Here is a 56,664-nt window from a genome sequence, read left to right on the forward strand (position 1 = left end):
GCTCCGCGTTGACCGTTTCTTTCGAATGCCCATCGCAACCTCCTCATCGAGTGTTGCGACGACCAATTGAATCCGCCCCCGGCATTCCCCGCGCGATGGTTTGACGGCTGCTTCGCGTTCTCCCCGGTGCTCCGGGCTTTCTGGCCACCGTTGCCCGCGCGGCGCGTGAGCGCCGGCACGGGCGTGACACCAGCGTCGGGGTGTCAGGACCACGCGACTTGACCGTGCGCATCGCTGCCGTTCGTCCGCGCGAGGTTCACTCGCGCGCAGCACCGACACGCCCACCGCATCCCGCACCCGACGTTCGTGACGACCGCGAAGCGCCCCTCGTGTGAGGCGGGACGGGAGAACGTATACACGAATTCTGAAAAAAAGAAAGAAGATTCTTTCGACGGGTGAGTGTCGGCGGAAGCGGGCGGGTATCACCCTCTTCGTGTCGCCGGTCGGACCTTCCGACAGCCGCGCGTAGAGCGGATTGCGGACTGAATTGCTCCGGTCACGCCGCGCAACGTGATCCTCGCCTCAGCCGACCACACACGGCACACTCGCAAACCCGCGAAACCGCACCCGGCCGCCGCGCACTGGCTCGCCCTCGAGCTGATAGTTCGGAAACCGCGCCAAGAGCCGCCCAATTGCCACGGCGCCCTCCAGCCTTGCGAGCGCCATCCCTGCGCATTGATGGGCGCCGGTGCCGAAGGCGAGGTGGCGGTTGGCGAGGCGGGTGATGTCGAAGCGTTCGGGATCGTCGAACTGGGCGGGATCGCGGTTGGCAGCGCCGATGCACAGCGTGACCGATGTTCCGGGCGCCAACGCGATGCCGCCAAGCTCGACGGCTTCCGTCGTCATCCGATTGCCGAGCTGGTTGGAGCTCTCGTAACGCAGGATCTCTTCGACCGCGGTGCGGATCAGGTTGGGGGCCTCGATCAGCCTCTCGCGCTCGGCCGGATGCTGGCCCAGCAGGACGAGGCCGTTGCCGATCAGATTGGTGGTGGTCTCGTGGCCGGCATTGAGCAGGAAGATGCAGTTGTGCAAGAGTTCCGTCTCGCTCAGCCGCTCGCCGTCGGCCTCGCCCCGGATCAGCCGGGTCAGCACGTCGCGCTCGGGATTGCCGGGGGCCGCGCGCCGCCGCGCGACCAGGTCTTTGAGATAGGTCAGCATGTCGCCGACCGCCTGGTTGCCACGGGCGAATTGCTCGGCCGACAGCACCGGCTCGAGCGCGCCGAGGATGGCGAGCGACCAGTCGCGCAAGGGGGCGCGCTCCTCGTGCGGCACGCCGAGCAGGTTGCCGATCACCTCGATCGGGATCGCCGCGGCGAAATCCTCGATCAGCTCGAAGCGGTCCTTGGCGGCGATCCGGTCCAGCAGTCCGTCGACCAGCGCGATCAGCGCCGGCTCCATCTCGGCGATCGCGCGCGGCGACAGCGCGCCCATGATCAGGCGGCGCACCCGGGTGTGCGCCGGAGGATCGTTGAAGACGAGGCTCGTCGTGTGATGCTCGTACAGCAGCGAGTTGCCGTATTTGGGCGCGAACTCGCGCTTCTTGTCCGACGAAAACGTCCTGGTTGCCTTGTAGGCGGTGACCAGATCGTCGTAGCGGGTGAGGAAATAGGAGCCGTTGCGCATGCGCTTGACCGGGGCGTGCCGGCGCAGCGCGCGATAGGTCGGGTAGGGATCGGCGTAGAACTCCGGCGTCAGGCTCTCGAGATCGAACTGGCTGGCGAGCGCTGCGTCGTCGGTCATGTCTGGTCCTCCCGGCCGATTCTTGTTTTTGTCCCGGCGACCGTCGCACGGCGAGCGGCGGAAGAAAATGTGCCCGCCGCGGTGGTCCCCGCGCGGCCTTGCGTCCACCGACGGAGTGGTGCCCCAGATCCGCCGCTTTGAGAGGTATAAAATTGCCTTTGGCGCCGGTGAAATCCCGCCTGCAATTTCAGGGACTTGGCCGCCGACCCTGCTGCGCCGCGGCATCTTTCTTGACACAGATCAAGTGAGTATTTACTCACGGCCGATGTCCACTTTGCGCATGACAAGCGATCTCCGCAGGCAGCTGATCCTCGGTGCAGCCAAGCGCTGCTTCGCGCGTCATGGCTATGCCGGCACCACGACCAAGAGCGTGGCCGCCGCGGCGGCGATCTCGGAAGCGCTGCTGTTCAAACATTTCCCCTCCAAGGCGGCGCTCTATGCGGAGATCCTCACCGAGGAGTGCGAGACCGATCCGGATTTCGAGGTGCTGCTCAGCCAGGAACCTTCGACCGCGACGCTGGTCATGCTGATGGCCGGGATGGTCCGGCATTTCCTCGGCATTGCCGACGGCCCCAATGAGGAAGAAGAGCAGCGGCTGCGGCTGATGGCGTCGAGCCATCTCGACGATGGCGAGTTCGCAAGGCTGCTGTATACGAAGATCGATGATCTGATCGGCGCCAAGTTCGTTAGCTCTCTGGACAGCGCCGTTGCTTCCGGTGACGCCGTGCGATTGGCGGCCGCGCCGCGCGATCTGTTCTGGTTCGCGCATCACACGGTCTTGATGGCGGCATTGACGCGGCTTCCATCCATTCCCTGTGTGCCGTATGGAACTGCGGCGAGCCTGGAGCGCCAGCTCAGCGAATTCATCCTGCGCGGCATCGGACTGACCGACGCCGCCATTGCGTGCTACCTCGATCACGAATTGTCGCAACCTCCGGCCCGGCCGGCGACGGCAGAAAGTGCATGACATGAACATTGCGACGGAACCCAAGCTCTCAGGAAAGCCGGTCGACGGCAAGCCGCGCAAGCGCACCCGCCCGGTGCTGTGGTTCATCGTGGTTGGCGGCCTGCTCGTGGCGCTGGTCGGCGGTCTCGTATGGTTCAACATGTTCCGCGACAAGATGATCGCGCAGTTCTTCGCCAACATGAAGCCGCCGCCGCTCAACGTCAGCGTCGCGACGGCGAGTTCGGAGACGGTGCCGAACTTGTTGACCGCAGTCGGCGATCTCGCCGCCGTGCATCAGGTCAACGTGACCTCGGACGTCAGCGGCCGCATCACCGACATCATGTTCACGCCGGGCTCCACGGTGAAGCAGGGCGCGCCGCTGGTGCAGCTCTATGACGCGCCCGATCAGGGCGATCTCGCCAACTACAAGGCCCAGGTGACTGTGGCGCAATTGTCGCTTGATCGCGCCAAGCAGCTGGCGTCGCGCCAGTTCGGGCCGCAGGCGACCGTCGACCAGGCCCAGGCCGCCTACGACCAGGCCCAGGCCGGCATCGCCAAGACCGAGGCGCTGATCGCGCAGAAGCTGGTGCGCGCGCCGTTCGACGGCGATCTCGGCGTCCGCAAGGTCGAGGTTGGCCAGTATCTCAGCGCCGGCACGCAGATCGTGTCGCTGACCGATCTGTCGGAGCTGTGGGTGAACTTCACCGTGACGGAGAAGGACAGCGGCCAGCTCAAGGTCGGCCAGACCGTCCGCATCGGCGTCGATGCCTATCCGGGCCGGACCTTCGAAGGCAAGATCACCACGATTGAGCCGCAGATCGCGACCGACACGCGCAACATCCGCGTGCAGGCGACGATCGCCAATCCGGAGCGCATCCTGAAGCCGGGCATGTTCGCCACCGCCACCGTGGTGCTGCCGGAGAAGCCGCCGGTGCTGACGGTGCCGGAGACCGCGGTCGACTACACGCTCTATGGCGACTCGGTGTTCGTCATCAACGAGAAGAAGACCGACGACGGCAAGACCGCGCTGACGGCCGACCGCATCTATGTGCAGACCGGCGACCGCATCAACGGCCGCGCGGTGATCCTCAAGGGCCTCAAGGAAGGCGATCGCGTCGTCGCCGTCGGCCAGCTCAAGATCCAGTCCGGCGCCGCGGTCGCGATCTCCACCGATCCGCTGCCGCCGGTCCCGGCGAAGCCGCCGCGCTACTGAGCGACCTCTGATCCAATGCTGGGCCGCCCTGAGGCGGCCCGCCCGGACCTCATCTGACTTCTGCTGACGGGATTGCCGCGATGCGTTTCACCGATATCTTCATCAAGCGCCCGGTGCTGTCGGTCGTGGTCAGCCTGCTCATTCTGCTGCTCGGCCTGCGCGCCGCCTTCGTGCTGCCGATCCGGCAATATCCGAAGCTGTCCAACACCGTCGTCAACGTGACGACGGTCTATCCCGGCGCCTCCGCCGATCTGATGCAGGGCTTCATCACCACGCCGCTGGAGCAGGCGGTCGCATCCGCCGAGGGCGTCGACTACATCACCTCGTCCTCGGTGCAGGGCACCAGCACGATCCAGGTGTTCATCAAGCTCAATTTCGATCCGAACCAGGCGCTCACCGAGGTGCTCGCCAAGGTGAACTCGGTCCGCTACCTCATTCCGAAGGAATCCAACGATCCCATCGTCACCAAGACGACGGGACAGACGACCTCGGTGATGTATCTCGGCTTCTCCAGCGAGGAGCTGTCGGGCTCGGCGATATCAGACTATCTGACGCGCGTGGTGCAGCCGGTGCTGTCGACCGTCGATGGTGTCGCCGCGGCGAACATCCTGGGCGGCCAGACCTTTGCGATGCGGATCTGGCTCAATCCGGAGAAGATGGCCGGCCGCAACGTGTCGCCGACCGATGTGGCGGCGGCCATCGCCGCCAACAACTTCCAGTCCGCGGCCGGCCAGGCCAAGGGCTATTTCATCGTCTCCAACGTCACGACCAACACCGGCCTGACCGACGTCAACCAGTTCAAGCGGATGATCGTCAAGGCCAAGGACGGCGGCTTCGTCCGCATGGAGGACATCGCCACCGTCGAGCTCGCCGCGCAGAGCACCGACGCCAGCGTCGCCTTCAACGGCGAGCGCGCGATCTTCATCGGCGTCGACGCGACGCCGCAGGGCAACCCGCTCAACATCGTCAAGGGCGTGCGCGCGCTGTTCCCGGACCTCGAGCGCAATTTGCCGCCGTCGATGAAGATGAAGGTGGCCTACGATTCCACCAAGTTCATCCAGTCGTCGATCGACGAGGTCGAGCACACGCTCGGCGAGGCCGTGCTGATCGTCATCGTCGTGATCTTCCTGTTCCTGGCGTCGCTGCGCTCGGTCATCATTCCCGTCGTAACCATCCCGCTGTCCTTGATCGGCGTCTGCACGATGATGCTGGCGTTCGGCTTTTCCATCAACCTGCTGACCCTGCTCGCCATGGTGCTGGCGATCGGCCTCGTCGTCGACGACGCCATCGTGGTGGTGGAGAACATCCATCGCCATCTGGAGGAGGGCAAAGCGCCCGTGCAGGCCGCATTGCAGGGCGCCCGCGAGATCGTCGGTCCCGTCGTCTCGATGACGATCACGCTGGCTGCGGTGTATGCCCCGATCGGCTTCCTCGGCGGTCTCACCGGCTCGCTGTTCCGCGAATTCGCGTTCACGCTCGCCGGCTCGGTCATCGTCTCCGGCGTCATCGCGCTGACCCTGTCGCCGATGATGTGCTCGGTGCTGCTGCGCAGCGCGGAGGAGGGCCGCTTCGCGCGGCTCGTCAACCGGGTGTTCGGCGCGATGACGCGCTGGTACGGCCGCCAGCTCGACCGCTCGCTCGACTACCGGCCGGTGACGGCGCTGTTCGCGCTGACGATCCTCGGCCTCGTCGGCTTCCTCTACATGCACACCTCGAAGGAGCTGGCGCCGGAGGAGGATCAGGGCATCGTGTTCTCGATCACCAAGGCACCGAAATACGCCAACATCGACTACATCAACTTCTACACCGACAAGGTCGACAAGGCGTTCCAGAAGTTCCCCGAGACCGACCTTCGCTTCGTTCTGAACGGCATCCTCGGCCCGCAGGGCGGCTTTGCCGGCATGCTGCTCAAGCCCTGGGACGAGCGCACGCGCTCCTCGATCAAGCTGAAGCCGCTGGTGCAGGCGGAGCTGTCCAAGATCGAGGGCATCAACGCCTTCGCCTTCAACCTGCCGGCGCTGCCGGGCGGCCCCGGCGGCCTGCCGGTGCAGATGGTGATCAGCTCGACCAGCGGCTTCCAGGCGGTCTATGAGCAGATGGCCAAGCTGAAGGACGCCGCCCGCAAGAGCGGCATGTTCATCGTCTCCGACAGCGACCTCGAGTTCAATCAGCCGGTGGTCAAGGTCTGGATCAATCGCAGCAAGGCGAGCGATCTCGGCATCACCATGCAGTCGATCGGCAACACGCTGGCCGTACTGCTCGGCGGCAACTACATCAACCGCTTCAACCTCGAGGGCCGCTCCTATCAGGTGATTCCGCAGGTGCCGCGCGACAAGCGGATCTCGCCGGAATCGCTGTCCGGCTACTATGTCGCGACCTCGGCCGGCCAGCAGGTGCCGCTGTCGACCGTCGTCAACATCGAGACCGCGACCGACCCGAACTCGCTGACGCATTTCAACCAGCTCAACTCGGCGACCTTCTCCGCCGTGCCGATGCCGGGCGTCACTGTCGGGCAGGCGGTCGACTTCCTGGAGAAGCAGGCCAAGAACCTGCCGTCCGGCTTCAGCCACGACTATCTCGCCGACGCCCGTCAATACGTCCAGGAGGGCAATCAGCTCGCCATCACCTTCGGCTTCGCGTTGGTCATCATCTTCCTGGTGCTGGCGGCGCAGTTCGAGAGCCTGCGCGATCCGCTGGTGATCATGATCAGCGTGCCCATGGCGATCGTCGGCGCGCTGATCCCGCTGTTCTTCGGGCTGGCGACCATGAACATCTACACCCAGGTCGGCCTGCTGACGCTGGTCGGCCTGATCACCAAGCACGGCATCCTGATGGTGGAGTTCGCCAACGAGCTGCAGCTCAACGAGGGGATGGACCGCCGCACCGCCATCGAGACGTCCGCGCGCATCCGCCTGCGGCCGATCCTGATGACCACGGCGGCGATGGTCACCGGCCTGATCCCGCTCTTGACCGCGACCGGCGCCGGCGCCGCCAGCCGCTTCTCGATCGGTCTCGTCGTCGTCGCCGGCATGTCGATCGGCACCTTGTTCACACTGTTCGTGCTGCCGGCCGTCTACACCGTCATCGCCACCAACCACCAGGCCGCCGCCAAGTCGCTGCGCGCCCGGCAGATCGCCCAGTTCGACGCCGAGACCGACCACGCGCTGAAGGCGACGTGAGCGGGCAGTTTCTTTGGGTTGCTGAAGATCAACGGCGGCTGCTCCTGGCAGTCGCCGTTTTTGTCGGGCCGTCTCTTACTCCCTTTACTGGCGTCACGGCCGGCGGCGCCCGCCGCGGCGCTCAGCACAGCGGCCTCCTAAAGAACAGATGGTCGAGCAGGATCAGCAGAGCGGCGATGCCGATGATGATGAGAAACGCGAAGGCGTAGTGCAATGACCGATGGAAGTGCGCGCGATAGGCGCGGGAATATTCGTCGGTTGTCACACGGCGGAGCGTGAACCAGCCGCGCCATTCCGGTGCATGGCTCGCCATCAAGACCCGCTCGCGAAACGCCAGCGCCCAGATCACGACGCCAGCCCCCATGTCGACGATCGTCAACAATCGCAGGAGATCCTCAGCCATTCGAGCTAGCATGGAGAGACCTCGCTCACTCTTCCTGCTGCGGATCGAGCGCGTCGCGCAGGCCGTCGCCGAGGAGGTTGAGCGACAGCACGACGAGGAAGATCGCAAGGCCGGGCCAGATCGCCATCCACGGCGCGTTGGTGAGGAAGCGCTGGGCGGCGTTGAGCATGCTGCCCCAGGACGGGGCGGGCGGCTGCTGGCCCAGGCCTAGGAATGACAGCGCGGCCTCGGCGATGATGGCGGCGGCGACCGACAACGTCGCCTGCACCAACAGCGCCGGCATGATGTTCGGCAGGATGTGCCTGACCGCGATCTGCAGGTCGGTATCGCCGACGCTGCGGGCGGCCTCGACATATTCCTCGACCTTGACGCTCATCACCTCGCCGCGGGTCAGCCGGACGAAGATCGGCGTCGCCGAGATGCCGATCGCGATCATGGCATTGCCGAGGCTCGGCCCCAGGAACGCCGCCAGCGCGATCGCCAGGATCAGGAACGGGCAGGCCAGCATCGCGTCGGTGATGCGGCTGATCAGAGCATCGAGGAAGCCGCCGCGGTAGCCTGCGATCATGCCGATCGGGACGCCGATCGCCAGCGCGATGGCGACCGAGATCGCTCCGGCCAGCAGCGAGGCCCGCGCGCCGTAGATCACGCGGGCCAGCACGTCGCGGCCGAGATCATCGGTGCCGAGCCAATGCGCCGCCGACGGCGCCTTGCGCACCAGCGCCCAGCTCGTCTTGATGGGATCGTAGGGCGCCACCACCGGCGCTGATACGGCGAGCAGGATGAAGGCCGTGATCAGGCAGAACCCGACCATGGCGCCTTTGCGCTTCACCAGTCGGCGCAAGGTGCGCTGCATCGGCCGCTCGAGCGGAGCGAGGGCGCGGGCTCCGTGCGGAGCTGACAGCATCGTCTCGGCCATCTCAGCTCCTCAGCCGCGGATTGACGAGGACATAGGCGAGATCGGCGATCAGGTTCAGCATGATGTAGACGGTGGCGGTGACCAGCACGACGCCCTGCACGACGGCGTAGTCGCGATTGAACACGGCATCGACGATCAGCTTGCCGAAGCCGGGGATCGAGAAGATCTGCTCGGTCAGCACGGCGCCGGACAACAGCGTCCCGAGCTCGAGCGCGCCCAGCGTGATCACCGGCGTCAGGGCATTGCGCAGCGCGTGGCGCAGGATGACCTGGCGTTCGGAGATGCCCTTGGCGCGCGCGGTGCGGATGTAGTCGCTGCCCAGCACCTGCAGCATCGCGCTGCGGGTGTGGCGCATCAGGATCGCGGCGATGGCGTTGCCGAGCACGAAGGCCGGCATGATGGTGGCGGCGAGGCTGGCCCGCCAGTCCTCGGCGGGCGAGACGTAACCGGAGGCGGGGAGCCAGCCGAGCTGGATCGAGAACAGGAAGATCAGCATGATGCCGAGCCAGAAGTTCGGCGTCGAGATGCCCCACAGCGCAAACAGGTTGGCGGCATAGTCCCAGGCCGTCCCGCGCTTCACGGCGGAAACGATGCCGGCGGGAATGCCGATCAGGAACGCGATCACGATCGCCATCGAGGCGAGCTGCAGGGTTACGGGCAGCTTCTGCAGGATGAGGTCGCGCACCGGCATCTTGATGCGCAGCGACTCGCCGAAATCGCCCGAGAGCACGCCCTTGATCCAGTAGCCGTACTGAACCGGAAGCGGCTGGTCGAGCCGATACTGTTTGCGGATCTGCTCGATCACCGCCGGATCGCGCTCCTCGCCGGCCATCACCAGCGCGGGATCGCCGGGCAGGAGCTGTTGCAGCGAGAAGATGAGGATGGAGACAAAGATCAGCGTCGGGATGATCTGGGCGATGCGGCGGGCGAGGAACGTCAGCATGATCTGCGTCCCTCGCGGCAGTCACCCGGCGCGTCATCGGAAACCGGTCGTGCTCCCAGCGTTCCCTCCCCCACAAGGGGCGAGGGAGCGCAGCGCGCGCGAGGCGTCGCGGTCGCGTCCCAACGAAGGGGGGCCAAGTGACTGCTCACTTCAGCTTCAGGCCGATCACGCGCACCAGGCCGTCCGGCATCTGCTTGTAGCCCTCGAGCTTCTTGGTGTGCGCGATCAGGATGCGTCGGTGGTAGAGGTAGAGAATCGGCTCGTCCTCGATCTCGAGCTTGGTCAGCTTCTCGTAAAGCGCCTTGCGCTGGGCCATGTCGGTCACCAGCCGTGCGTCGCTGAGCGCCTTGTCGGCCTCGGCGTTGGCCCAGACGCTGTAGTTCTGCGGCGCGTTGCTGTGCAGGAACACGTAGCTGTTGCCGTCGGGATCGATCCGGCCGCTCCATGACAACATGAACGCCTGATAGTCGCCGGCCTCGGCCTGCTTCAACGAGGTCGCAAACTCCGTCACTCGGATCTTCATGTCGAAGCCGGCCTCGGCGGCCATCGACTGTACGACCTGGGCGGCCGCCTCGGTCTCGGCGCCCTTCGGTACCATGAAGTCGACCGCGACAGGCGTCGTCACGCCGGCCTCCTTCAGCAGCGCCTTTGCCTTCTCGACATCGCGGGCACGCACCGGGAAGGCCTTCTGATAATAGGGATGCGAGGGATTGACCCACTGGTTGCCCGGCATGAATTCGCCGTTGAAGACCACCTGGTTGAGCGCCTCGCGGTCGATCGCGAGATCGAGCGCCTGGCGCACCTTCGCGGACTGGCTGAGTGGGCCCTTGGCCTTGTCCTTGCCGATGTTGAGCGTGATGCCCTGATAGCCGAGCTCGATCGCGGTCGACAGCGCAAGCTTGGAATCGGCGCGCACGTCCTTGATGTCGGTGGCGAGCACGCGCTCGATCAGGTCGAGGGCTCCGGACTTCAGGTTCGCCAGCCGCACCGTGGCGTCGACGATCGGCTGGTAGACGATCCTGTCGATGAAGACGTTGTCCTTGTTCCAGTAGTCGGCGAACTTCTCGAACACGATGCGGTCCTGCTGGACGCGCTCGACGAACTTGTAGGGACCGGCGCAGACCGGATGCAGGCCGAACTTGTCGCCGGCCTCCTTGGCCGCCTTCGGCGACACCATCATGCCGGCGCGGTCGGTGAGCTGGGCGATCAGCGGCGAGAACGGCGCTTTCAACACCAGCTTGATCGTCAAGGGATCGACGACGTCGACATGATCGAGCGAGGCCAGCTCCGGCTTGCGGAACGAGCCGGGGAGGGTGAGATGGCGGTCGAGCGAGAACTTGGCGGCCTCAGCGTCGAACGGCTCGCCGTCATGAAACTTGACGCCGGGCCGGAGCTTGATGGTGACCTCCTTGCCGTCGGCCGAGGTCTGCTGCGACAGCGCGAGCTGCGGCACGATGTTGAGCTTGTCGTCGATGTCGAACAGCTTGTCGCAGGTCGCGGCGAAGACGATGCGGCCGACATAGGTGCGGGCCATGGTCGGATCGAGAACGTCGGGGTCCTCGGCAAGGCCGATGCGCAAGGTGGTCTGCGCCTGCGCGACCGGCCCCCAAGAGGCGACGACAACGGCCGCGACCGCGGCCAAGCACCAGTTCCTCATCATCCGATGTCCCTCACGCGAATGCAGCCTGCGTTGTTGCACTATCAATACCAACCCCGATCACGCGCCGTGCTTCCGGCTCGGTCATGTCTGGTTCGCGAGCGCGGCGGCGATGCCGGCATCAATCGTGGCGCGATCCGTGATCCCTGCCGGATTGTCGCGCGTCGGCATGAACTGCCGGAACACGGCCCAATGCTTGCGGCTAACGCCCTCCAGTCGTTCGAGCTCTGCCAGCGGATCGGGGTGATCATCGACACGCAGATCGAGCTCGGACCATTCCTCCTTGCCGTGGACCAGAAGAGCGGCCGACTGTTTGCCGCGCTTGTCACCGCCGGCGGCCTCGCCGGCCTTCATGGCCGCGATCAGGCGCAGGGCGAGGGGCAGGGCGCTGTTGGCGAGAAAGGCGTTCGCGGTTTCGTTCAGCACCTGCGGGCCGGCCAGCATGTTGCCGGCAATCGAAAAGCCACGGCCTTCGAGATGGCCGCACCAGTCGATGCAGTCGCGGCCGGTGTGGGCGGCAATCTGGCCGTTGTGATCGAGGATGTGGAGCTGGCGGCTCTCGCGGCCGGGATCGGCAGATGTCAGCAGTTGCACGATCTCGCGCGGATGCCGGCCGTCGTGCAGCAGCGTGACGCCGTCGATGCCGTAATAGGGATTGACCAGCGCCTGTGTGGCGATGCCGCCGTGGCCGGCGACGATGAAGGGCACGCGCGCGCCGACGGCGAAGAAGCGGGTGGCGACGGCGATGCCGATCCGGCCGGTGAGATCGTCCTTGGCAATGATCGACCAGGTCATCGTCGCGTTGCTCTCTTATCGTCCGGCGGCGTAACCCTGCATGCCCCGTGGATTGGCCGCGGCGCGGCGGCGGCGGCCGACGCGTGAGGCCGCGGTGAGCCGGCCTTCCGACCAGTCCGGCCCGACCTCGACGACATGGCCGCGGCGGCGCAGCTCCTCGACGGTCGCCTTGGGCACGCGGCCCTCGACCACGAGCACGCCGGGGCGCGCGGTGCGCGGCCAGAACGAGATCGGGAAATGCTCGGAGTGCCACGCCGGGGCGTCGATCGACTCTTGCAGGTTCATGCCGGCATGGACGTGGCGCAGGAAGAACTGCGTGTTCCACTGGTCCTGCTGATCGCCCCCCGGCGACCCCCAGGCGACGTAAGGCTCGCCGTCGCGCAGCGCCATGCTCGGGGACAGCGTGGTGCGCGGCCGCTTGCCCGGCACCAGCGCGGCCGGATGATCCTCCTCGAGCCAGAACATCTGCGCGCGCGTGCCGAGGCAGAAGCCGAGCTCGGGGATGACCGGCGATGATTGCAGCCAGCCGCCGGAGGGCGTCGCCGAGATCATGTTGCCTCGGGAATCGATGATGTCGAAATGCACGGTGTCGCCGCGCACCTCGCCGAAGCGGCCGACGGTCGGCTCGCCCGAGCCCATTGCGCCGACGGCCTCGCGGCGGCCTTGGGCCTCGCGCAGCTTCACCTTGGCGCCGTAGCCGTCGAGCGTGCCGGGACGCAGCTCGAGCGAGGCCTTTTCGGTAATCAGCTTGCGGCGCTCGTCGTTGTAGGCATCCGACAGCAGCGTCTCGATCGGGATGTCGGCGAAAGCAGGATCGCCGTAGAAGGCCTCGCGATCGGCGAAGGCGAGCTTCGCGGCTTCGATCTGCCAATGAATGAAATCGGGGCCGGTCGGATCGAGGCCGTCGAGCACAAAGCCCTTGAGCAGCGCGAGTTGCTGCAGCAGCACCGGGCCTTGGCTCCAGACGCCGGCCTTGCACACGGTGTAGCGGCCGTACTGATAGGTCAGCGGTGCCTCGATGGTCGGCTGCCAGCGCGCCATGTCGTCGGCTGTCAGCACGCCCTTGTGGCGCGAACCCGAGACGTCCATCACTTCCTGCGTCCGGCAGAAGCGGTCGATGGCCTCGGCGACGAAGCCCTGCGACCAGGCCTTGCGCGCGCGCTCGATCTGCGCGTCGCGATCAGCACCCGCGCTTTCGCCTTCACTGAGGATGCGTGCGTAGGTTTCCGCGAGCTGTGGATTGGTGAACAGCGTGCCCGGCCTCGGCACCTCGCCATTGGGCAGATAGAGCGCGGCCGAGGTCGGCCAATGCGTCTTGAACAGCTGCTCCACGGTCTGGATCGTCGCCGAGATGCGCTCGACAAGCGGATAGCCGTCGCGCGCGTAGGAAATCGCCGGCTCCAGCACGTCGCGCAGCCGCATCGTGCCGTAGTCGCGCAGCAGCAGCATCCAGGACTCGAACGTGCCGGGCACGCAGGCCGCGAGCAGGCCGGTGCCGGGCACCATGTCGAGGCCTTCGTTCCTGTAGTGCGCGATGGTGGCGCCTGATGGCGCCGGGCCCTGGCCGCAGATCACCTCGGTGCGCCCGCGCCTGACGTCGTGCAGGATGATCGGCACGTCGCCGCCAGGACCGTTCAAATGCGGCTCCACCACCTGCAGGGTGAAGGCCGCCGCGACGCCGGCGTCGAAGGCGTTGCCGCCGCGCTCCAGCATCGCCATGCCCACCGCGGTGGCGAGCCAGTGCGTGGAGGTGACGACGCCGAAGGTGCCGTCGATCTCGGGGCGGGTCGTGAAGGGATCGGGGTTGATGAAGCTCATGTGACTTTCATTCTGATGATCGGTCCGTCCGCACCACGACTCGTTGCCTCATGCAGGAACGGCCGCGCTCGCCGGCTGGTTCACCGCATGGCAGGCCACGCCGCCGATGAGTTCGGGCGACTGCTGCCGACAGAGATCGAATGCAAGGGGACAGCGTGGGTTGAAGGTGCAGCCCGAGGGCGGATTGATCGGGTTCGGGATCTCGCCTTTGACCGGAATGCGCTGGCGGCCGGACATCGACAGGTCCGGCACTGCGCCGAGCAGCATCTTGGTGTAGGGCATGCGCGGGTCGCTGAACAGCGTGCGGCCATCGGCGATCTCGACGATGCGGCCGAGATACATCACGCCGATGCGGCTCGCCATGTGGCGGACGACTGCGAGATTGTGGCTGATGAACAGATAGGTCAGGCCGAACTTGTCCTGCAAATCGCGCATCAGATTGAGGATCTGCGCCTGCACGGAGACGTCGAGCGCCGAGGTCGGCTCGTCGCAGACGATGAACTCGGCCTCGGAGGCGAGCGCGCGCGCGATGGCGATGCGCTGACGCTGCCCGCCAGAGAATTCGTGCGGGAATTTCTGGCCGTCGTCGGGATGCAGGCCGACCAGCGTCAGCAACTCGCCGACGCGGTCCTTGATCTGGCGCTCACCCTCGATGATGTCAAAGGCGCGGAGCGGCTCGGCGATGATGCTATCGACGCGGAAGCGCGGATTAAGGCTCGCGTAAGGATCCTGGAACACCATCTGGATGCGGCGGCGCAGCTTGCGCCGCACCTGGGCCTGGCGCGCTTCGCTCATCGACACGCCGTCGATGATGACCTCGCCCGACGTCGGCGCCAGCAGCCCGACCACCATGCGCGCGACCGTGGTCTTGCCAGAACCGGATTCGCCGACCAGCGCGAAGGTCTCGCCCTTCCTGATGCCGAAGCTGACGCCGTCGACCGCCTTCAGGAACTCCTGCGGCTGACGCTCGATCACGCGGTTGAGCCAGGGTTTCGAGACGTCGAAGACCCGGCGCAGGTTCTTGACCTCGACGAAATCGGTCATGCCGCGGTCTCCGTCGCGCGATCGTACAGATGACAGGCGACGGCCTGCGTGCCCTGGCGCAGCGGCTCCGGCCGGTCGACGCGGCAGCGGTCGAAGGCGAAGCTGCAGCGCGGATTGAACGAGCAGCCGGGCGGGATCGCGGACAGCCGCGGCATCGAGCCTGGGATCTGCACCAGCCGCTTCTCCTCGCCCGCGAGCGTCGGGATCGCGCCCATCAGCCCCTTGGCGTAGGGGTGCAGCGGGTTGTTGATCACCTCCTGCACCGGGCCGATCTCGGCGACGCGGCCGGCATACATCACGGCGACGCGGTCGCAGGTCTCGGCGATCACGCCCATGTCGTGGGTCACCAGCATCACGGCGGTGCCGTGGTCGCGGCCGAGCCGCTTGATCAGCGAGATGATTTGCGCCTGCACGGAGACGTCCAGCGCGGTGGTCGGCTCGTCTGCGATGATCAGCTCCGGCTCGGCGCACAGCGCCAGCGCGATCACGACACGCTGGCGCATGCCGCCGGAGAATTCGTGCGGATAGCCGTCGATGCGCTTCTCGGGCGCCGATATGCCGACCTCGGCGAGCAGGTCGATGGCTCGCTTGCGCGCCTGCTGCTCGGTGAGGTTGGTGTGGGTCCTGATGGTCTCGATGATCTGGTCGCCGACGCGATACAGCGGATTGAGCGAGGTCAGCGGATCCTGGAAGATCATGCCGATGCGCCTGCCGCGCACCTTGCGCATCTCCTCCGGCGGCAGGTTGTCGATCCGCAGGCCGGAGAGCTGGATCTCGCCGCCGGAGATGCGGCCCGGAGGATCGATCAGGCCGATCACGGCGAGGCCGGTGACGGATTTGCCGGCACCGGATTCGCCGACGACGCCGAGCACCTCGCCCTTGGCGATGTCGTAGGAGACGCCGTCGATCGCGCGCAGGGTGCCGCGCCGGGTCGCGAACTCGACCTGCAGGTTGCGCACGGACAGAACGGGGGCGGTCATGAGCTCAAGCCTCGGAAGGACGCATTCACGCGGGTCATCGCAGTTTCGGGTTGAGGGCGTCGCGCAGCCAGTCGCCGAGCAGGTTGATGGCGAGGATCAGTCCGGCCAAAGCGATGCCGGGGAAGGCAACGATCCACCATTCGCCGGCGAACAGATAGTTGTTGCCGATCCGGATCAGGGTCCCGAGCGACGGCATCGTTTCGGGCATGCCGGAGCCGAGGAACGACAAGGTCGCCTCGGTGATGATCGCCAGCGCGAGGTTGATGGTGGCGATCACCAGCACGGGACCGGTGGTGTTGGGCAGCACGTGGCGCAGCATGATGACGGGCGCGGGCAGGCCGATCAGTTGTGCCGCGGCGACGTAGTCCTTGTTCTTCTCGACCAGCACTGAGCTCCGCACCGTGCGCGCATATTGTACCCAGAAGGAGAGGCCGATCGCCAGCACGAGCACGACCAGCATGCTGAGCCAGTCCAGCCGGTTGCCGGACACCGACTTGGCGATGCCGTTGACCAGCAGCGCAATCAGGATCGGCGGAAAGGTGAGCTGGACGTCCGCGATGCGCATGATCACTGTGTCGACCCGGCCGCCGAAATAGCCGGCGATCAGGCCGAGGCCGATGCCGAGCGCGCCGGAAAAGGCGACGCCGAGAATGCCGACCAGGAGTGAGATGCGCAGGCCGTAGAGGATGGCCGAGAGCACGTCGCGGCCCTGCTCGTCGGTGCCGAGCAAGAACGGGCTCTGTCCGTCGGCGGTCCACAGCGGCGAAATCCGCGAGTTCAACAGCTGCAATTGGGCCGGGTCGAACGGGTTCTGCGGCGACAGCAGCGGCGCGAAGATCGCCAGCAGGAAGAACAGCAGCGTGATCACGGCCGCGGCGACCGTCAGCTTGGAGCGGCGGAACGAGTAGAACAGGTCGCTCGCAAGCGCACGCTTCAGCCATCCGTCGGCGGCGCGCGGCGTCTCGACGGGCGTGGGGTGGGGAAGGGCTGCGTCGCTCATGATCAGGCCGGACGGCTGATGGTCGCGCGCAGGCGCGGATCGACCACGGTGTAGAGGATATCAACCACGAGATTGATGGTGACGAAGATCAGCGACACCATCATCAGGTAGGCCGCCATGATCGGGATGTCGACATTCTGCACCGCCTGCACGAACAACAGGCCCATGCCCGGCCATTGGAACACCTGCTCGGTGATGATCGAGAACGCGATCACCGAGCCGAACTGCAGGCCGACCACGGTGATCACCGGCACCAGCGTGTTGCGCAGGGCATGGCCGAAATGAATCGCGCGCGTGGTCAGCCCACGGGCACGAGCGAAGCGGATGTAGTCGGTGCGCAGCACCTCGAGCATCTCGGCGCGAACCAGCCGCATGATCAAGGTCATCTGGAACAGGCCGAGCGTGATGGAGGGCATGATCAGCGCCTTCCAGCCGGAGACGGTGAACAGGCCCGATGTCCACCAGCCGAACCTGACGGTGTCGCCGCGGCCGAACGACGGCAGCCAGCCCAGCGTGACCGAGAACAGGTAGATCAGGAGGATGCCGATCAGGAAGGTCGGCAGGGAGATGCCGATCAGCGACAGCATCTGGAACAGCTTGGCGAGCAGGGAGTCGCGGTGCAGCGCCGAGAACACGCCCATCAGGATACCGCAGAACAGCGCCAGGATCGTCGCGCAGACCGCGAGCTCCAGGGTGGCGGGCATGCGCTCCTTGAGCAGATCGGAGACCGGCTGCCGGAACTGATAGGAGACGCCGAACTTGAACTGCGCCGCGTCGAACAGATAGCGACCGAACTGCACGATGAAGGGATCGTCGAGCCCGAGCGACTGGCGGATGCTGGCCCGTTCCGCGGCCGACGCGTCGATCGGCACGATCTGGCTCACCGGGTCTCCGGCGAAGCGGAACATGGCGAACGCGATGATTCCGACGGCGATCATGACGCCGATGGCCTGAATTGCTCGGCGAAGCGCGAAGGCGAGCATCTGATCCTTTCAGGTCCTTCGAGATGCGGCGGCGCGTAGCATCTGCCGCAGGAAATGAAAAGTCCCGAAAAGCAGTTCTGCTTTCCGGGACTTGTCGTTGCGTCTGGACTACTCGGTCTTGGTGGCGAGGAACAGCAGCACGGCGTTGTCGGCGCGCAGCGGAATCTTCACCTTCTTCGAGACGCCCCAGGCCACCGCCTGCTGATGCAGCGGGATGTAGCCGTAATCGTTGATGCCGATCTCGAAGGCCTGCTTGATCAGTTGATTGCGCTTGGCGGTATCGGTCTCGACCAGGACCTTGTCGGTCAGGGCGTCGAACTCCTTGTTGCAGTAATTGCCGAGATTGGCCTCGCCCCGGGTCGGGTCCTTGGCATCGTCACGGCAGCCCATGATGTCGTGCATCACGTTGTGCGCGTCCATCGAGGAGGGCGTCCAGCCGAGCAGGAAGAACGAGGTGTTGTAGCCGCCGGGCTTCAGCACCTTGGCGAAATACTGCGCCTTGGGCTGGGCGTTCAGGTTCACCTTGACCCCGATGCGGGCGAGCATGCCGACCACGGCCTGGCAGATCGCGGCGTCGTTGACGTAGCGGTCGTTCGGGCAATCCATGCCGACCTCGAAGCCGTCGGGATAGCCGGCCTCGGTCAGCAGCTTCTTGGCGGCGTCCGGATCATATTTCGGCCGGGTGAAGTCCTTCGACAGCGCATAGAGCTGCGGAGCGATCATCAGCGCCGACGGGGTCGACAGGCCGCGCATGACGCGGGTCTTGATCAGCTCGACGTCGATCGCCTTGTAGAAGGCCTCGCGGACGCGGATATCCTTGAACGGGTTCTTGCCCTTGACGTTGGAGTACAAGAGCTCGTCGCGCGTCTCGTCCATGCCAAGGAAGATCGTGCGCAGCTCCGGTCCCTTCAGGACCTGGGCATTCGGGCTGGAATCGACGCGGCCGATATCCTGCACCGGGACCGGCTCGATGACGTCGACCTCGCCGGACAGCAGCGCGGCGACGCGCGTGGCGTCGGAGGCGATGGTGGTGAACACGATCTCCTTGAGATTGTGCTCGGGCTTGCCCCACCAGTTCGGATTGACCTTGAACACGGTCTTCACACCGGGCTGATGGCTCTCGATGATGAAGGGGCCGGTGCCGTTCTCATGCAGCGCGGCGTAGCTCGGCGTGGTTGCCGACACCGGCGTCGGCGCGACCGAGTTGTTGTCCTCGCACCACTTCTTGCTCATGATGTACCACGTATCCCATTGCGAGATCAGGATGGGATTGGGGGCATCGAGCTTCACGTCGACTGTGTAGTCGTCGACCTTGATGAATTTTGCGTCCGGCGGAACGTTGGAGAGGAAGTTGGAACCGGTGGCGCGGACGCGATCGGCGGAGAAGATCACGTCGTCGGCCGTGAAGGGTTCGCCATTGTGGAACTTGACGCCCTTGCGCAGATGGAAGCGCCAGCGGGTCGGCTCGGGCGTTTCCCAGCTCTCGGCCAGCGCGGGGATGATCTTGAGATCCTTGTCGCGCGCGGTCAGTCCCTCATAGACGTGAGCATGGTGCGCAATCGTGGTCGATTCCTTGAAGGTGTAGGGATCGAGCGATTTCAGGGTGCCCTGGTTGGCATAGCGCAGGGTCTGGGCCGAAGCCGGCATGACGGCGAGGCCGAATGCGACCGCTGCCGCGATGAGCAGGGATTTGCGTCCCGACATATGTCCAAATTCTCCGCGTTTGACGCTTGGTTTTTCGGCAGGCGCGATTGTGTCCGGCCTGTTTTGCTTCGAAGTTCGTGTTGTCTGCAGCGCCTCTTGCACGAACTTCAAGAAGCAACAAGACGCCGGGCGATATGCCTGCAAGTCTGATGCCGCGCCGGAATGAACTGATCCCGTTGGCTCTGGCCTGGCGGTGCGTCGTGCGACCCGCGGCAGATCGATCCGAATATGTTGCCAGAGTTCAGCGGCGGCACACAAGTGCAGTTTGTTTAAGCCTAAACGATATGGTTATCCCCCCGCCGCCGCTGTGCGGCGCACGCGAGCGGCGGCTTCCGGGATGGGGCTGAGGGCTCGCCGGATTGACCATGTCCCGGGAATTGCGCACCTGCAGCAACGCGCCGCTTGCTAGAGGGGGGCCGGCGCGGTGATACTGGACCCCCCCTGCCGCGAGTCCGGGATGGTCTTCCTGGTGAAGGGAGCCCGGCCCGGGGCTCGCGTCGGGATGGTTCGAACAGCGGAGCGGACATGAAAGTCAATATCGAGATCGATTGCACACCGCTCGAAGCGCGGCAGTTTTTCGGACTTCCCGATGTCGGTCCGATGCAGGCTGCGGTCATGGACCGGCTGCAGAACCAGATGACGAGCAACATCGACAAGCTCACGCCCGAAGCCATCATGCAGAGCTGGTTCACGTTCGATCCCCGCTTGGCCGAACGGTTTCAGGACCTGATGCTGACCATGACAGGCCTCGGCGGCAGCCGCTCGAACGACAAGAAGTCGGCCTGACGCGGCCGACGGCCGCACGGATTACGCTTGCGCGGAACTCCGAAGGGACGTGGCGTGACGTCACGGCATGGAGCAGGCTCCATGCCGGAGCCGAAGACCGGTCGAAAAAGACCGGCTGAACACTTCAGGGGAGGACGCATGACCGATCCGTCTTGGATGCCGGCGCTGCAGTTCGCGACGACCAACGGCATCCGCATGGGCTATTACGAGGCGGGCCCCGTCAGCGACCGGCCGCCGATGATCCTCTGCCACGGCTGGCCGGAGCTGGCCTTCTCCTGGCGGCATCAGATCAAGGCGCTGGCCGAGGCCGGCATCCGCGTCATCGCACCCGATCAGCGCGGCTATGGCGCGACCGACCGGCCGGAGCCGGTCGAGGCCTATGACCTCGAGCATCTCACCGCCGACCTCGTCGGCCTGCTCGATCATCTGAAGATCGACAAGGCGATCTTCGTCGGTCACGATTGGGGCGGCTTCGTCGTCTGGCAGATGCCGCTGCGATACCCCGACCGAGTCGCGGGCGTGGTCGGCATCAACACGCCGCATCTGCCGCGCGCGCCCGCCGATCCCATCGCCATCATGCGCAAGCGGTTCGGCGACATGATGTACATCGTGCAGTTCCAGGATCCCGCACGCGAGCCGGACCGCATCTTCGGCAGCCGTGTCGGGGAGACCTTCGATGCCTTCATGCGCAAGCCGCTGCCGCGCAGCGATACGCCGCCGACGGAGCCGCCGGACGGCGGGATCGCAGCCTCGCCATCGCTCAACCTGGCGTTCCCGCAGATGATCGCAGCCTATGACGCCGCCAAGGACACGCGGCAGCCGATCCTGTCGGAGGCGGAGAAGCAGGTGTTCGTCGACACCTTCACGCGCACCGGCTTCACCGGCGGCATCAATTGGTATCGCAACATGACGCGCAACTGGCAGCGCGCCGAAGGGCTAGATCAAACGGTGCGCGTGCCGTCGCTGATGATCATGGCGGAGAACGACGCCGTGCTGCCGCCCTCGGCCGCCGACGGCATGGAGAAGCTGGTGCCGGACCTGGAGAAACATCTCGTCCGCGACAGCGGCCATTGGACGCAGCAGGAGCAGCCCGCGGAGGTCAGCGCCAAGCTGATCGAATGGCGGCGGCGACGGTTCGGTTGAAGAACGGCCGAGGCAGATTGCACGTCCGAGTGAGAGGCTGCGGCCGAGCCAAACAACAACAGATGTCGTCAAGCCTGCCGACGCAGCGCGTCGGCTCTCCTAAGCCGCCTGCGGATTCGCGCCGTGCGCGTGCTCGGCGATTGCGTCGATGATCTGCGGCCACATCGGCCGCGGAGTAGCGTGACCCATGCCGTCGATCATCAGGAGCTTGGCATTCGGAATCGACTCCGCCGTGTCCTTGCCGGCGGTGGGATGGACCAGCGGGTCGACCTTGCCGTGGATCACGAGTGTCGGCGCCGTCACCAGATGCAGCCGCGGCTTGCGGCTGCCGGAGGCCAGGATCGCGCGCAACTGACGTCCGACGCCGGCGGGATTGATGCCGCGCGCGAAGCAGCGTTCGGCGAGTGCCACGTCATTTACCTCGTCCTCGGGAAATGAGCCGACGCGCAGCGCCTTCCAGGTCTTCTGGAAGCGCTTGATGTAGTCGTCCTTGGTCTTCGGCGGCGGCGCCATCAGCAGCATCGCGACCTCGCGCGTCGGCGGCGGGATGCGCGGATTGCCGGTCGTCGACATGATCGACGTCAGCGAGCGCACGCGATGCGGAAAGGAGATCGCGATCTCCTGCGCGATCATGCCGCCCATCGACGCGCCGACCAGATGCGCCGACTTGATGTCGAGCGCGTCCATCAGGCCGACCGTGTCCTTGGCCATGTCGAGCAGCTTGTAGGGCGCGGAGACGGGAATGTTGAAGAAGCGCAGCTTGATCAGCTCGAACGGGGTCAGCCGGCGGCCGCCATGCAGCTTGCTCGATTGGCCGATGTCGCGGTTGTCGAAGCGGATCACGCGGAAGCCGCGGCTTGCGAGCTGTTCGCAGAACTCGTCGTACCAGATGATCATCTGGCCGCCGAGGCCCATGATCAGCACGAGGGGAGGGGCCGCCGGGTCGCCGAAGATCTCGTAGCAGATGTCGATACCGTTGGCGCGCACAGTCTGCGGCGGCTGATGAGCAGTTGCAGTCACTTGATCCCTCGTTCAAGGCCTTGGAACCCTCTATGGCATGGTTCTGTTGGTCGAGAGAAGCAAGCTACAAGTTCTCCCGCACCGCAGCGAAGGCGTGCTATGATAAGTTGTGTTTGAGTCTTGTATTGGTCTGAAGGAGCGTGCCGATGGCGAACAAAGCTGGCGACCCGATCGCATTCTGGCAGCAGATGGTCGGAGAGATGCAGAAGAGCTTCAGCGCCTTCACGCGGCTGCGCCCGATGGGTGCGACGCCCCGTCCATCCTCCGATGGTCCCGCAACTGGTTCAGGAAACGGACAGAAGCCCATGGTTGATCTGATGGAAAACTACTTCGCCGGCATGAACGTGCCGAGCCGTGGTCAGCTCACCGCCTTGAATGAGCGGCTCGCCTCCATCGAGGGCGAACTGGCGGAGACACGGGTGTTGTTGAAGGAGCTGCTGGCTTCCGCGCAGGTGCCCGCGACGACGCCCGCCGATCTCGCTCCGCAGTTGAATGAGATCAAGAGCGTGCTGGATTCGCTTCTCTCCGCGTCCAAGGCGCCGGCGCCAGTCGTGGCGCCGCCGCGCGACGTCACGCCGGACTTGAAGGCGATCAAGGACTTGCTCAACGAGCTTCTTGCCGCGACCAAGGCTCCGCAACCGGCGGCAAAACCCGCCGTCGACGTCACGCCCCAGTTGAGCGAGATCAAAGCATTGCTCGACCGGACGCTGAACGCCGCCAAAGCACCCGATCCGTCACCGACAGTCGCGATCGAGGCAGAGTTGCGCGAGATCCGGGCCATGCTCGACACGTTGATCAAGCCGTCTCAGCCCGTCGACGCCGCGCCCAAGGCTGATGAGGCGGCTCCAAAGCCGGCCGAGCCGGCCCGGCCGGGGAAGAACCGCAACAAAAAGCACGGCGGCGCCCCTGCCGAGCACTGAGGCTCACCCGAACGTTCCGACGTGCGGCGGGTCGCTCAGCGGTTGCCAGTCTTTTCCTCCCATCCTAGGATGGTGCATTGCAACATTTATGTTGCGTTGCACCATTCAGAATGATATAGCTGAGTCACTCCGGTTTCATAAGGGACGGAGCGAGCCATAGCTCAGAAGCATTGAGGATGGAGACAGCCATGACCACCGAGACCAATACCGTGTTCGACACCGTCAAGGACGCCTTTGCACCGGTGACCGACGCGTTCAAGAATCTGCAGACGATGGAAGTGCCGGAGTCCGCGCGGGAGTTCGTCAAGAAGACCGCGTCGACCGCCAAGGAGCGCGCTGCGGAGGCCCTCGCTGGCTCCGAGAAGGTGACGTCGGCGATCGAGACCGCCGTGTTCGACGGCGTGACCGAGGCCGGCAAGATCAGCCGGAACATTCAGCAGGCGCTGTATCAGGACACCGAGGCCTTCTTCGACGGCATCGACCGGCTGGCGTCCGCCAAGTCGATCAGCGAAGCCGTTCAGATCCAGGGTGAGCTGGCCCGTGCCCGTGGCGAGGCGCTCGTCGCCCGCGCCAAGTCGACCAGCGAGTATGTCGGCAAGCTCGTCACCGAGGGTGCCAAGCTCGCCCAGGAGAACATGGCCAAGGCCTACAACAAGACCGCCTGATCGCCTCGCGCATCAGCCGATCGACCTGCAAGGCCCGCATCGTGCGGGCCTTTTCTTTTGTGACCAGGCGAAACCGGATAAAGCGGAGACATGGCGCAGCCTCTGTCCCGCATCGTCAATCAACTGAAGAGCGAGCCGTCGCGCACGGGCTCGCTGATCATCACCGTGTTCGGCGACGCCATCGTGCCGCGGGGCGGCAGCGTCTGGCTCGGCAGCTTGCTCGCCTTCTTCGAAGGGCTCGCCATCGACGGCAGCGTGGTGCGCACGGCGATGTCGCGGCTGACGGCGGAAGGCTGGTTCGAGCGCAGCAGAATAGGCCGCAACAGCTTCTATCGCCTGACCCGGCGCGGCGAACAGACCTTCGCCGGCGCCACCCGCCACATCTACGATTCGCCGCCGGCGGAATGGAACGGCAGCTTCGAACTGCTGCTCATCGGCAGCGCCGAGGATCGCGAGCAGGCGCGGACTGCGCTGCGCGATGCGGGCTTCGGCAGCCCGCTGCCCGGTGTGTTCGTGGCCCCCTCGAGCATCGCCGTCCCTGACGCAGTGGAGGGGGCCATCCGCCTGCAAGCGTCCGCCGGCTCCGACATGGCGCGACGGCTGGTCGCCGAGAGCTGGGCGCTGGAGCGGACGGCGGAGGCGTACCGCAAGTTCAGCGCCTCCTTTGCGCCGCTCAAGGACAGCGTCGCGCGCGGCGAGGTGTTGTCCGACGGGCAGGCCTTCACCGCCCGGATCCTGCTGATCCACCACTATCGGCGCATCGTGCTGCGCGATCCGCTGCTGCCGGCCGAGCTGCTGCCGGGGAATTGGCCGGGACGGCAGGCCCGGGCGCTGTGTGGCGAGATCTATCGGTTGCTGCTGCCGGGTTCCGAGCGCTGGCTCGACGCGCATGCGACAAACGAGGAGGGGCCTCTGCCGGCGGCCGGAGCGGCGCTGCTGCGGCGTTTCGCCGTTGAGAATGCGGTCCGTTGATATATTACAGAATTCGATTGCACGGATGAAATCTCGTTATATATTGGCGTCAACCAAGTCCTGGGAGGACGCCGCCGCAATGTACACGCAGGCGCTCAATTCGCCCGAGGAGGGCAGCTTCGCCGAGGACGCTGGACGCGCCTCGCGCTTTCAGGCGCGCATCGATGCCGAAGAGCGCATCGAGCCGAACGATTGGATGCCGGCGGCCTATCGCAAGACGCTGGTCCGGCAGATCTCGCAACACGCCCATTCCGAAATCGTCGGCATGCTGCCCGAGGGCAACTGGATCACGCGCGCGCCGAGCCTGCGCCGCAAGGCGGCGTTGCTCGCCAAGGTCCAGGACGAGTGCGGCCACGGGCTGTATCTCTACGCCGCCGCCGAGACGCTCGGCGCCTCGCGCGAGGAACTGGTCGATGCGATGCTCGCCGGCAAGGCCAAGTACTCCTCGATCTTCAACTACCCGACCCTGACCTGGGCAGACATCGGTGTGATCGGCTGGCTGGTCGACGGCGCCGCGATCATGAACCAGATTCCGTTGTGCCGCTGTTCCTATGGTCCCTATGCTCGCGCGATGATCCGCGTCTGCAAGGAGGAATCGTTCCATCAGCGGCAGGGCTACGAGATCATGCTCACGCTCTGCCGCGGCACGCCCGAGCAGAAGGCGATGGCGCAGGACGCGCTGAACCGCTGGTGGTGGCCGGTGCTGATGATGTTCGGCCCGCCCGACCAGGCCAGCCAGCACAGCGACACCTCGACCAAGTGGAAGATCAAGCGCTTCTCGAACGACGAACTGCGCCAGAAGTTCATCGATGCCACCGTGCCGCAGGCGCAGTATCTCGGGCTCACCATTCCCGATCCCGAGATGACGCAGGACGAGCAGGGCCATTGGGTGCACGGCCCGATCGACTGGAACGAGTTCAAGCAGGTGCTGGCCGGCAACGGCCCGTGCAACCGCGATCGCATGGCCGCGCGCCGCAAGGCGCATGCCGAGGGCGCCTGGGTGCGCGAGGCCGCGACCGCCTACGCCGAGAAGCGCGCGCGGCGCCGGATGGCACAGGCTGCCGAATAGGACAGGGAGATCGAAATGGCGACGCCGAACACGCCGTTGTGGGAAGTCTTCATCCGCAGCCGCAACGGGCTTGCGCACAAGCATTGCGGCTCACTGCACGCGCCGGATGCGACCATGGCACTGCAGGCGGCGCGCGATCTCTACACCCGCCGCGGCGAGGGCCTGTCGATCTGGGTGGTGCCGTCGAGCGCGATCACCGCGTCCGATCCCGCCGACAAGGGCATGATGTTCGAGCCGGCGGAGTCGAAGATCTATCGGCATCCGACGTTCTACGAGGTGCCCGAGGAAGTCGGGCATATGTAAGTGCGGACGGCCGTCAGCCGTCGTCATTGCGAGCGCAGCGAAGCAATCCAGACTGCCGGCTCGGATGAATCCCTGGATTGCTGTGCTCGCAATGGCTGAGTTCGTGGCGGGCCTGATCGGATCACAACCATGACCGCTCCCTCGATCACCGTCTGCGAAACGCCGCTGGTGCTCTACACCTTGCGTCGCGCCGATGATGCGCTGATCCTCGGCCATCGCCTCTCCGAATGGTGCGGCCATGCGCCTGTTCTCGAAGAGGACATGGCACTCTCCAACATGGCGCTCGACCTGATTGGCCAGGCGCGCGAGCTCTATGGCTACGCCGCCAAGGTGGAGGGTCACGACAATGACGAGGACAAGCTCGCCTATCTTCGTGATGTCAGGCAGTACCGCAACCTGCTGCTGGTCGAGCGTCCCAATGGCGACTTCGCGTACACGATGGTGCGGCAGCTGTTCTACGCGGCCTTCGCCGATCTGTATTGGCGCGGCATGATGGACTCGACCGATGCGACGCTGGCGGCGATCGCGGCCAAGTCGGAGAAGGAATGCGCTTATCATTTGCGCCACGCCAGCGAATGGGTGATCCGGCTCGGTGACGGCACCGACGAAAGCCACGCCCGCGCGCAAGCCGCGATCGATGACCTCTGGGCCTATACCGGCGAGATGTTCAGCGTCGACGAGAGTGAGCGCGGTCTGATCGACGCGGGTATCGCGATCGATCCGACGCAACTGCTGCCGGAATGGCTGTCGAGCGTGTCGCATGTCGCGCGCGAGGCGACCCTGGTGCTGCCGGAGAACGAGTGGATGCAGCAGGGCGGCCGCGACGGCCGCCACAGCGAGCATCTCGGCCATCTTCTCAGCGAGCTGCAATATATGCAGCGCAGCTTTCCCGGTGCGACATGGTAGTTGCGGATTTCAGCCCGGCCGAGCTGCGCCAGCGCGCCTGGGACGCCGCGGCATCGGTGGCCGATCCGGAAATCCCGGTGCTGACGATCGACGATCTCGGCGTCCTGCGCGAGGTCGAGGTCGTCGGCGACCGCGTCGAGGTCGCGATCACGCCGACCTATTCCGGCTGTCCGGCGATGAACATGATCGCGCTGGAGATCGAGCTGGCGCTCGAGCGCGCTGGCTTCCGTGAGACCCACGTTCGCACGGTGCTGTCGCCGGCCTGGACCACGGACTGGATGAGCGAGGCTGGGCGGCGCAAGCTGCGGGAGTACGGTATTGCGCCGCCGCAGCCGTCGAGCGGGCGCCGCGCGCTGTTCGGCGTGGCCGAGGTTGCGTGTCCGCAATGCGGATCCGTCGACACCGAGCAACTCGCCGAGTTCGGTTCGACCTCGTGCAAGGCGCTGTGGCGCTGCAGATCGTGCCGCGAGCCGTTCGATTATTTCAAGTGTCACTGATGCAGCAGCCGTCATCGCGAGCGCAGCGACTTTGTCCGCCGAAGCCCGAAGGGCGTAGGCGGAAGCGATCCAGAGTCCCGCGCGCGGCCCTGGATTGCTTCGTCGCTTCGCTCCTCGCAATGACGGGAGGATGAACCCGATGTCGACCACGCCACGCTTCCACCGTCTCGCTATCCGTGACCTGCGCCGCGAGGCGCCCGATGCCGTGTCGCTGACCTTTGCGATTCCGAACGAGCTGGCGGCGGACTATCAGTTCGCGCCGGGGCAATATCTCACGTTGAAGACCACGCTCGGCGGCGAGGAGGTGCGGCGCTCCTATTCGATCTGCTCCGGCCCCGATGATGACGAGATCCGCATCGCGGTGAAGCGCGTCGATGGCGGCGCGTTCTCCAGCTTCGTCACTGACGAACTGAAGCGCGGCGACGAGATTGACGTGATGACGCCAACTGGACGTTTTGGCGTGGCATTGCAGCCGGAGGCCGCGCGCACCCACGTCGGCTTCGCGGCGGGCTCCGGAATCACGCCGATCCTCTCGATCGTGAAAGCCGTGTTGGCGCGGGAGCCGCACAGCCGCTTCTTCCTGTTCTACGGCAGCCGCACCACCGCAGGCATGCTGTTCCGCGAACAGCTCGAGGAGCTGAAGGATCGCTTCCTCGACCGCTTCTCGCTGTTCCACGTCATCTCCGGCGAGGAGCAGGATCTGCCGATCCTGCACGGCCGGCTCGACGGCGAGAAGGTGCGCGTGCTGCTGCGCTCGCTGGTGCCGGCCGAGAGCGTCGATCACGTCTTCATCTGTGGCCCCACCGGCATGAGCGAGGATATCGAGGCCGCCTGCCGCGCGCTCGGGATCTCCGACGACCGCGTCCATGTCGAGCGCTTCGTCTCCGGCGCCGGCGGCAAGCCGCGGCCCAAGATGGTCGTTCCGGACTCGGCGCCGCCGAAGGCCATCGCCGCCCTGATCATCGACGGCAAGCGCCGCGAGGTTCCGGTCGCCGACGGCGAAGCCATCCTCGACGCCGCGCTGCGTGCCGGTGTGGACTTGCCCTTCGCCTGCAAGGGCGGCATGTGCTCCACCTGCCGCGCCAAGCTGGTCGAGGGCAAGGCCGAGATGGAGCTGAATTACTCGCTCGAGCCTTGGGAGCTGAAAGCGGGGTTCGTGCTGACGTGTCAGGCCAGGCCGGTGACGGAGCGGGTGGTGGTGGACTACGATCATATGTGAGGTAGTGGCCGCGAAATTTCGACTGCTGATCGAGGCTTATGTGAGCACTCTCGCTCGCTGCACCTCGCCCCGCTTGCGGGGAGAGGTCGGATCGCATCGTTAGATGCAATCCGGGTGAGGGGGACTCTCCGCGAGTTCGGTGCGTGGAGAGTCCCCCTCACCCAACCCTCTCCCCGCAGGCGGGGCGAGGGAGCTCACTGTCATCGGCGCTCAATCTCGATTTCATCTCTGAACGGCTACCCCACCGGCCGCTTGTCCTTGATCCGTTTCGCTTTGCCGGCCGAGCGCTCCAGCGTGTCGGGTGGGACGACTTTCACCTTTGCCGTGAGGCCGATGGTGTTCTTGATGTGGATGGAGATGCGCTCGGCGTGCGCGCCGAGGCCGGTCTCGTCCCAATGCTCGGGGCGCGACTCCGCGTAGATGGTCAGCTCGTCCATGCGGCCCTCGCGCGTCAGCTCCAGCATGAAATGGCCGCCGCACCACTCGGTCGACAGCAGGATCTCCTCGATCTGTGACGGGAACAGGTTGACGCCGCGCAGGATGATCATGTCGTCGGAGCGGCCCGTGACCTTCTCCATCCGTCGCATTCCCGGCCGCGCGGTGCCCGGCAGCAGCCGCGTCAGATCGCGGGTGCGATAGCGGATGACGGGAAAGGCCTCCTTGGTCAACGAGGTGAACACCAGTTCGCCCATCTCGCCGTCGGGCAGCACCTTGCCGGTGTCGGGATCGACGATCTCCGGATAGAAATGATCCTCCCAGATGTGCAGCCCGTCCTTGGTCTCCAGGCATTCCTGCGCCACACCAGGGCCGATCACCTCGGACAGGCCGTAGATGTCGGTGGCGTCCATCGCGAACGCATCCTCGATCTCGGCGCGCATCGCATTGGTCCACGGCTCGGCGCCGAAGATGCCGATCCTGAGCGAGCTCTGCCGCGGATCGAGGCCCTGACGCTTGAACTCGTCGAGGATTGCCAGCATGTAGCTTGGCGTCACGGTGATGATGTCAGGGCGGAAATCATTGATCAGCTGCACCTGCCGCTCGGTCATGCCGCCGGAGATGGGCACCACCGTGCAGCCGAGCTGCTCGGCGCCGTAATGGACGCCGAGGCCGCCGGTGAACAGGCCATAGCCGTAGGCGTTGTGGATGATCATGCCGCTCCTGCCGCCGGCGGCGCGGATCGAGCGGGCCATCACGGCCGACCAGGTCGCGATGTCGTTCCTGGTATAGCCGACCACGATCGGCTTGCCGGTCGTGCCCGAGGAGGCGTGTACCCTTACCAGTTGCTCGCGCGGCACGGCGAACATGTTGAACGGGTAATTGTCGCGCAGGTCGGTCTTCACCGTGAACGGAAACTTGGCGAGGTCGGCGAGCTCGCGGAAGTCGGAGGGATGCACCCCCGCCTTGTCGAAGGCGCGGCGGTAATGGGCGACGTTGTCGTAGGCGTGCTTCAGCGACCAGGCGAGCCGGCTCGTCTGCAGCGCCATGATCTCGTCGCGCGAGGCTCGCTCGGCTGCGTCCATCTCGGGAACGTAGCTGCCGGTCGATTGAAGCTTGGTCGATGTCATGGTCAGGTCCTCCGGCAGGGGCGCGGGGCGATAGGGAAGCGGATCAGCTCGCGGCGGCCGGGACCAGCGTGCCGCCGATGCTGCGGGAATGGCCGCGGAATTCGGCGATCACCGTGTCGCCTGCCGTAACGCGGACATCATAGATGCCTGAGCGCCCGCTGCGGGATACCTCGTGCGCGCGAGCAAGCAGAACGTCGCCGAGCTTGCCGGGGCGGATGAAGCTGATGCTGCCCTGCGCCGCCACGGTGCGGTCGTTGTGCGAGTTGCAGGCAAAGGCGAAGGCGGAATCGGCCAGCGTGAAGATGAAGCCGCCATGGGCGATGCCATGGCCGTTGACCATGTGCGGCTGCACCGTCATCTGCAGCGTGGCGCATCCGGGGCCGATCTCGACGATGTGCATGCCGAGCCCCTGGCTGGCGCGGTCGTCCTGCCACATGGCGTCGGCGCAGGCGCGGGCGAGAGCGTCGGCGGAAAGTGTCGCCACGCCGCTCACCGTGCGGCCTCCATGCATGCGCAATGCGTCGGCCACCCCTCAGGATGCGCTTCTGAAATCACGGCGTTCTCTCCCGTCGATGCTTGTTGGAACAAGCATTCTCATCTAGTTAGGTGCGACATCGTGGCAAATATTCTGCGCGCGTCAAGCGAAAGCGCTGCCTGCGCAACGCGCGTGTTGTCCGCAACCGGAAGGATTCCCGAACGTGCCCGAAGCCGCCAATCTGGCCATGATGGCCGGTCTCGCGATCGGCCTGGTCTATGGCGTGGTGGGGCTGCTCAGCGGCTTCTGCATGATGAGCAGCCTGCGCGGCTGGTGGGCCGACGGCGACCGCCGGCTGGTGCGAACTTACGCCCTGGCGATGGGCATCGCCATCATCGCCACGCAGCTGCTCGCGGCCAACGGGGCCGTCGATCTCGGCAAGTCGATCTATCTGCAGCCGACGTTCTCGGTGCCACTGATGCTCTTGGGCGGTGTTCTGTTCGGCTACGGCATGGTGCTCGCCAACGGTTGCGGTTCGCGCGCGCTGGTGCTGCTCGGCCGCGGCAATCTGCGCTCCTTCGTCGTCGTGACCGTGCTCGCGATCGCGGCGGAGATGACGTTGAAGGGCCTGATCGCGCCGCTGCGCATCGCGCTGATGCAGGGCTCGCAGACCATGGCGACCGCGACGTCGCTGCCGGCTGTGCTGTCGGTCGGTGGCCTGCATGGTGCAGCGGCGCGGCTGCTGCCGGCGCTCGGGCTCGGCGGCGCGCTGATCGTCTTCGCCCTTGCGCATGCGCCATTCCGGCGCGCGCCCGGCCAGATGCTCGCCGGCCTCGTCGTCGGCCTGCTGATCGCGGCCGGCTGGTTCGCGACCGGCACTCTCGGCGCGGACGATTTCAACCCCGTGCCGGTCGCGTCCCTGACCTTCGTCGCGCCGATCGCCGATGCCCTGCAATACATCATGCTGTCGACCGGCTCGACCGCCAATTTCGGCATCGCCACCGTGGCCGGGGTGCTCGCCGGCAGCCTCGTCACCGCGGTGGCGACGCGGCGCTTCAAGCTCGAAGGCTTCCACTCTCCGCATCACATGCTGCGCTCGGTTGGCGGCGCCGCGCTGATGGGCATCGGCGGCGTGATGGCGCTGGGCTGCTCGGTCGGGCAGGGCCTGACGGGGCTGTCGACCTTGGCGCTGCCGTCCTTCGTCGCCATCGCGGGAATCTTCATCGGCACGGCGGCCGGCCTGCGCGGAGCGTTGCGCGTCAGGCCGCTGAAGAGCGAGCCGCAGGCGGCGCGTTAGTCTCATTGTGTCACGACCACCGTCGTTCCGGGGCAATCGTCGGTGCGAAGTCGCGAAGCGGCTGTGCGTCGGCGATTGAGCCCGGAATCTCGACATTGCCGGAAATGGACGCAAGACAATCTCGGGATTCCGGGTTCAAGGCCTCGCGGCCTTGCCCCGGAATGACGGTGGTTGTGACTCAGCCGAATGAGCTCACTCCGTCGCGCGCGTGACGATACGGATCTCCGACGTCAGCGTCCGGTGCACCGGGCATTTGTCGGCGATCTCCATCAGCTTCCTGCGCTGCTCCTGATCGAGCGCACCGTCCAGGTGGATCTCGCGGTCGAGCTGATCGATCAGCCCGATCTTGGTCTCGCACTCCGCGCAGTCCTCCGCATGGATCTTGCTGTGGCGCAAGGTGACCGTGATGCGGTCGAGCGGCAGGAATTTGCGGTCGGCATAGAGCCGCATCGTCATCGAGGTGCAGGCGCCGAGCGCCGCGAGCAGGAGGTCGTAGGGGCCCGGGCCGGTGTCCTGGCCGCCGACCGAGAGCGGCTCGTCGGCGGTGAGATGATGCGGGCCGAGCGCGATGGCCTGCTGCAGCTTGCTCGACCGGGTCTCGCGCACGACCACATCGCGCGGACCATCCTTGGCTGCCGGCTCGGCGGCCGCCGGCGCGACGTAACGGCCGGCCCAGCTCGCGATCACCTCGGCGATGTAGGCTGCGTCCTCCTTCCTGCTGATGAGATGATCAGCGTGATCGAGCGAGATGAAGCTCTTCGGATGCCTGGCGGCGACGAAGATCTTCGTCGCGTTGTCGATGCCGACGGTGTCGTCGACAGGCGAGTGCATCACCAGCAGCGCCTTGTGCAGATGCTTGACCCTGTCGAGCAGGCGCTGCTCGACGACGTCGTCGAGGAACGAGCTGCTGATGCGGAACGGACGGCCCGCGAGCGAGACCTCGGCCGAGCCGTCGCGGCGGATCGCCTCGAGGCTGTCCTTGAATAGCGCGGTGACGTGGCCCGGGTCGGAGGGCGCCGCGATCGTCACCACGGCTTTCGCATCGGGAATGTCGCCGGCGGCGGCCAGCACGGCGGCTCCGCCGAGGCTGTGGCCGATCAGGATCGCCGGCGGCTGTCGGGTCTCGCGCAGATGATTGGCGGCGCGGACGAGGTCGGCGACGTTGGAGGAGAACGTCGTGTTGGCGAAGTCGCCTTCGCTGGAGCCCAGGCCGGTGAAGTCGAACCGCAGCACGGCGATGCCATGGGCCGTCAGCGCCATGGCAATGCGCCGCGCCGCATGCGTGTCCTTGCCGCAGGAGAAGCAATGCGCGAACAGCGCATAGGCCCGCGGCGCGCCATCAGGCAGATCGAGCGCCGCGGAGAGCTTGTCGCCGCCTGCGCCTTCAAACTGGAAACGTTCGGTCGGCATGATGTGGTCTCCATCCGTTGCGTCTTCACCGCCGTGCGAGGCGATGACACGGCATCGTTCCCCGTTGTCATACAACAGATCTGGCCATACGCGCAGACATGGTGGCATACCCTCGCGGCCTGCACGGCCCGAGCTCTGCGGATCTTCCGCCCTCTTGAACAAGAGGGCGCAGGGAAGGTCGGGAGCCTGCCGCCCCCATGGCCCGCCTGCGGAAAAAATGCAGGCGGCAGAACCACAGGTACGGCTGAGGACATCCCGGCCTTCCCTGCGCAATGGTTGGAACGGCTTATACGTGCTCTCTCCGGGGAACGGCCTTCTTGCCCCCGTCATCGCGATGCGCGTCATCCGCACCACGACTTGACGCCAGCACCGCGGCGCCGAGACCACACGATTTCACCGTGCGCACCGGATCGTTCGTCCGCACGGAAGACCATGCTGCGACCCGTCGCGCCCACCGCATCCCGCGCTCCACGTCCGTGACGATCGCGATACGCCCCTCTGCAACGAGGCGGGATGGCGAGGAATAAATCACGATTTTCAGAAAAACGCAAGGGGAGATTATTTAGGGGGGCGAGGCTGGACGTGGGACCACATGATTGACGCCAACACCTTCCGGTCAGACCGAGGGCTGTCGCATTTGGCGAACGGAGTTTTGTGCCGCCTGTCTCCAGGTCGTCATGGCCGGGCTTGTCCCGGCCATCCACGCCGTTCGGCATGCTGGGAACGACGTGGATGCCCGGGACGAGCCCGGGCATGACGGAGTAACTGGTGTGATGGTTCGTTACGACGTAGGTCAATATGCGATTGGACTGCGGTCGGCCCGGACCAGCGATCGATCTCACGACCAGGCGCCGATCAGTCTCGCGGAGGCAGGAGCTCGATCTCCTGTTCGCCATGCCGGATCGCCGTCGGCAGGTCCTGGGAGACGAGATCGGTAATCCATCGGACGAGCGCCGGCAGCGCTTCGTCCTTCGCTTGCCGGCGGAGTGGGGGCAAATCCCGCTCGTGCGCGGTGCCGACCTTGATGTTGAGACGCTCATAAGGAATGTCGCCGTCCGGCGGCCGATATCGCGCATCGAACAGGCGCCTGCCGTGGCTGCGAACGAGGTGGATGCGAATGCCGCCGAGATCTCTTGCGGTCAGTGCGGCGAGGATGACGCTCGGCTTGAGAAGGTACCCGTAGCCCTTGGGGATCTTGCCGGTTTCTGAGGTGAACTCCATGCTGAATCTCTGGCACGTTCGGATATCGCGGTGACCGCGCTTCGGGTCGGAAGCGATAGCATGCAGTCCGTAGGGTGGGCAAAGCGAAGCGTGCCCACCAATCTTTTCTCATCGGCGGGGCGATGGTGGGCACGACGCGTTCCGCGTCTTTGCCCACCCTACGGCTCCGCGGGCGTGTCGATACGCGAGCCCGTCAGTCCGAATAGCGCTGTTCGGCCCATGGATCGCCGCGGTTGTGATAGCCTCGCACCTCCCAATAGCCGGGTCTGTCGGCCTCGAGAAACTCGATCGCCTTGAGCCATTTCGCGCTCTTCCAGAAATACAGATGCGGCACGACGACGCGCACCGGGCCGCCATGCTCTCCAGTCAACGGCGCGCCGGACCAGCTATGCGCGAGCAACGCATCCTCGGCGGCGAAGTCTTCGAGCATCAGGTTCGTCGTGTAGCCGTCATAGGAATGCAGCACGACGAATTCAGCGCTGTCACGCGGCCGGCAGGCGGCGAGCAGGTCACGTGTGGCGAGCCCTTCCCATTGATTGTCGTAGCGCGACCAGGTCGTGACGCAGTGGATGTCGGAGACGAACTGGCGCTGCTCCTGGGCGAGGAAGGCGCGCATGTCCCAGAACAGCGGGGTCTCGACGGCGCCATAGACATCGAGTCGCCAGCGCTCTGACGTGACCGACGGTGTCAGGCCGAGGTCGAGCACCGGCCAGTCGCGGGTCAGATGCTGCCCCGGCGGCAGGCGCTGGTCCTCCGGCCTGATGATGCGGCCGGTCAGGAATTTGCCCTCGCGCGCCCAGCGTTCCTTGCTGCGGGTCAGCTTGCTCTCGGGCGGCAGGCTGGACTCGTCGGCCATCTCGACACCTCGTCAATTCGTGCGGGCTCTTTCGTGCGGGCTCATTCGTGCCGGTGCATCGCGGACGCATGCTTGGTGTCGCGCATGGTCGCATAGATCAGCAGCGACAGGAAGATCACGCCGGTGAGATAATAATAGAACCACGTCTCGTGCCCTATGCTCTTGAAGTAGAGGGCGATCGCCGGCGCGGTGCCGCCGAACAGCGATACGGTGATCGCATAGGGCAGGCCGACACCGAGCGCGCGGACATTGGTCGGAAACAGCTCGGCCTTCACCACCGCATTGATCGAGGTGTAGCCCGCCGTGAAGATCCAGGCGCCGCAGATCAGCAGGAAGGCTGTGAACGGCTCCTTGGTGCCCTTCAGTACCGTCAGGATCGGGATCGTCGACAAGGTGCCGGCGACGCCGAAGAAGATCAGCAGCGGCTTGCGACCGATGCGGTCGGAGATCGCGCCATACAGCGGCTGCAGCACGCAGGCGAACAGCAGCGAGCCGAAGATCACCATCGTGGTCTGGTCCTCGGTGAGGCCGACCGAGAGCTTCACGAAGGTCTGCATGTAGGTGGTGAAGGTGTAGAACGCGGCGGTGCCGCCCGCGGTCAGGCCGACCACCAGCAGCAGCTCCCGCGGATATTTGAACAGGGCGGTGATCGAGCCGGAAGGGCCTACGGTCTTCTTGGCCTCCACGAAGGCTTCGGTCTCGTGCAGGTTCCGCCGCATCACCGCGACGAAGATTGCGAGGCCGGCACCGATCGCGAACGGAATGCGCCAGCCCCAGGCTCGCAATTCTTCCGGGGTCAGGAACACCTTCTGCAACAGCAAAAGCACGATGATCGCGGTGAGCTGCCCGCCGATCAGGGTGACATATTGGAAGCTCGAATAGAAGCCGCGATGCTTGGCGTCGGCGACCTCGGAGAGATAGGTGGCGCTGGCGCCATATTCGCCGCCGAGGCTGAGGCCTTCGATCACGCGGGCGAGCGCCAGGATGATCGGCGCGGCGATGCCGATGGTGGCATAGGTCGGTGTCACCGCGATGATCAGCGAGCCGAAGCACATGCAGAGCACCGAGACGGTCAGCGACAGCCGCCGGCCATGGTGATCGGCGAGATAGCCGAACAGCCAGCCGCCGAGCGGGCGCATCAGGAACGTCGCGGCGAACACGACAGCGGCGTTGAGCTGCTCGACCACCGGGTCCTTCGACGGAAAGAAGGCCGGCGCGAAGTACAGCGCGAACGCCGTATAGGCATAGAAATCGTACCACTCGACCAGGTTGCCGGCCGAGCCGATCAGGATCGCCTTGATGCGCCGCTCGACGTCGGTGAATGTGGTAGTGTCCGCGGCAGGCAGCAGCGCCTCGTCTGTCATATCCGGTCTCCGGCAAGCATGATTTGCGGCCCTTCTACGGCAGCTGCCCGGATTGCCAACAGCCGATAACGGACATGGGTCCCATGTTCAGAGCATGGAACTCGGCGGATGGCAGCCTTGAAGAAAAGCCCCGTTCGTCGGCCATCGCGCCACGAAAGCAAGTCCCGATCCTCATGGTGAGGCGCGCCGCAAGGCGCCTCTCGAACCATGAGGCCGCCGACCAAACTAGCCCTTCGGCGCGCGCGGATCGATCGGGGTCGAGCTGGCCACGCCAAGAACATCTTCCAGCAACTTGGCGCCAGCGAGCAGCTTGGCGTCGGCGCGCGGCGCCGCGATCATTTGCAGGCCGATCGGCAGGCCCGTTTCCGTGAAGCCGCAGGGCAGCGACAGGGCTGGGCAGCAGGCCAGCGTGATCGCATAGACGATGCCGAGCCATTGCACGTAGTTGTCGAACTTCTGCCCGGCGCATTCGGCGACGTAGCGGTTCTCGATCGGGAAGGGGGGCACGATGGTCGCCGGCGCCAGCAGCAGATCATACGTCTCGAAGAACTTCACCGCGCGCGCGGTGATCGCGACGCGCTGCGCCTCGGCGCGCGCGATCTGCGCGACCGTGAGCTTCAGCCCTTCCTCGATGTTCCAGATCACCTCGGGCTTGAGCAGGTCGCGCTTGGTGCGCAGCAGCTCCGCCTTGCTCATCGCGAAGTCGAGCGCGCGCAGCACGTGGAAGCATTCATGCGCCTCGCTGAAATCGGGATGCGCCTCCTCGACGATCACGCCGAGCTCGGCGAAGCGCTGCGCCGCCTTGCGGGTGACGGCAGCGACTTCGGGATCGACGGGCGTGATGCCGAGATCGGGCGAGTAGGCGACGCGGACCGGCTTCCTGCCGGAGCGCGCGGCGGCCAGGAACGACGTCGCAGGCGAGGGCAGCGAGATCGGATCCGCGGCGTGCTCGCCGCTCATCGCGTCCAAGAGCAGCGCGAGGTCCGCGACGTTGCGGGCCATCGGGCCCTGGATGGCGAGATTGCGGTCGATGGCCACCGCCGGCGTATGCGCGACGCGGCCGAAGCTCGGGCGCAGGCCGACGATGCCGCAGAAGCTCGCGGGGTTGCGCAGCGAGCCGCCCATGTCCGAGCCGTGTGCCAACCAGGCCATGCCGGTGGCGAGCGCCACCGCGGCGCCGCCGGAGGAGCCGGCCGCCGAGCGGGACGTGTCCCAGGGATTGCGCGTCGCGCCGAACACCTCGTTGAAGGTGTTGGCGCCGGCGCCGAACTCCGGCGTGTTCGACTTGGCGTAGATCACGCCGCCATTGGCTTCGAGATGCTCGACCATGAGATCGGAGCGTTCCGGAATTCGGTCCTTGAAGATCGGCGAGCCCTGGGTGGTGAGCACGCCGGCGACGTCGGTGAGATCCTTGATCGGCACGGGCAGCCCGGCCAGCACGCCGCGCTCGGCAGCCGGCTTCTGCATCAGCGCCTTGGCGTGATCGCGCGCGCGATCGAAGCACAGCGTCGGCAGCGCATTGACCTTGCCGTCGACGGCTGCGATGCGCGCTTCCAGCGCGTCGAGGCAATCCAGCGGCGTGACCTCGCCGGACTTCAACTTGTCGACGACGGCGCAGGCGCTCTCGCGGATCAATCCCTGGTCGGCCAAAGCTTAGTTCTCCTGATGGCAAGCCTCCCGGCGCCTCGCTGTAGATCACGTTTCGGCTGAGGTGGAAAGGTCGCGGCGATCAACCCCACCCTGCGCTGATGCCGCCATCGACGGTATAGATCACGCCGGAGGTGTAGCCGGCACGGTCCGAGGCCAGGAACGCCATCAGGTCGGCGATCTCGCTGACATGCGCGGGGCGGCCGAGCGGCAGGCTCTTCTGGAACTCCGTGTAGCGGCTGTCGTCGCCGAACAGGTCGCGGGCCCGCGTCTTCAACAGGGTGACGTGACGATCGGTGCCGACCGGCCCGGGATTGATGCCGACGACGCGGATGTTGTCGGCGAGGCTCTTGGAGCCGAGCGCGCGGGTGAAGGCCATCAACGCTGCATTGCCGGCGCTGCCGCAGATGTAGTTGGCGTCGAACTTCTCGCCGGCCGCGCCGATGTCGTTGATGATCACGCCGCCGCCGCGCGCCTTCATCTGGGCATAGACCAGCCGGGTCAGGTTGATGAAGCCGAACACCTTGAGGTCCCAGGCATGCCGCCAGGCCGCCTCGTCGATCTTGTCGATCGCGCCGCCCGGAATATCGCCGGCATTGTTGACGAGAATGTCGATGTCGGACGCCTCCTGCGCCAGCCGCGCGACGTCTTCGGATTTCCGCAGGTCCACCACATGCGCGGCTGCATCGATCTGGTGCTTCGATCGGAGCTGCTCGACCAGGGCGGAAAGGCGATCGCCGCTGCGCGCAGCGAGCCGGACGTGGCAGCCTTCCTCGGCAAAGGCTTCGGCCGCCGCGGCGCCGATTCCCTTGGACGCGCCGGTGATGAGAACGCGCTTGCCGCGCAGATGAAGGTCCATGGAGGCTCTCGCTGAGGGGAGGGAGACCGGATTGTCGGGCGCGTCAGCCATGCGGTCAATCTTGCACCGCAGCGTTGCGCTTCCCGGTCGTTTGGTCCATTCAGGCGTCGACGATTTCAGCCGGGACAGTCCGGCAGCACCATCTGAGGATCCGCTCGATGAGCAAGAAGCCCTATCGCATCGCAGTCATTCCCGGCGACGGCATCGGCAAGGAGGTCATGCCCGAGGGCATCCGCGTGATCGAGGCCGCCGCCAAGAAGCATGGCGTCGCCGTGCAGTTCGACCATTTCGACTTCTCGAGCTACGACTACTACGAGAAGCACGGCCAGATGATGCCGGACGATTGGAAGGCGCAGATCGGCGGTCATGACGCGATCTATTTCGGCGCCGTCGGCTGGCCGGCCAAGATCGCGGACCACGTCTCGCTGTGGGGCTCGCTGATCAAGTTCCGCCGCGAGTTCGATCAGTACGTGAATCTCAGGCCCGTGCGGCTGATGCCCGGCGTGCCGTCGCCGCTGGCGGGCCGCAAGCCCGGCGATATCGATTTCTGGGTGGTGCGCGAGAACACCGAGGGCGAGTATTCCTCGGTCGGCGGCCGCATGTTTCCGGACACCGACCGCGAGTTCGTGACGCAGCAGACGGTGATGACCCGCACCGGCGTCGACCGCATCCTGAAGTTCGCCTTCGAGCTGGCACAGTCCAGGCCGAAGAAGCATCTGACCTCGGCGACCAAGTCCAACGGCATCTCGATCACGATGCCGTATTGGGACGAGCGCGTCGAGGCGATGGCGAAGAACTATCCGGGCGTGAAGTGGGACAAGTACCACATCGACATCCTCACCGCGAACTTCGTGCTGCACCCGGACTGGTTCGACGTCGTCGTCGGCTCCAACCTGTTCGGCGACATCCTGTCCGATCTCGGCCCGGCCTGCACCGGCACCATCGGCATCGCGCCGTCGGGCAACATCAACCCGGAGCGCCATTTCCCGTCGGTGTTCGAGCCGGTGCACGGCTCGGCGCCCGATATCGCGGGGCAGGGGATCGCCAATCCGATCGGCATGATCTGGTCGGGCGCGATGATGCTGGAGCATCTCGGCGAAAAGACCGCGGCGCAGTCGATCGTCGGCGCGATCGAGCGTACGCTCGCCGAGCGCACCTTGCGCACGCGCGATCTCGGCGGCAATGCCGATACGGTGGCGTGCGGCAAGGCGGTCGCGGAGATGGTGGATTAGTTAGTCGCCGCTCTCGATTGTCGCCCCGGCGAACGCCGGGGCGCTTAACCACCGGCCGGTGGTATCGCGGCCGGTGTCTGCCACCGTTCGCTCCCGATCAATCACGCGGTATGGGTCCCGGCGTTCGCCGGGACGACGGTGGTGGTTGGGGCGACAACTCGGCCAACACCGTCATTGCGAGGAGCGCAGCGACGAAGCAATCCAGGGTCGCCGCGGGATTCTGGATTGCTTCGCTTCGCTCGCAATGACGGAGGAGAGAGCTGTTAGGCGCGCATCACCCGCCGGCAGTGCTCCCACGCGGCGTGGATCAGGTTTTCGCTCGCCTCCGGGGTGCGGAAGGCCGAGTGCGCGGACAGCGTCACGTTCGGGATCGTGGTCAGCACGTGACCGGCGGGCAGCGGCTCGGTGGTGAAGACGTCGAGGCCGGCGTGGCGGATGTGGCCGCTGCGCAAGGCATCGATCATCGCGGCCTCGTCGACGATGGCGGCGCGGGCGGTGTTGACGAAGATCACGCCCTTGCGCATCTGCGCGATGCGCTCGCGCGACAGGAAGCCGCGGGTCTCGTCGTTGAGCAGGAGGTGCAGCGAGACGACATGGCTCTGCTGCAGCAGCGTGTCGAGGTTGACGAAGTCGACGCCCGGATGGCTCTTCGGCGAGCGGTTCCAGGCGATCACCTTCATGCCGCTGCCCGACGCGATGCGCGCGACCTCGGCGGCGATGCCGCCGAAGCCGATCAGGCCGAGCGTCTTGCCGGTCAGCTGCATGCCGTCGTCGCGCAGCCAGTTGCCGGCGCGCATCTCGCGGTCCATCTGCGCGATGCCGCGCGCCGAGGCCCACATCAGCGCAATGGCGGCTTCGGCAACCGCCGTGTCGCCATAGCCCTTGATCAAATGCACGGTGATGCCGAGCTGGCTAAGCTCCTCGGGGTTCATGTAGCTGCGCGCGCCGGTGCCGAGAAAGACGACGTGCTTGAGGCCCTTGCACTGCTTCGCGACCTCGGTGGGCAGGGCGGTGTGATCGACCACGCCGATCTCGGCGCCGTCGAGGATCGTGGGCCAGTCCTCCGGCTTGATGTCCGGATCGAGATGCACGCGCATCTCGGGATCGCCCGATTTGCGCTGCCGCTCGAAGATCTCGGCCAGCGACTCGTTGGCGTCGATGAATACTCCGCGCACGGATACCTCCTAGTTGTCCTGCCTGGCTAGTGCGGCAACAGAGGCGAACTCCCTCCCCCCTTGTGGGGGAGGGTTGGGGAGGGGGTAGCCCCGGGCGACACCGCCGTTGTGGACCCCCACCCCCGACCCCTCCCCGCAAGGGGGAGGGGAGCCCAGCGTGCCCGCGCTATTCAGGCTTGTGATTGATCATTGATATTGGAGTAGATTGAAGCAGTAGATCACGACGCCACGCCCGCCAGCGATAGCACGGTGTGCAGCAGCACATTCGCGCCGGCGGCGCAGTCGGATTGCGTCGCGTCCTCCAGCTCGTTGTGGCTGATGCCGTCCTTGCAGGGCACGAACACCATGGCGGCCGGCATGATCGTGTTCAGATTGCAGGCGTCGTGGCCCGCTCCCGACGTGATGCGCCGGTGCGAATAGCCGAGCGTGCCGGCGGCGCGCTCGACGGCATCGACCAGCTTCGGATCGAAATGCGTCGGCGGCTTGCGCCAGACCTGGTCGATCGCGATCTCGACGCGGCGCTTCTTCGCAATTTCACCCGCGGCCGCGCGCAGGCTGGCATCGAGTGCGTCCAGCGTATCGGCATTGGCGCTGCGGCAATCGATGGTGAAGGCGATCTCGCCGGGGATCACGTTGCGCGAGGGATTGGCGATGACGGCCTCGCCGATGGTCGCGACCGCGTTCGGCCCGAGCTTGATCGCGATCTGCTCCAGGGTCAGCGCAAACTCCGACAGCGCCAGCAGCGCGTCGCGGCGCAGCGGCATCGGCGTCGAGCCGGCATGGCTCTCGAAGCCCGTGACCTTGCCGTCGTACCAGAACACGCCCTGGCCGTGGTCGACCACGCCGATGGTCTTGTTCTCGGCCTCCAGGATCGGACCCTGCTCGATGTGCAGCTCGACGAAACCGGAGAATTTCTGCGTGCCGACGGCCGTCGCGCCGCGATAGCCGATCTCGTCCAGCGCCGCGCCCACGGTCATGCCTGCGGCATCTGTCCGCGACAAAATGTCCTCGACCGTGAAGTCGCCGACATAGGCGGCCGAGGCCATCATGGCCGGCGCGAAGCGCGAGCCTTCCTCATTGGTCCAGTTGACGATGCACAGCGGCGCGTCGGTCTCGATGCCGGCGTCGTTGAGGGTGCGGATCACCTCCAGCGCGCCGAGCGTGCCCAGAATGCCGTCGAACTTGCCGCCCGTGGGCTGGGTGTCGAGATGCGAGCCGAGCCCGACCGGCGGCTTCGCCATGTCGCGCCCCTTGCGAAGTGCAAACATCGAGCCGAGCGTGTCGACGCGCACTTCGAGCCCGGCATCCTCGCAGGCTTTCCGGAACCAGTCGCGGACCTGCTTGTCCTCCTGGCTCAGGGTCAGCCGCCGCACGCCGCCCTTCGGCGTGGCGCCGAACCTGGCGGTCTCGTGGATGCTGTCCCAGAGGCGGGCGGAATCGATCTGCAGATTGGTGACGGCGCGGCTCATGCTTGAATTCCCTGTACTCCGGCATCCTGTCCATCGCGCGCCGCGACGAGCCCGTCAACCGATGCAGAGGGATGGCTGGCCGTCTGCGCCGTCCGGACTGCGAGCTCGGCGACGCGCTCGATCGCGATCATCTCGGGCGACGACAGCCAGCTCGCGGTGAAGGTCAGCGGTGGAATCCTCAGGTCCGTCTTCAACTCCTGCAGGCGGCCGCTCTCGATCTCGTTGGCGACGATCGCGGCCGGAATAACGGCGACGCCGAGCCCCTCGACCGCCATGTGGATCACGGTCGCCAGCGAGGCGCTGGCGTGCAGCCGCATCGGCGGCAGATGCGGGCGGTTGAACAGCGAACGCACGTTGTCATAGGGCTGGGTGTTGCGCGGAAAGGTGATGATCGGAAACCGCGCCATCTGCTCGGCGGTGACCACGCCCGTGCCGAAGCCGAGGGCAGGGCTGGCGAGGAAGCTGATCGGATAGTCGCACAGCACGCGGCTGCGGATGCCGGACTCGGAGGGCGCGCCCAGCGCGAAGGCGAGCTCGATCTCCTGCGCCAGCAGCCGCGCGTGCAGATGGGGCGTGACGTCGACCTCGATCTCCAGCGACAGATTCGGATAGCTCTCGTTGACGCTCTTGATCAGCCGCGGCAGCCAGTCGTGCACGATGGTCTCGGCGACGCCGAGCCGGAGCACGCCGCGCATCGCCGAGCGGTCGCCGACCTCGGCCAGCATCTCCGCGCGCAGGCCGATCAGCTTCTCGGCATAGACCAGCATCTGCCGGCCGCTCGCGGTCGGGGACGCCACGCGATGATCGCGGTTGAGCAGCTTGACGCCGAGCTCGCGCTCGAGCTGGGCGATGCGCTGGGAGATGGCGGGCTGGGTCGTATTGAGGCGCTGCGCCGCGCCGCGGAAGCTGCCAAGCTTCACGACCCAGAGGAAGGTCTCGATGGAACGGAAATCCAGCATCGCGCCCCGCTCGGATCAATTTGTCTTATCGATCCTGATTAAAAACGAAGATTAGACTTTATAGCATGGCTGATGTTCAGTGAGTTTGTCGAGATATTAGGCAAGTGGCACAAATGACTGTTTCTGCGGCAGTGCAGCAATCAGCCGGCGAGACGGATCTTCTCCCGAGCCATCGGGCCCGCCTGGATTATCGCGCGGGCAGGGGCTGGAGCACGGCGGGCGTCGCCAACGGCTTCGTCCAGGGCAATCTGGCTGTTATCCCCGAGCAGTACGCCGGCGCCTTCCACCGCTTCTGCCAGCTCAACCCGAAGCCGTGCCCGATCATCGGCATGTCCGATCCGGGCAATCCGCACATTCCGGCGCTCGGCGCCGATCTCGACATCCGCACCGACGTGCCGCGCTATCGCGTCTGGCGCGATGGCGAGATGGTCGAGGAGCCGACCGATCTCATGGCGCATTGGCGCGACGACCTCGTCGCCTTCGTGCTCGGCTGCTCGTTTTCCTTCGAGGAGGCGCTGATGGCCGACGGCCTGCCGATCCGCCACATCGAGCAGGGCTGCCGCGTGCCGATGTATCGCACCAACATCGCCTGCACGCCGTCGGGGCCGTTCGCGGGGCCGATGGTGGTGTCGATGCGTCCGTTCAAGCCGGCGCAGGCGATCCGCGCGGTGCAGATCACGACGCGCTTTCCCGCCGTGCACGGCGCGCCGGTGCATCTCGGCCATCCCGACCAGATCGGCATCGCCGACATCAGCAAGCCGGACTACGGTGACCCGGTGCCGGTTGGCGCCGACGAAATTCCTGTCTTCTGGGCCTGCGGGGTGACGCCGCAGGCGGTCATCGCTGCGGCCAGGCTGCCCTTCGCCATCACCCACGCACCGGGCCTGATGCTGATCACCGATCTCAAGAACAAGGATCTCGCCGTCCTCTAATCAGGCAGCCATGCTGCTCATTGAGCCTTTACCGTCGACCTCAACCGCTTCATCGATGCGCTTTCATCAGAGGATCTTGCCATGACCATCACGCGCCGAAACGTCCTGCTTGGAGCCACCGCCGCCGCTGCGCTCGGTCCGATCGCCGCCCGCGCCCAGACGTCGGAAGTGAAGATCGGCGTCATCTATCCGTTCTCCGGCGCCAGCGCCCAGATCGGCGTCGATGCGCAGCGCGCGTTCGAGACCGCGGCGGAAATCATCAACGGCAAGTATGATTTCGATCTGCCGCTCGCCCGCACCGAAGGCCTGCCTAGTCTCGGCGGCGCCAAGATCAAGCTGGTGTTCGCCGACCACCAGGCCGACCCGCAGAAGGGCCGCGCCGAGGCCGAGCGCCTGATCACCCAGGAGAAGGTCGCAGCCGTCATCGGCTCCTATCAGAGCGCCGTCGCGGTGACGGCGAGCCAGATCTGCGAGCGTTACCAGATCCCGTATCTGTCGGCCGACAATTCCTCGCCGAGCCTGCATCGCCGCGGCCTGAAGTATTATTTCCGCGCCGCCCCGCATGACGAGATGTTCTCGCAGGCGATGTTCGACTTCTTCGACGCGATGAAGAAGAAGGGCACCAAGATCGACACGCTGGCCCTGTTCCACGAGGACACCATCTTCGGCACCGATTCGAGCAATGCCCAGCTCAAGCTCGCCAACGAGCGCGGCTACAAGATCGTCGCCGACATCAAGTACCGCGCCAACTCGCCGTCGCTGTCGGCCGAGGTGCAGCAGCTCAAGGCCGCCAATGCCGACGTGCTGATGCCGTCGAGCTACACCACGGACGGCATCCTGCTGGTCAAGACCATGGCCGAGCTCGGCTACAAGCCGAATGCGATCGTGGCGCAGGACGCCGGCTTCTCCGAGAAGGCGCTGTATGACGCGGTCGGCGACAAGCTCGAAGGCGTGATCTCGCGCGGCTCGTTCTCGCTCGATCTCGCCGCCAAGCGGCCGATGGTCGGCAAGATCAACGACATGTTCAAGGCCAAGTCGGGCAAGGACTTCAACGACTACTCGTCGCGCCAGTTCATGGGCCTGATCGTGATGGCCGACGCCATCAACCGCGCCAAGTCCACCGACGGCGAGAAGATCCGCGACGCGCTGGCCGCGACCGACATGCCGGGCGAGCAGACCATCATGCCGTGGAAGCGGGTGAAGTTCGACGAGAACGGCCAGAACAACGACGCCGATCCGGTGCTGCTGCAATATGTCGGCGGCAAGTTCGTCACCATCTTCCCGACCCAGGCCGCGGTGGCCCAAGCCACCTGGCCGATGAAGTAAGCGTCTTCGGCCCGAGGGGCGGGGAGACCATGGCGGAGCATCTGTCGTGCTCCGTCATTGCGGGGAGCGCAGCGACGAAGCAATCCAGGGGCCGCAAAGAAGGTCTGGATTGCTTCGCTTCGCTCGCAATGACGGGGAGCAAGTGAAGTGACAGCAGAAACAATCATCCAAAGTCTCGCCAGCGGCCTCTTGATGGGCCTGCTCTACGGGCTGATCGCCGTCGGCCTGGCGCTCATCTTCGGCCTGATGGACGTCGTGAACTTCGCCCACGGCGAGTTCCTGATGATCGCGATGTACGCGACCTTCTTCCTGTTCGCCTATTTCGCGCTCGATCCGCTGCTGTCGGCGCCGATCGTGGCCGCTGCTCTCTTCGTGTTCGGCGCGGTGGTCTATCTTCTGATTGTCAGATTTGCGGTCAGGGCGAAGGCCAATACCGGCATGGTGCAGATCTTCTCCACCTTCGGTCTCGCCGTGCTGATGCGCGGTGTCGCGCAGTACTTCTTCACCCCTGACTATCGCAGCATTCCGCACTCCTGGCTGGGCGGCAAGACGATCTCGATCGCCGGCATCTATCTGCCGCAGCCGCAGCTGGTCGGTGCCCTCATTGCGATCGCCGCCTTCGCCGGCCTGTACTTCTTCATCCACCGCACCGATTTCGGCCGCGCGCTGGAGGCGACGCGTGAGGATGCCGGCGCGGTGGCGCTGGTCGGCATCGACAAGAACAAGGTGTTCGCACTCGGCTGGGGCCTTGGTGCGGCGCTGGTCGGCCTTGCCGGTGCGGTCATGGCGATCTTCTTCTATGTCTTTCCCGACGTCGGCGCGTCGTTCGCGACCATCGCCTATGTGACGGTGGCGCTCGGCGGCTTCGGCAGCGTATTCGGCGCCTTTGCCGGCGGCATCGTGGTGGGCCTCGTCGAGGCCATCACCACGCTGATCCTGCCGCCGTCGCTGAAGACTGTCGGAATCTACGGGGTCTATCTCCTCGTCGTCTTCATCCGCCCGCGCGGCCTGTTCGGATCGATCTGATGGACAAGGCATTCATCCAACGCCGTCGGCGCGACCTCGTCCTCGCCGCCTTCCTTGCGGCCATCGCCGCCGTCGTGCCGTTCTTCGTCAAGGACGTCTACGTCCAGAACATCATGGTGCTCACCCTGATGTACGCGGCGCTGTCGCAGAGCTGGAACATCCTGTCCGGCTATTGCGGCCAGATCTCGCTCGGGCACGCGCTGTATTTCGGGCTCGGGGCCTACACCACCGCAATTCTGTTCACCAAGTTCGGCGTGCTGCCGTGGTTCGGCATGCTCGCCGGCGGTCTGATCTCGGCGCTGATCGCCATGGCGCTCGGCTATCCCTGCTTCCGGCTCGGCGGCCATTACTTCGTCATCGCGACCATCGTCATCGCCGAGATCACGCTGCTCTTGTTCCAGAACTGGGATTGGGCGGGGGCGGCACTCGGCATCGACATTCCGGTGCGGCGTGACTCGTGGCTGACCTTCCAGTTCACCCGCTCCAAGCTGCCGTACTTCTACTTTGCACTCGTGCTCGCCTGCGTCGCCTGGTTCGTGACCTGGTGGCTGGAGGATTCGAAGTGGGGCTATTGGTGGCGCGCGGTGAAGGACAACCCGGTCGCCGCCGAGAGCCTCGGCGTCGACGTGTTCAACTCCAAGATGGGCGCGGCGGCCGTCTCGGCCTTCCTGGTCGCGATCGGCGGCAGCTTCTATGCGCAGTTCGTGTCCTACATCGATCCTGAAAGCGTGATGGGATTCCAGTTCTCGCTCTTGATGGCGCTCCCGGCCGTGCTCGGCGGCATCGGCACGCTGTGGGGACCGATGCTGGGCGCGGTCATCCTGATCCCGCTGACCGAGTTGACCCGCTCCTTCATCGGCGGCTCCGGCCGCGGCGTCGACCTGATCGTGTATGGCGGCCTGATCGTTGCGATCTCGCTGGCGCGGCCGCAAGGTCTGGTCAGCCTGTTCTCCCGCAAGCCGAAGCCGGCCGTTCAGCCCGCGAGAGAGGCGGTGGCGTCATGACCGCGCTGCTGGAAACCCGTAAAATCACCCAGCGCTTCTCGGGCCTGACCGCCAACTCCGACGTCTCCATCAAGGTGGGGCATGGCGAGATCGTTGGCCTGATCGGTCCGAACGGCGCCGGCAAGTCGACCTTGTTCAACCTGATCGCCGGTGCGTTCAAGCCGACCGAAGGCGCCATCATCTTCGACGGCGAGGACGTCACCGCGCTGCCGGCCGCCGAACGCTGCCAGCGCGGCATCGGCCGCACCTTCCAGGTGGTGAAAAGCTTCGAAAGCATGACGGTGATCGAGAACGTCATCGTCGGCGCGCTCGTCCGCACCACCAACATGCGCGAGGCGCGGCGGAAGGCGCATGAGGTCTTGGAGTTCTGTGGCCTCGGCGCCCGCGCCGATGTGCTCGCCAGCGATCTCGTGCCTTCGGAGAAGCGGCGCCTGGAAGTGGCGCGTGCGCTCGCCACTGAGCCGAAGCTGCTGCTGCTCGACGAGGTCCTGACCGGCCTGACGCCGGTCGAGTCACAGAAGGGCGTCGAGCTCGTGCGCCGCGTGCGCGACACCGGCATCACGGTGCTGATGGTCGAGCATGTCATGGAGATCGTGATGCCGCTGGTCGATCGCGCCATCGTGCTCGATCTCGGCAAGGTGCTGATCGAAGGCAAGCCCACGGACGTCGTCCGCGATCCCAAAGTCATTTCCGCCTATCTCGGAGACCGCCATGCTGTCGGTGCGTGACATCACCACCGCCTATCAGGGCCTGGTTGCGATCTCGAATATCTCGATCGATGTCGAGAAGGGCGAGATCGTCTGCGTCGCCGGCGCCAATGGCGCGGGCAAGTCGACCTTGTTGAAGTCGATCGCCGGGGCCGAGCGGCCGCGTGCCGGCAGCATCACCTTCGACGGCAGCCGCATCGACGGCATGGCGCAGCACCTGATCACGGCCAGGGGCATCGCCTATGTGCCGGAGAACCGCCGGCTGTTCCCGCGGCTCTCGGTGCGCGACAATCTGCGGCTCGGCAGCTATCTCTATCGCGGCGAGGCCAACCGCGAGGAGCCGCTCGACTTCGTATTCACACTGTTTCCGCGGCTGTCCGAGCGGCTCGAGCAGCGCGCCGAGACCTTGTCCGGCGGCGAGCAGCAGATGCTGGCGATCGGCCGCGCTCTGATGACCCGGCCGCGGCTTCTGATGCTCGACGAGCCGTCGCAGGGCATCATGCCGAAGCTGGTCGACGAGATCTTCCAGGCCGTCAAGCGCATCCGCGACGCCGGCATGACCGTGCTGATCGTCGAGCAACGCATGGCCGAATGCCTGGAGATCGCCGACCGCGCCTACATCCTCCAGACCGGCCGCGTGCTGATGCAGGGCACGGCAGCGGAGATCAGCGGCAACAAGGATGTGCGGAAGGCGTATTTGGGGCTGTGAGGCGATATGTTCAATTGCCTGCTCTGCGTCGTTGTGTTCGCGGCGCGTAGCGAAGCCATCTAGAGTCCCGTCCGAGGCCCCTGGATCGCGTCGCTGCGCTCGCGATGACAGCGTTCGTGGAAGGCGCGGTGTCCGCCACAACCGTCATTGCGAGCGCAGCGAAGCAATCCAGGGGCCAAGGCAAAGTTCTCTTTGGCTAAGATGTCGAGCAACAGCGGCGACTGTTCGGTCAGCCGCCGCGGCTACACCATCCCCTTGCCGGCGTCGGACCCCTGGCGGCGCTGCCGCGCCTGCAGCATCAGGATCACCGACAGCGCGGCGAAGATCACGACGAAGGACACCGCCGATGTCAGCGTGCCCAGCGCGTAGATGTCGGGCTTGGTGACGGTCGTCGTCAGGCCCTGCAATTCCAGCGGAAGCGTATTCACCGAGCCGATCGCCTGGCTGGAGCGGGCGAGTTCGTCCCAGGACAGGGTGAAGCCGAACAGGCCGATGCCGACCACGGATGGCAGGATGATCGGCAGCACGACGTGGCGGAAGGTCTGCCAGGGCGTGGCGCCGAGGTCGCGTGCGGCTTCCTCCAGCCGGCCGTCGAAGCGGTTGAAGATCGCGAACATGATCAGGAGTCCGAACGGCAAGGTCCAGGTCAGATGCGCGCCGAGGCCCGAGGTGAACAGGCCCATCGCGGTGGTGTAGCCGTCTGCGAGCCAGCCGAGCCCGACATCGGCGCCGTGCTTGTTGATGAAGTCGTCGATCAGCCGGAACTCCAGCGCGATGCCGAGCGAGGTGATGATCGAGGGCATGATCAGGCTGGCGATCGCTGTGTAGAACAGGATCGAGGCGCCACGGAACGGCTTGCGGAACGCCATGCCGGCCGCGACCGACAGCACCACCGTGATTACCATCACCACGAGGCCGAGCGCCAGCGAGCGCTTGAACGCGGCGCCGATGTCGACGATGCCGCCGCCGGAAAACACCTTGCCGAACCAGGTCAGCGACACGCCGTTCATCGGAAACGTCAGGCCGCCATCCGGTCCTTGGAACGACAAGATGTAGATCGCGATCATCGGCCCGTACAGGAACAGCACATAGGCTGCGAAGAAGGCCGCAAGGATGTAGAAGGAGCGGGGGCGCTTGTCTCCCATCTCAGAGCTCCTTGCGCACGTCGACGATCCGCGTCAGCGCGGAGATGATGATGATGGTGATGCCGAGCAGGATCACGGCATTGGCCGCGGCGGCCGGGAATTGCAGTGCCGACAGCCGGGACTCGATGATCTTGCCGGCGGAGGCGATCTGCTGGCCGCCCATCACGCCGACGGTGACGAAGTCGCCCATCACGATGGTGATGACGAAGATCGAGCCGATCACGATGCCGGGCTTCGACAGCGGAATGACGATGTTGACCAGTGTCTGCCAGCCCGATGCGCCGGCATCATAGGCGGCCTCGATCAGGCGCTTGTCGATGCGGATCATCGAATTGAAGATCGGCACCACCATGAAGAACGTGAACAGGTGCACCAGCGCCAGCACCACCGAAAATTCGGAGAACAGCAGCCATTCGATCGGCTTGTTGACGATGCCCACACCTTGCAGGCCCTGATTGACGAGGCCGTTGCGTCCCAGCAGCGGGATCCAGGCGATCATCCGGATCACGTTGGAGGTCCAGAACGGGATCGTGCACAACAGCGACAGCACGATCTGCCAGGTCTTGCTGCGAACGTGGAAGGCGAGGAAATAGGCGACCCAGAAGCCGATCATCAACGTCAGGCCCCAGGTCAGCAGGCACAGCTTCAGCGTCTTCAGATAGGTCTTCAGGATCGTGCACAGTTCGGGCAGGTTGGCGACGCAGCCTTCGAAGGTGTCGGTATAGCCGCGGAAGCTGAACGCCGGGATCATCTCATATTCGTTGTAGTCCCAGGCGCTGACGACGACGACGAGCACCAGCGGCAACAGGAAGAACAGCGCGAATACCAGCATCATCGGGCCGGCCTGCAGCCACGCGATCGAGCGCTGGGTCAGCTTGCGGAAGGTGCTCTCCGCGGGCGCTACGGTGTCGGGCGAATTGTCGATCGTCACGGCCACGTGGGGAAACCTGTCGTCCGGTGCGGATGTTTCGAAACGTCTGAGACGAGCTGCCGCGCCCACGACGTCGCGGGCGCGGCAGCAATGGCGGTCACATCAGGCGGCGATGAACTCGTTCCACTTGCGGACCATGTAGTCGTTCTCGTCCATGACGGCGTTCCAGCAGACGACGTTGCCCATGCGGTCCTCGTAGGAGCCGCCGTCGCGCACGGCGCCGGCCTTTTCCATCAGGGTGCCGTCGGGGGCCTTGATGTCGTTCTTCGCCGGCTTGCCTTCCATCCAGTAGCCCCACTCGTCCTCGGTCATGTTGGCCTTGGCGGTGGAGAGCACGGCCGAGTAGTAGCCCTGGCGGTTGAGATAGGCGCCGGCCCAGCCGGACAGGTACCAGTTGACGAACTCATAGGCCCAGTCGAGCTTCGGGCTGCCGCCCACCGCCTTGGAGACGCAGAAGCCCGAGGCCCAGGAGCGATAGCCTTCCTTGAGCGGCTGGAACACGCAGGGGATGCCCATCGAGCGCACCTTGGTGACGGCCGGCGACCACATCGACTGGATCACGGTCTCACCCGAGGCCATCAGGTTGACGGACTCGTTGAAGTCCTTCCAGAACGCGCGGAACTGGCCGGCCTTCTTGGCCTCGGTCAGCACCTTCATCGTCAGGTCGATCTCGGCCTTGGTCATGTTGCCCTTGTCGGCATATTTGTATTGGCCGGTCGCCTCGACGACGAGGGCGGCATCCATGATGCCAATCGAGGGAATGTTGAGGATCGAGGCCTTGCCCTTGAATTCGGGGTTGAGCAGCTCGGCCCAGGAGTTGATCGGGCGCTTGATCAGGTCGGGGCGGATGCCGAGCGTGTCGGCGTTGTAGACGGTCGGGATCAGCGTGACCCATTCGGTCGGGGTTGCCGAGAAGGTCTTGGAGTTTGCGCCGTCGAGATAGAGCACCTTCCAGGGCGCGGTGCCCTGGCCGCCGATCTTCTTGCCGTTCGGCAGCTCGCCCTTGGTGAAGACGGGCGTGATGTTGTCGAATTCCTTGATCTTGCGCGCGTCGAGCGGGAAGATGTTGCCCGACGGCACCAGCTTCTTGAGCGAGAAATATTCGGTGTCGAGCACGTCGAAGGAGTTCGGCTGGGTGATGACGCGCTTGGTGACGTCGTCGGTCGTCGCCGTGATGTATTCGATCTTGATGCCGGTGTCGGCGAGGCACTTCTTGGAGATCTCGTCGCCCTCGTTCACGGCGGTGCCGAGATAGCGCAGCACCTTGGCGTCGGCGGCGTGGACGTAGGGCGCGCTGAGCAGCGTGCCGGAGCCGGCGAGACCGGCAACGCCCGCCGCGCCCTTGAGCAGCGAGCGGCGGCTGATGGATGTCGTCTTCGATCGATCAGTCATGATCATCTCCTTGGGAAAGAACGAGCAAACGAAAATCAGGTGACCAGCTCCGCAGCCGGAGCGGCTGCGGCAGGGCGGGGCGTCAGTGCGTCAGCGAAGGCCATGTTCCAGGTGACGACGACGCGCTCGCCGATGCTGTGGGTCTGTGCATCGAACTGATCGTCGCTGAGCTGCGCCGAGATCTCGGGGCCACCGTCGGTCGCGACCGCGACCAGCACATAGGTGCCCTGATATTCGATCTTGCTGATGGTGCCGGGCACCACCGGGCCGTCGATCGCCGCATTCGGCGCCTTGAGCTGGATGCGGTCGACGCGCACGGCGAAGGTCTCGCCGTTCAGCGGGATCACGTTGTGGCCGCCGATGAAGCGGGCGGCGAATTCGGTGCGCGGATGATTGAAGATGTCGCGCGGGCTGCCCTGCTGCTCGATGCGGCCGCCATTCATCAGCACCACGAGGTCGGACAGCGCCATGGCCTCGTCCTGGCCATGGGTGACGTGAACGAAGGTGAGCCCGAGCTCGCGCTGCAGTCGCTTCAGCTCGGCGCGCATGCGCAGGCGCAGGAACGGGTCGAGCGCCGACAGCGGCTCGTCGAGCAGCAGGATCTGCGGCGAGGTGATCAGCGCACGGGCCAGCGCCACGCGCTGCTGCTGGCCGCCGGAAAGCTGCGCCGGCAGGCGGCCAGCATAGCTCTGCATGTCCACCAGTTCGAGCAGCTCGCGTGCCTTGGCGTGGCGCTCGGGCTTGGACACGCCTTTCATCTTCAATGCAAACGCGACGTTGTCGATCACCGACAGATGCGGAAACAGCGCATAGGACTGGAACATCATCGCGGTGCCGCGTCCTGCGGGCGGCAGCTCGGTCACGTTCCTGGCGCCGACGATGATGTCGCCCGACGTCGCGGATTCGTGGCCGGCGATCATGCGCAGGGTGGAGGTCTTGCCGCAGCCGGACGGGCCGAGCAGACAGCAATAGGAGCCGGCGGGAATCCGCAGGTCGATTGCGTCGACGGCGGTGACGTGACCGTACATCTTCGTCACCTTCACCAGTTCCAAGCTCGCGCCCGCCGCCATCCGCCCTCCGTCGTCCTGTCCCGTGTCGGTCATGATCGCAGCTCGCTCCGTCGGGCGCCCGCGATCCGGCCCGTCTGATGTCTGCAACGGATATGCCAAGGGTCGCCGTGGGCGCGGAGCAGCGCGTGAAAATTGCGCGCTGGATGAGATGCGTATGCAACGCTCGAAAGGGCATTCCCCGGTCCCGGCGTCAGTCCGCTCAGATGGGCCGCCGATCCGGCCAAACAGCCGGGCCCACGCCGATGTGGAGGCATTTTGCCCTGTCCTTTCGTGCTCCGGGCGTGCTCAGCGATAGGCTGCAATCGATGGTGGAAGAGCGGGGCGCATCCGCGCGCCGCGGCAGCGATGAGCTGCCGGTGTTGTCCCTGCTCGACCGATCCGTCCCTGATTGCTGCCGAAGTCGCACTTTGCCTGAATATTAGGCATCGTTGTCCTCCCGAGGCAAGGCAGCTTGATGAGCGACAAGGCGGCGCAGGCTACCTCGCATGCAGGCCGGGCTGGCGGGACGCTAGATCCGCCGTGCCCGCGATCTCGCCTGCGCGGCGGCCACCAGCATGCGCTCGGCAATGCCGCGCAGCTCGCTGACCGCGATCGGATCAGAGGCGGCGAACGCGTCATAGGAGTCGGCTGCGATCGGAAACCAGCGATAGAAGCGGGCCTCCTCGTAGAGCACCCGGGCAGCGGCATCGATCTCGGCCGGCGTCGTTGCGAAATATTGCATGCCCATCCATCCGCCGGCGGGATCAGTGATGACCGTTGTGATCGGGCAGGGTGAGGCCGAAGACTTTGACCAGATCGTCGACCTGCTGCGGCGACAGATGACGCGGGTTGAGCCCGCGCAGCAGCAGATAGAGCTTTGCGGTCTCCTCGAGCTCCTCCATCGCGAACACGGCGGCTTCCAGCGTGTCACCGGACACGACGGGCCCGTGATTTGCGAGCAGCACCGAGGCGTATTTGCCGGCGAGACCCTTGATGGCATCGGCTACCGCGGGATCGCCCGGACGATGATAGGGCACCAGCGCGGTCTGGCCGCAGCGCATCAAGTAATAAGGTGTCAGCGGCGGCAGCGCGGCGCGCGGATCGATCTCCGGCAGCATCGAGATCGCGACCGAATGGGTCGAGTGCAGATGCACGACGGCGCGCGCGGCGTCGCGCGTCTGGTACAGCGCCGTGTGCAGCGGCACCTCCTTGGTCGGCGCATCGCCCGAGACCAGTCGCCCTTCGGCATCGAGCCGCGACAAACGGGCCGGATCGAGGAAGCCGAGCGAGGCATTGGTCGGCGTCACCAGCCAGCCGCCATCATCGAGTCGCACGCTGATGTTGCCGGACGAGCCCGGCGTCAGTCCGCGCTCGAACAGCGAGCGGCCGAACCGGCAGATGGCCTCGCGAATCGCAGTTTCCGCCACGGGTCTTTCCTCGCATGTCGCTGTTTTGCCGCTTTGTCTCACGCTTTGGCAACGCGGCCAAGCCGTGATACCCAGAGTGCAGTCCGGGGCAACCGGACGTCTCCGGGAAACGCTTCAGGGATCTGCCGCATGCCGTCGCCATCGCAATTGAAAGTCGCCGTGATCGGGCTTGGCTCGATGGGATTCGGCATGGCGACCTCGCTGAAGCGCGCAGGCTTCGAGGTGACCGGATGCGACGTCTCGGCGGACGCGGTGGCGCGTTTCGTGGCCGACGGTGGCAAGGGCGCGACGACTCCCGCCGAGGCGGCAGATGGCGCCGACATCGTGGTCAGTGTCGTGGTCAATGCGGCGCAGACGGAAGCCATCCTGTTCGGCCCGGGCGGTGCTGCCGAAACCATGCCGAAGGACGCCGTGTTCGTCTCCTCCGCGACCATGGATCCTGACGTTGCGCGGCGGCTGGCGAAGCAGCTCGAAGCCGCCGGCCGGCACTACCTCGACGCGCCGATCTCCGGCGGCGCGCAGCGCGCCGCCCAAGGCGAGCTGACGATCCTGGCCTCGGGCAGCGCGGCGGCGTTTGCCAAGGCGCGGCCGGCGCTCGATGCGATGGCGGCCAAGCTCTATGAGCTCGGCGATGCCGCCGGGCAGGGCGCTGCGTTCAAGATG

General features: G+C 65.7%; 52 protein-coding genes (1 of these 52 only partly in view). 22 read left to right on the forward strand and 30 right to left on the reverse strand.

The window, feature by feature from the left end; translation table 11 throughout:
* Positions 1-522: 522 nt before the first annotated feature.
* Positions 523-1,740 carry a cytochrome P450 gene (locus ACQR1E_RS18450; RefSeq protein WP_434897399.1) on the reverse strand — a complete coding sequence of 406 codons (1,218 nt, stop codon included), beginning with the start codon at positions 1,738-1,740 and terminating at the stop codon, positions 523-525.
* Between the two features lie 280 nt (positions 1,741-2,020).
* Between ACQR1E_RS18450 and ACQR1E_RS18455 the strand changes: the two genes are divergently transcribed.
* The 3 genes from ACQR1E_RS18455 to ACQR1E_RS18465 all read left to right on the forward strand — a co-directional run bounded on the left by ACQR1E_RS18455 (position 2,021) and on the right by ACQR1E_RS18465 (position 7,078).
* Complete coding sequence (locus ACQR1E_RS18455; protein WP_434897501.1) at positions 2,021-2,707, forward strand: TetR/AcrR family transcriptional regulator; 687 nt, start codon at positions 2,021-2,023, stop codon at positions 2,705-2,707.
* 1 nt (position 2,708) lies between these two features.
* Positions 2,709-3,899 carry an efflux RND transporter periplasmic adaptor subunit gene (locus tag ACQR1E_RS18460; protein WP_316170596.1) on the forward strand — a complete coding sequence of 397 codons (1,191 nt, stop codon included), beginning with the start codon at positions 2,709-2,711 and terminating at the stop codon, positions 3,897-3,899.
* An 80-nt stretch (positions 3,900-3,979) separates the two neighbouring features.
* Complete coding sequence (locus ACQR1E_RS18465; protein ID WP_315715753.1) at positions 3,980-7,078, forward strand: MexW/MexI family multidrug efflux RND transporter permease subunit; 3,099 nt, start codon at positions 3,980-3,982, stop codon at positions 7,076-7,078.
* A gap of 121 nt (positions 7,079-7,199) precedes the next feature.
* Here the strand turns inward: ACQR1E_RS18465 and ACQR1E_RS18470 are convergent, their stop codons facing one another.
* The 11 genes from ACQR1E_RS18470 to ACQR1E_RS18520 form a co-directional block, all read right to left on the reverse strand.
* Positions 7,200-7,481, reverse strand: a complete 282-nt coding sequence (locus tag ACQR1E_RS18470; protein ID WP_434897400.1) for a hypothetical protein — start codon at positions 7,479-7,481, stop codon at positions 7,200-7,202.
* A 25-nt stretch (positions 7,482-7,506) separates the two neighbouring features.
* Positions 7,507-8,337, reverse strand: coding sequence for an ABC transporter permease (locus ACQR1E_RS18475; RefSeq protein WP_434843590.1), 831 nt, complete (start codon positions 8,335-8,337; stop codon positions 7,507-7,509).
* Positions 8,338-8,401: 64 nt separating this feature from the next.
* Positions 8,402-9,343, reverse strand: coding sequence for an ABC transporter permease (locus ACQR1E_RS18480; protein WP_315715755.1), 942 nt, complete (start codon positions 9,341-9,343; stop codon positions 8,402-8,404).
* Positions 9,344-9,488: 145 nt separating this feature from the next.
* Positions 9,489-11,000 carry an ABC transporter substrate-binding protein gene (locus tag ACQR1E_RS18485; protein WP_315715826.1) on the reverse strand — a complete coding sequence of 504 codons (1,512 nt, stop codon included), beginning with the start codon at positions 10,998-11,000 and terminating at the stop codon, positions 9,489-9,491.
* 84 nt (positions 11,001-11,084) lie between these two features.
* Positions 11,085-11,795, reverse strand: coding sequence for a DUF1028 domain-containing protein (locus ACQR1E_RS18490; RefSeq protein ID WP_316186855.1), 711 nt, complete (start codon positions 11,793-11,795; stop codon positions 11,085-11,087).
* A 15-nt stretch (positions 11,796-11,810) separates the two neighbouring features.
* A complete protein-coding gene (locus ACQR1E_RS18495; protein WP_434897401.1) occupies positions 11,811-13,613 on the reverse strand; it encodes a gamma-glutamyltransferase family protein in 1,803 nt (600 codons plus the stop codon).
* Positions 13,614-13,661: 48 nt separating this feature from the next.
* Positions 13,662-14,657 carry an ABC transporter ATP-binding protein gene (locus ACQR1E_RS18500; RefSeq protein ID WP_316186853.1) on the reverse strand — a complete coding sequence of 332 codons (996 nt, stop codon included), beginning with the start codon at positions 14,655-14,657 and terminating at the stop codon, positions 13,662-13,664.
* On the reverse strand, positions 14,654-15,637 hold the full coding sequence (locus ACQR1E_RS18505) for an ABC transporter ATP-binding protein (protein WP_315826390.1): 984 nt from the start codon (positions 15,635-15,637) through the stop codon (positions 14,654-14,656). The genes ACQR1E_RS18500 and ACQR1E_RS18505 overlap by 4 nt, the downstream gene beginning before the upstream one ends.
* 34 nt (positions 15,638-15,671) lie before the next feature.
* On the reverse strand, positions 15,672-16,637 hold the full coding sequence (locus ACQR1E_RS18510; protein WP_315715760.1) for an ABC transporter permease: 966 nt from the start codon (positions 16,635-16,637) through the stop codon (positions 15,672-15,674).
* 2 nt (positions 16,638-16,639) lie between these two features.
* A complete protein-coding gene (locus tag ACQR1E_RS18515) occupies positions 16,640-17,620 on the reverse strand; it encodes an ABC transporter permease (protein WP_315715761.1) in 981 nt (326 codons plus the stop codon).
* Positions 17,621-17,728: 108 nt separating this feature from the next.
* Positions 17,729-19,324, reverse strand: coding sequence for an ABC transporter substrate-binding protein (locus ACQR1E_RS18520; RefSeq protein WP_316186852.1), 1,596 nt, complete (start codon positions 19,322-19,324; stop codon positions 17,729-17,731).
* 525 nt (positions 19,325-19,849) lie between these two features.
* On the opposite strand from ACQR1E_RS18520, the gene ACQR1E_RS18525 reads away from it, so the two are divergent.
* Both ACQR1E_RS18525 and ACQR1E_RS18530 read left to right on the forward strand, forming a co-directional pair.
* On the forward strand, positions 19,850-20,110 hold the full coding sequence (locus ACQR1E_RS18525) for a DUF6489 family protein (protein ID WP_315715763.1): 261 nt from the start codon (positions 19,850-19,852) through the stop codon (positions 20,108-20,110).
* Between the two features lie 138 nt (positions 20,111-20,248).
* On the forward strand, positions 20,249-21,253 hold the full coding sequence (locus ACQR1E_RS18530; RefSeq protein WP_315715764.1) for an alpha/beta fold hydrolase: 1,005 nt from the start codon (positions 20,249-20,251) through the stop codon (positions 21,251-21,253).
* Positions 21,254-21,352: 99 nt separating this feature from the next.
* Here the strand turns inward: ACQR1E_RS18530 and ACQR1E_RS18535 are convergent, their stop codons facing one another.
* Positions 21,353-22,273 carry an alpha/beta fold hydrolase gene (locus ACQR1E_RS18535; RefSeq protein WP_315826389.1) on the reverse strand — a complete coding sequence of 307 codons (921 nt, stop codon included), beginning with the start codon at positions 22,271-22,273 and terminating at the stop codon, positions 21,353-21,355.
* A 146-nt stretch (positions 22,274-22,419) separates the two neighbouring features.
* Between ACQR1E_RS18535 and ACQR1E_RS18540 the strand changes: the two genes are divergently transcribed.
* The 8 genes from ACQR1E_RS18540 to paaE all read left to right on the forward strand — a co-directional run bounded on the left by ACQR1E_RS18540 (position 22,420) and on the right by paaE (position 28,824).
* A complete protein-coding gene (locus tag ACQR1E_RS18540) occupies positions 22,420-23,193 on the forward strand; it encodes a hypothetical protein (RefSeq protein WP_434897402.1) in 774 nt (257 codons plus the stop codon).
* Positions 23,194-23,381: 188 nt separating this feature from the next.
* Positions 23,382-23,858, forward strand: coding sequence for a phasin (locus ACQR1E_RS18545; protein ID WP_315715766.1), 477 nt, complete (start codon positions 23,382-23,384; stop codon positions 23,856-23,858).
* 90 nt (positions 23,859-23,948) lie between these two features.
* On the forward strand, positions 23,949-24,830 hold the full coding sequence (gene paaX / locus ACQR1E_RS18550; RefSeq protein ID WP_434897403.1) for a phenylacetic acid degradation operon negative regulatory protein PaaX: 882 nt from the start codon (positions 23,949-23,951) through the stop codon (positions 24,828-24,830).
* A 79-nt stretch (positions 24,831-24,909) separates the two neighbouring features.
* Positions 24,910-25,899: a 1,2-phenylacetyl-CoA epoxidase subunit PaaA gene (gene paaA, locus ACQR1E_RS18555; RefSeq protein WP_315715768.1), complete on the forward strand. Its 990-nt coding sequence runs from the start codon at positions 24,910-24,912 to the stop codon at positions 25,897-25,899.
* 15 nt (positions 25,900-25,914) lie between these two features.
* On the forward strand, positions 25,915-26,202 hold the full coding sequence (gene paaB / locus ACQR1E_RS18560; RefSeq protein WP_009025702.1) for a 1,2-phenylacetyl-CoA epoxidase subunit PaaB: 288 nt from the start codon (positions 25,915-25,917) through the stop codon (positions 26,200-26,202).
* Positions 26,203-26,331: 129 nt separating this feature from the next.
* The gene (paaC, locus tag ACQR1E_RS18565) at positions 26,332-27,108 is read left to right on the forward strand and encodes a 1,2-phenylacetyl-CoA epoxidase subunit PaaC (RefSeq protein ID WP_316225144.1); all 777 of its coding nucleotides are present in this window, start codon (positions 26,332-26,334) and stop codon (positions 27,106-27,108) included.
* Complete coding sequence (gene paaD, locus ACQR1E_RS18570; protein ID WP_316164350.1) at positions 27,102-27,605, forward strand: 1,2-phenylacetyl-CoA epoxidase subunit PaaD; 504 nt, start codon at positions 27,102-27,104, stop codon at positions 27,603-27,605. The genes paaC and paaD overlap by 7 nt, the downstream gene beginning before the upstream one ends.
* 139 nt (positions 27,606-27,744) lie before the next feature.
* A complete protein-coding gene (gene paaE / locus ACQR1E_RS18575; protein ID WP_434897404.1) occupies positions 27,745-28,824 on the forward strand; it encodes a 1,2-phenylacetyl-CoA epoxidase subunit PaaE in 1,080 nt (359 codons plus the stop codon).
* A gap of 236 nt (positions 28,825-29,060) precedes the next feature.
* On the opposite strand, the gene paaK is transcribed toward paaE, so the two are convergent.
* Both paaK and paaI read right to left on the reverse strand, forming a co-directional pair.
* A complete protein-coding gene (gene paaK / locus ACQR1E_RS18580) occupies positions 29,061-30,389 on the reverse strand; it encodes a phenylacetate--CoA ligase PaaK (protein ID WP_315757796.1) in 1,329 nt (442 codons plus the stop codon).
* 43 nt (positions 30,390-30,432) lie between these two features.
* Positions 30,433-30,882, reverse strand: a complete 450-nt coding sequence (gene paaI, locus ACQR1E_RS18585; RefSeq protein ID WP_434897405.1) for a hydroxyphenylacetyl-CoA thioesterase PaaI — start codon at positions 30,880-30,882, stop codon at positions 30,433-30,435.
* Positions 30,883-31,114: 232 nt separating this feature from the next.
* On the opposite strand from paaI, the gene ACQR1E_RS18590 reads away from it, so the two are divergent.
* Entirely contained in the window at positions 31,115-32,161 is a 1,047-nt protein-coding gene (locus tag ACQR1E_RS18590; RefSeq protein ID WP_434897502.1) for a YeeE/YedE family protein, read from the forward strand.
* 192 nt (positions 32,162-32,353) lie between these two features.
* Here the strand turns inward: ACQR1E_RS18590 and ACQR1E_RS18595 are convergent, their stop codons facing one another.
* The 6 genes from ACQR1E_RS18595 to ACQR1E_RS18620 all read right to left on the reverse strand — a co-directional run bounded on the left by ACQR1E_RS18595 (position 32,354) and on the right by ACQR1E_RS18620 (position 39,518).
* Positions 32,354-33,571: a bifunctional alpha/beta hydrolase/OsmC family protein gene (locus ACQR1E_RS18595; RefSeq protein ID WP_434897406.1), complete on the reverse strand. Its 1,218-nt coding sequence runs from the start codon at positions 33,569-33,571 to the stop codon at positions 32,354-32,356.
* 855 nt (positions 33,572-34,426) lie between these two features.
* The gene (locus ACQR1E_RS18600; RefSeq protein ID WP_315754677.1) at positions 34,427-34,792 is read right to left on the reverse strand and encodes a hypothetical protein; all 366 of its coding nucleotides are present in this window, start codon (positions 34,790-34,792) and stop codon (positions 34,427-34,429) included.
* A 193-nt stretch (positions 34,793-34,985) separates the two neighbouring features.
* Positions 34,986-35,648 (reverse strand): sulfite oxidase-like oxidoreductase, encoded by a 663-nt coding sequence (locus ACQR1E_RS18605; RefSeq protein WP_434897407.1) that lies wholly within the window; start codon positions 35,646-35,648, stop codon positions 34,986-34,988.
* Between the two features lie 41 nt (positions 35,649-35,689).
* Complete coding sequence (locus ACQR1E_RS18610) at positions 35,690-37,012, reverse strand: MFS transporter (protein WP_315826380.1); 1,323 nt, start codon at positions 37,010-37,012, stop codon at positions 35,690-35,692.
* A 225-nt stretch (positions 37,013-37,237) separates the two neighbouring features.
* A complete protein-coding gene (locus tag ACQR1E_RS18615; protein ID WP_434897408.1) occupies positions 37,238-38,662 on the reverse strand; it encodes an amidase in 1,425 nt (474 codons plus the stop codon).
* Positions 38,663-38,741: 79 nt separating this feature from the next.
* Entirely contained in the window at positions 38,742-39,518 is a 777-nt protein-coding gene (locus ACQR1E_RS18620) for an SDR family oxidoreductase (protein WP_434897409.1), read from the reverse strand.
* Positions 39,519-39,676: 158 nt separating this feature from the next.
* Between ACQR1E_RS18620 and ACQR1E_RS18625 the strand changes: the two genes are divergently transcribed.
* The gene (locus ACQR1E_RS18625) at positions 39,677-40,750 is read left to right on the forward strand and encodes a tartrate dehydrogenase (protein ID WP_315754669.1); all 1,074 of its coding nucleotides are present in this window, start codon (positions 39,677-39,679) and stop codon (positions 40,748-40,750) included.
* 263 nt (positions 40,751-41,013) lie between these two features.
* On the opposite strand, the gene ACQR1E_RS18630 is transcribed toward ACQR1E_RS18625, so the two are convergent.
* The 3 genes from ACQR1E_RS18630 to ACQR1E_RS18640 form a co-directional block, all read right to left on the reverse strand.
* Positions 41,014-41,925, reverse strand: coding sequence for an NAD(P)-dependent oxidoreductase (locus ACQR1E_RS18630; protein WP_434897410.1), 912 nt, complete (start codon positions 41,923-41,925; stop codon positions 41,014-41,016).
* Positions 41,926-42,143: 218 nt separating this feature from the next.
* Positions 42,144-43,394: a Zn-dependent hydrolase gene (locus ACQR1E_RS18635; protein WP_315749150.1), complete on the reverse strand. Its 1,251-nt coding sequence runs from the start codon at positions 43,392-43,394 to the stop codon at positions 42,144-42,146.
* Positions 43,391-44,353, reverse strand: a complete 963-nt coding sequence (locus tag ACQR1E_RS18640; RefSeq protein ID WP_315715785.1) for a LysR family transcriptional regulator — start codon at positions 44,351-44,353, stop codon at positions 43,391-43,393. Before ACQR1E_RS18640 ends, ACQR1E_RS18635 begins: the two co-directional genes overlap by 4 nt.
* A 113-nt stretch (positions 44,354-44,466) precedes the next feature.
* On the opposite strand from ACQR1E_RS18640, the gene ACQR1E_RS18645 reads away from it, so the two are divergent.
* The 6 genes from ACQR1E_RS18645 (at position 44,467) to ACQR1E_RS18670 (ending at position 50,057) form a co-directional block, all read left to right on the forward strand.
* A complete protein-coding gene (locus tag ACQR1E_RS18645) occupies positions 44,467-45,285 on the forward strand; it encodes a putative hydro-lyase (RefSeq protein WP_316185165.1) in 819 nt (272 codons plus the stop codon).
* Between the two features lie 81 nt (positions 45,286-45,366).
* Positions 45,367-46,611 carry an ABC transporter substrate-binding protein gene (locus tag ACQR1E_RS18650; RefSeq protein ID WP_316185167.1) on the forward strand — a complete coding sequence of 415 codons (1,245 nt, stop codon included), beginning with the start codon at positions 45,367-45,369 and terminating at the stop codon, positions 46,609-46,611.
* Positions 46,612-46,758: 147 nt separating this feature from the next.
* Complete coding sequence (locus ACQR1E_RS18655; protein WP_315715789.1) at positions 46,759-47,637, forward strand: branched-chain amino acid ABC transporter permease; 879 nt, start codon at positions 46,759-46,761, stop codon at positions 47,635-47,637.
* Entirely contained in the window at positions 47,637-48,641 is a 1,005-nt protein-coding gene (locus ACQR1E_RS18660) for a branched-chain amino acid ABC transporter permease (protein ID WP_315715790.1), read from the forward strand. Before ACQR1E_RS18655 ends, ACQR1E_RS18660 begins: the two co-directional genes overlap by 1 nt.
* Positions 48,638-49,369, forward strand: a complete 732-nt coding sequence (locus tag ACQR1E_RS18665) for an ABC transporter ATP-binding protein (protein ID WP_316164358.1) — start codon at positions 48,638-48,640, stop codon at positions 49,367-49,369. The genes ACQR1E_RS18660 and ACQR1E_RS18665 overlap by 4 nt, the downstream gene beginning before the upstream one ends.
* A complete protein-coding gene (locus tag ACQR1E_RS18670; protein WP_316164359.1) occupies positions 49,353-50,057 on the forward strand; it encodes an ABC transporter ATP-binding protein in 705 nt (234 codons plus the stop codon). Before ACQR1E_RS18665 ends, ACQR1E_RS18670 begins: the two co-directional genes overlap by 17 nt.
* A gap of 242 nt (positions 50,058-50,299) precedes the next feature.
* Here the strand turns inward: ACQR1E_RS18670 and ACQR1E_RS18675 are convergent, their stop codons facing one another.
* The 6 genes from ACQR1E_RS18675 to otnC form a co-directional block, all read right to left on the reverse strand.
* A complete protein-coding gene (locus ACQR1E_RS18675; protein WP_315749155.1) occupies positions 50,300-51,202 on the reverse strand; it encodes an ABC transporter permease in 903 nt (300 codons plus the stop codon).
* Between the two features lies 1 nt (position 51,203).
* Positions 51,204-52,139, reverse strand: coding sequence for an ABC transporter permease (locus tag ACQR1E_RS18680; RefSeq protein ID WP_315749156.1), 936 nt, complete (start codon positions 52,137-52,139; stop codon positions 51,204-51,206).
* Positions 52,140-52,235: 96 nt separating this feature from the next.
* Positions 52,236-53,525 (reverse strand): ABC transporter substrate-binding protein, encoded by a 1,290-nt coding sequence (locus tag ACQR1E_RS18685; protein ID WP_315714958.1) that lies wholly within the window; start codon positions 53,523-53,525, stop codon positions 52,236-52,238.
* Positions 53,526-53,560: 35 nt separating this feature from the next.
* Positions 53,561-54,595, reverse strand: coding sequence for an ABC transporter ATP-binding protein (locus tag ACQR1E_RS18690; protein ID WP_315826484.1), 1,035 nt, complete (start codon positions 54,593-54,595; stop codon positions 53,561-53,563).
* A gap of 508 nt (positions 54,596-55,103) precedes the next feature.
* Complete coding sequence (locus ACQR1E_RS18695) at positions 55,104-55,316, reverse strand: hypothetical protein (protein WP_316164362.1); 213 nt, start codon at positions 55,314-55,316, stop codon at positions 55,104-55,106.
* A gap of 22 nt (positions 55,317-55,338) precedes the next feature.
* Positions 55,339-56,001 carry a 3-oxo-tetronate 4-phosphate decarboxylase gene (gene otnC, locus ACQR1E_RS18700; RefSeq protein ID WP_434843549.1) on the reverse strand — a complete coding sequence of 221 codons (663 nt, stop codon included), beginning with the start codon at positions 55,999-56,001 and terminating at the stop codon, positions 55,339-55,341.
* Between the two features lie 120 nt (positions 56,002-56,121).
* On the opposite strand from otnC, the gene ltnD reads away from it, so the two are divergent.
* Positions 56,122-56,664, forward strand: the 5' portion of a protein-coding gene (ltnD, locus tag ACQR1E_RS18705; RefSeq protein WP_410052215.1) for an L-threonate dehydrogenase. Its footprint extends 381 nt past the window's final position; only the first 543 of its 924 coding nucleotides appear in the window; the start codon lies at positions 56,122-56,124; its stop codon lies off the right edge, out of view.

The sequence above is a fragment of the Bradyrhizobium sp. HKCCYLRH1030 genome (assembly GCF_051168395.1).
Classification (GTDB): Bacteria; Pseudomonadota; Alphaproteobacteria; order Rhizobiales; family Xanthobacteraceae; genus Bradyrhizobium.

Excerpts from the sequence above, each read along its gene's own strand:
- ACQR1E_RS18450 (WP_434897399.1), bottom strand. The coding sequence starts at position 1,740 with ATGACCGACGACGCAGCGCTCGCCAGCCAGTTCGATCTCGAGAGCCTG.
- ACQR1E_RS18455 (WP_434897501.1), top strand. The coding sequence starts at position 2,021 with ATGACAAGCGATCTCCGCAGGCAGCTGATCCTCGGTGCAGCCAAGCGC.
- ACQR1E_RS18460 (WP_316170596.1), top strand. The coding sequence starts at position 2,709 with ATGAACATTGCGACGGAACCCAAGCTCTCAGGAAAGCCGGTCGACGGC.
- ACQR1E_RS18465 (WP_315715753.1), top strand. The coding sequence starts at position 3,980 with ATGCGTTTCACCGATATCTTCATCAAGCGCCCGGTGCTGTCGGTCGTG.
- ACQR1E_RS18470 (WP_434897400.1), bottom strand. The coding sequence starts at position 7,481 with ATGGCTGAGGATCTCCTGCGATTGTTGACGATCGTCGACATGGGGGCT.
- ACQR1E_RS18475 (WP_434843590.1), bottom strand. The coding sequence starts at position 8,337 with ATGCAGCGCACCTTGCGCCGACTGGTGAAGCGCAAAGGCGCCATGGTC.
- ACQR1E_RS18480 (WP_315715755.1), bottom strand. The coding sequence starts at position 9,343 with ATGCTGACGTTCCTCGCCCGCCGCATCGCCCAGATCATCCCGACGCTG.
- ACQR1E_RS18485 (WP_315715826.1), bottom strand. The coding sequence starts at position 11,000 with ATGAGGAACTGGTGCTTGGCCGCGGTCGCGGCCGTTGTCGTCGCCTCT.
- ACQR1E_RS18490 (WP_316186855.1), bottom strand. The coding sequence starts at position 11,795 with ATGACCTGGTCGATCATTGCCAAGGACGATCTCACCGGCCGGATCGGC.
- ACQR1E_RS18495 (WP_434897401.1), bottom strand. The coding sequence starts at position 13,613 with ATGAGCTTCATCAACCCCGATCCCTTCACGACCCGCCCCGAGATCGAC.
- ACQR1E_RS18500 (WP_316186853.1), bottom strand. The coding sequence starts at position 14,657 with ATGACCGATTTCGTCGAGGTCAAGAACCTGCGCCGGGTCTTCGACGTC.
- ACQR1E_RS18505 (WP_315826390.1), bottom strand. The coding sequence starts at position 15,637 with ATGACCGCCCCCGTTCTGTCCGTGCGCAACCTGCAGGTCGAGTTCGCG.
- ACQR1E_RS18510 (WP_315715760.1), bottom strand. The coding sequence starts at position 16,637 with ATGAGCGACGCAGCCCTTCCCCACCCCACGCCCGTCGAGACGCCGCGC.
- ACQR1E_RS18515 (WP_315715761.1), bottom strand. The coding sequence starts at position 17,620 with ATGCTCGCCTTCGCGCTTCGCCGAGCAATTCAGGCCATCGGCGTCATG.
- ACQR1E_RS18520 (WP_316186852.1), bottom strand. The coding sequence starts at position 19,324 with ATGTCGGGACGCAAATCCCTGCTCATCGCGGCAGCGGTCGCATTCGGC.
- ACQR1E_RS18525 (WP_315715763.1), top strand. The coding sequence starts at position 19,850 with ATGAAAGTCAATATCGAGATCGATTGCACACCGCTCGAAGCGCGGCAG.
- ACQR1E_RS18530 (WP_315715764.1), top strand. The coding sequence starts at position 20,249 with ATGACCGATCCGTCTTGGATGCCGGCGCTGCAGTTCGCGACGACCAAC.
- ACQR1E_RS18540 (WP_434897402.1), top strand. The coding sequence starts at position 22,420 with ATGGCGAACAAAGCTGGCGACCCGATCGCATTCTGGCAGCAGATGGTC.
- ACQR1E_RS18545 (WP_315715766.1), top strand. The coding sequence starts at position 23,382 with ATGACCACCGAGACCAATACCGTGTTCGACACCGTCAAGGACGCCTTT.
- paaX (WP_434897403.1), top strand. The coding sequence starts at position 23,949 with ATGGCGCAGCCTCTGTCCCGCATCGTCAATCAACTGAAGAGCGAGCCG.
- paaA (WP_315715768.1), top strand. The coding sequence starts at position 24,910 with ATGTACACGCAGGCGCTCAATTCGCCCGAGGAGGGCAGCTTCGCCGAG.
- paaB (WP_009025702.1), top strand. The coding sequence starts at position 25,915 with ATGGCGACGCCGAACACGCCGTTGTGGGAAGTCTTCATCCGCAGCCGC.
- paaC (WP_316225144.1), top strand. The coding sequence starts at position 26,332 with ATGACCGCTCCCTCGATCACCGTCTGCGAAACGCCGCTGGTGCTCTAC.
- paaD (WP_316164350.1), top strand. The coding sequence starts at position 27,102 with ATGGTAGTTGCGGATTTCAGCCCGGCCGAGCTGCGCCAGCGCGCCTGG.
- paaE (WP_434897404.1), top strand. The coding sequence starts at position 27,745 with ATGTCGACCACGCCACGCTTCCACCGTCTCGCTATCCGTGACCTGCGC.
- paaK (WP_315757796.1), bottom strand. The coding sequence starts at position 30,389 with ATGACATCGACCAAGCTTCAATCGACCGGCAGCTACGTTCCCGAGATG.
- ACQR1E_RS18590 (WP_434897502.1), top strand. The coding sequence starts at position 31,115 with ATGGCCGGTCTCGCGATCGGCCTGGTCTATGGCGTGGTGGGGCTGCTC.
- ACQR1E_RS18595 (WP_434897406.1), bottom strand. The coding sequence starts at position 33,571 with ATGCCGACCGAACGTTTCCAGTTTGAAGGCGCAGGCGGCGACAAGCTC.
- ACQR1E_RS18600 (WP_315754677.1), bottom strand. The coding sequence starts at position 34,792 with ATGGAGTTCACCTCAGAAACCGGCAAGATCCCCAAGGGCTACGGGTAC.
- ACQR1E_RS18605 (WP_434897407.1), bottom strand. The coding sequence starts at position 35,648 with ATGGCCGACGAGTCCAGCCTGCCGCCCGAGAGCAAGCTGACCCGCAGC.
- ACQR1E_RS18610 (WP_315826380.1), bottom strand. The coding sequence starts at position 37,012 with ATGACAGACGAGGCGCTGCTGCCTGCCGCGGACACTACCACATTCACC.
- ACQR1E_RS18620 (WP_434897409.1), bottom strand. The coding sequence starts at position 39,518 with ATGGACCTTCATCTGCGCGGCAAGCGCGTTCTCATCACCGGCGCGTCC.
- ACQR1E_RS18625 (WP_315754669.1), top strand. The coding sequence starts at position 39,677 with ATGAGCAAGAAGCCCTATCGCATCGCAGTCATTCCCGGCGACGGCATC.
- ACQR1E_RS18635 (WP_315749150.1), bottom strand. The coding sequence starts at position 43,394 with ATGAGCCGCGCCGTCACCAATCTGCAGATCGATTCCGCCCGCCTCTGG.
- ACQR1E_RS18640 (WP_315715785.1), bottom strand. The coding sequence starts at position 44,353 with ATGCTGGATTTCCGTTCCATCGAGACCTTCCTCTGGGTCGTGAAGCTT.
- ACQR1E_RS18645 (WP_316185165.1), top strand. The coding sequence starts at position 44,467 with ATGACTGTTTCTGCGGCAGTGCAGCAATCAGCCGGCGAGACGGATCTT.
- ACQR1E_RS18650 (WP_316185167.1), top strand. The coding sequence starts at position 45,367 with ATGACCATCACGCGCCGAAACGTCCTGCTTGGAGCCACCGCCGCCGCT.
- ACQR1E_RS18660 (WP_315715790.1), top strand. The coding sequence starts at position 47,637 with ATGGACAAGGCATTCATCCAACGCCGTCGGCGCGACCTCGTCCTCGCC.
- ACQR1E_RS18665 (WP_316164358.1), top strand. The coding sequence starts at position 48,638 with ATGACCGCGCTGCTGGAAACCCGTAAAATCACCCAGCGCTTCTCGGGC.
- ACQR1E_RS18670 (WP_316164359.1), top strand. The coding sequence starts at position 49,353 with ATGCTGTCGGTGCGTGACATCACCACCGCCTATCAGGGCCTGGTTGCG.
- ACQR1E_RS18675 (WP_315749155.1), bottom strand. The coding sequence starts at position 51,202 with ATGGGAGACAAGCGCCCCCGCTCCTTCTACATCCTTGCGGCCTTCTTC.
- ACQR1E_RS18685 (WP_315714958.1), bottom strand. The coding sequence starts at position 53,525 with ATGACTGATCGATCGAAGACGACATCCATCAGCCGCCGCTCGCTGCTC.
- ACQR1E_RS18690 (WP_315826484.1), bottom strand. The coding sequence starts at position 54,595 with ATGGCGGCGGGCGCGAGCTTGGAACTGGTGAAGGTGACGAAGATGTAC.
- ACQR1E_RS18695 (WP_316164362.1), bottom strand. The coding sequence starts at position 55,316 with ATGCAATATTTCGCAACGACGCCGGCCGAGATCGATGCCGCTGCCCGG.